56 protein-coding genes and 2 tRNA genes (2 of these 58 running past the window's edge) are annotated in these 56,100 nt (G+C 71.4%); 39 read left to right on the forward strand and 19 right to left on the reverse strand.

The features are described from left to right. The 4 genes in view from crtI to idi are tightly spaced (each overlapping or abutting the next) and all read right to left on the reverse strand, a layout consistent with a single transcriptional unit that may run on beyond the window. A protein-coding gene (gene crtI / locus ABC304_RS11720; RefSeq protein ID WP_412930849.1) for a phytoene desaturase family protein crosses the window boundary here: on the reverse strand, positions 1-1,061 show its 5' portion. 538 nt of this gene lie to the left of the window's left edge; the window shows 1,061 of its 1,599 coding nt (coding positions 1-1,061); the start codon lies at positions 1,059-1,061; its stop codon lies off the left edge, out of view. Next, on the reverse strand, positions 1,058-1,963 hold the full coding sequence (locus ABC304_RS11725) for a phytoene/squalene synthase family protein (protein ID WP_412930850.1): 906 nt from the start codon (positions 1,961-1,963) through the stop codon (positions 1,058-1,060). Before ABC304_RS11725 ends, crtI begins: the two co-directional genes overlap by 4 nt. Further along, a complete protein-coding gene (locus ABC304_RS11730; RefSeq protein WP_412930852.1) occupies positions 1,960-3,027 on the reverse strand; it encodes a polyprenyl synthetase family protein in 1,068 nt (355 codons plus the stop codon). Before ABC304_RS11730 ends, ABC304_RS11725 begins: the two co-directional genes overlap by 4 nt. Next, on the reverse strand, positions 3,024-3,578 hold the full coding sequence (idi, locus tag ABC304_RS11735) for an isopentenyl-diphosphate Delta-isomerase (RefSeq protein ID WP_412930854.1): 555 nt from the start codon (positions 3,576-3,578) through the stop codon (positions 3,024-3,026). Before idi ends, ABC304_RS11730 begins: the two co-directional genes overlap by 4 nt. 73 nt (positions 3,579-3,651) lie before the next feature. Here idi and ABC304_RS11740 point away from each other — a divergent pair, with 73 nt between their 5' ends. Beyond that, the gene (locus tag ABC304_RS11740) at positions 3,652-4,176 is read left to right on the forward strand and encodes a MarR family winged helix-turn-helix transcriptional regulator (protein WP_412930856.1); all 525 of its coding nucleotides are present in this window, start codon (positions 3,652-3,654) and stop codon (positions 4,174-4,176) included. 6 nt (positions 4,177-4,182) lie between these two features. On the opposite strand, the gene ABC304_RS11745 is transcribed toward ABC304_RS11740, so the two are convergent. Next, positions 4,183-4,259: transfer RNA gene (locus ABC304_RS11745), tRNA-Met, on the reverse strand. A gap of 101 nt (positions 4,260-4,360) precedes the next feature. On the opposite strand from ABC304_RS11745, the gene ABC304_RS11750 reads away from it, so the two are divergent. Beyond that, a complete protein-coding gene (locus ABC304_RS11750) occupies positions 4,361-4,876 on the forward strand; it encodes a DUF6328 family protein (protein ID WP_412930857.1) in 516 nt (171 codons plus the stop codon). After that, entirely contained in the window at positions 4,873-5,721 is an 849-nt protein-coding gene (locus ABC304_RS11755) for a carbon-nitrogen hydrolase family protein (protein WP_412930859.1), read from the forward strand. Before ABC304_RS11750 ends, ABC304_RS11755 begins: the two co-directional genes overlap by 4 nt. A 15-nt stretch (positions 5,722-5,736) precedes the next feature. Here ABC304_RS11755 and ABC304_RS11760 read toward each other — a convergent pair whose 3' ends face one another. Next, a complete protein-coding gene (locus ABC304_RS11760; protein WP_412930861.1) occupies positions 5,737-6,936 on the reverse strand; it encodes an aminotransferase class I/II-fold pyridoxal phosphate-dependent enzyme in 1,200 nt (399 codons plus the stop codon). Positions 6,937-7,035: 99 nt separating this feature from the next. On the opposite strand from ABC304_RS11760, the gene ABC304_RS11765 reads away from it, so the two are divergent. Further along, positions 7,036-8,745: a S1C family serine protease gene (locus tag ABC304_RS11765; RefSeq protein WP_412930862.1), complete on the forward strand. Its 1,710-nt coding sequence runs from the start codon at positions 7,036-7,038 to the stop codon at positions 8,743-8,745. Positions 8,746-8,823: 78 nt separating this feature from the next. Here the strand turns inward: ABC304_RS11765 and ABC304_RS11770 are convergent, their stop codons facing one another. Beyond that, positions 8,824-10,188, reverse strand: a complete 1,365-nt coding sequence (locus tag ABC304_RS11770) for a maltokinase N-terminal cap-like domain-containing protein (RefSeq protein ID WP_412930863.1) — start codon at positions 10,186-10,188, stop codon at positions 8,824-8,826. 237 nt (positions 10,189-10,425) lie between these two features. Between ABC304_RS11770 and ABC304_RS11775 the strand changes: the two genes are divergently transcribed. The 9 genes from ABC304_RS11775 (at position 10,426) to ABC304_RS11815 (ending at position 20,595) form a co-directional block, all read left to right on the forward strand. Then, positions 10,426-11,274, forward strand: coding sequence for a nitrilase-related carbon-nitrogen hydrolase (locus ABC304_RS11775; RefSeq protein WP_412930864.1), 849 nt, complete (start codon positions 10,426-10,428; stop codon positions 11,272-11,274). A 19-nt stretch (positions 11,275-11,293) separates the two neighbouring features. Then, complete coding sequence (gene hydA / locus ABC304_RS11780; protein ID WP_412930866.1) at positions 11,294-12,730, forward strand: dihydropyrimidinase; 1,437 nt, start codon at positions 11,294-11,296, stop codon at positions 12,728-12,730. A gap of 10 nt (positions 12,731-12,740) precedes the next feature. Then, complete coding sequence (locus ABC304_RS11785; RefSeq protein WP_412930868.1) at positions 12,741-13,757, forward strand: TIGR03842 family LLM class F420-dependent oxidoreductase; 1,017 nt, start codon at positions 12,741-12,743, stop codon at positions 13,755-13,757. Then, the gene (locus tag ABC304_RS11790) at positions 13,754-14,689 is read left to right on the forward strand and encodes an ABC transporter permease (RefSeq protein ID WP_412930869.1); all 936 of its coding nucleotides are present in this window, start codon (positions 13,754-13,756) and stop codon (positions 14,687-14,689) included. The genes ABC304_RS11785 and ABC304_RS11790 overlap by 4 nt, the downstream gene beginning before the upstream one ends. Then, positions 14,686-15,516 carry an ABC transporter ATP-binding protein gene (locus ABC304_RS11795; protein WP_412930871.1) on the forward strand — a complete coding sequence of 277 codons (831 nt, stop codon included), beginning with the start codon at positions 14,686-14,688 and terminating at the stop codon, positions 15,514-15,516. The genes ABC304_RS11790 and ABC304_RS11795 overlap by 4 nt, the downstream gene beginning before the upstream one ends. Beyond that, positions 15,516-16,319: an ABC transporter permease gene (locus ABC304_RS11800; protein ID WP_412930873.1), complete on the forward strand. Its 804-nt coding sequence runs from the start codon at positions 15,516-15,518 to the stop codon at positions 16,317-16,319. The genes ABC304_RS11795 and ABC304_RS11800 overlap by 1 nt, the downstream gene beginning before the upstream one ends. A 119-nt stretch (positions 16,320-16,438) precedes the next feature. Then, positions 16,439-17,593 (forward strand): ABC transporter substrate-binding protein, encoded by a 1,155-nt coding sequence (locus ABC304_RS11805; RefSeq protein WP_412930875.1) that lies wholly within the window; start codon positions 16,439-16,441, stop codon positions 17,591-17,593. Between the two features lie 82 nt (positions 17,594-17,675). Beyond that, positions 17,676-18,998, forward strand: a complete 1,323-nt coding sequence (locus ABC304_RS11810; RefSeq protein WP_412930877.1) for an aspartate aminotransferase family protein — start codon at positions 17,676-17,678, stop codon at positions 18,996-18,998. Between the two features lie 61 nt (positions 18,999-19,059). After that, complete coding sequence (locus ABC304_RS11815; protein WP_412930879.1) at positions 19,060-20,595, forward strand: CoA-acylating methylmalonate-semialdehyde dehydrogenase; 1,536 nt, start codon at positions 19,060-19,062, stop codon at positions 20,593-20,595. A 26-nt stretch (positions 20,596-20,621) separates the two neighbouring features. Here ABC304_RS11815 and ABC304_RS11820 read toward each other — a convergent pair whose 3' ends face one another. After that, positions 20,622-20,840: an SCO4848 family membrane protein gene (locus ABC304_RS11820; RefSeq protein ID WP_412930881.1), complete on the reverse strand. Its 219-nt coding sequence runs from the start codon at positions 20,838-20,840 to the stop codon at positions 20,622-20,624. A gap of 41 nt (positions 20,841-20,881) precedes the next feature. On the opposite strand from ABC304_RS11820, the gene ABC304_RS11825 reads away from it, so the two are divergent. Next, positions 20,882-21,619: a dienelactone hydrolase family protein gene (locus ABC304_RS11825; RefSeq protein WP_412930883.1), complete on the forward strand. Its 738-nt coding sequence runs from the start codon at positions 20,882-20,884 to the stop codon at positions 21,617-21,619. A 13-nt stretch (positions 21,620-21,632) separates the two neighbouring features. Here the strand turns inward: ABC304_RS11825 and dinB are convergent, their stop codons facing one another. Continuing rightward, positions 21,633-22,829: a DNA polymerase IV gene (dinB, locus tag ABC304_RS11830; RefSeq protein WP_412932929.1), complete on the reverse strand. Its 1,197-nt coding sequence runs from the start codon at positions 22,827-22,829 to the stop codon at positions 21,633-21,635. A gap of 184 nt (positions 22,830-23,013) precedes the next feature. On the opposite strand from dinB, the gene ABC304_RS11835 reads away from it, so the two are divergent. After that, positions 23,014-23,412 (forward strand): GlcG/HbpS family heme-binding protein, encoded by a 399-nt coding sequence (locus tag ABC304_RS11835; protein WP_412930884.1) that lies wholly within the window; start codon positions 23,014-23,016, stop codon positions 23,410-23,412. Between the two features lie 23 nt (positions 23,413-23,435). Here ABC304_RS11835 and ABC304_RS11840 read toward each other — a convergent pair whose 3' ends face one another. From ABC304_RS11840 to ABC304_RS11855, 4 genes are all read right to left on the reverse strand, one after another. Then, positions 23,436-23,672 carry a hypothetical protein gene (locus ABC304_RS11840; RefSeq protein ID WP_412930886.1) on the reverse strand — a complete coding sequence of 79 codons (237 nt, stop codon included), beginning with the start codon at positions 23,670-23,672 and terminating at the stop codon, positions 23,436-23,438. A gap of 63 nt (positions 23,673-23,735) precedes the next feature. Beyond that, positions 23,736-25,007, reverse strand: a complete 1,272-nt coding sequence (locus tag ABC304_RS11845; protein WP_412930888.1) for a hypothetical protein — start codon at positions 25,005-25,007, stop codon at positions 23,736-23,738. Between the two features lie 32 nt (positions 25,008-25,039). Further along, complete coding sequence (locus ABC304_RS11850) at positions 25,040-26,725, reverse strand: S8 family peptidase (protein ID WP_412930889.1); 1,686 nt, start codon at positions 26,723-26,725, stop codon at positions 25,040-25,042. Between the two features lie 77 nt (positions 26,726-26,802). After that, on the reverse strand, positions 26,803-27,669 hold the full coding sequence (locus ABC304_RS11855; RefSeq protein WP_412930890.1) for a hypothetical protein: 867 nt from the start codon (positions 27,667-27,669) through the stop codon (positions 26,803-26,805). 206 nt (positions 27,670-27,875) lie between these two features. Here ABC304_RS11855 and ABC304_RS11860 point away from each other — a divergent pair, with 206 nt between their 5' ends. From ABC304_RS11860 to ABC304_RS11870, 3 genes are read left to right on the forward strand one after another with little or no spacing between them, the layout of a single operon-like run. After that, positions 27,876-29,696, forward strand: coding sequence for an ATP-binding cassette domain-containing protein (locus ABC304_RS11860; RefSeq protein WP_412930891.1), 1,821 nt, complete (start codon positions 27,876-27,878; stop codon positions 29,694-29,696). Beyond that, a complete protein-coding gene (locus ABC304_RS11865) occupies positions 29,672-31,240 on the forward strand; it encodes a hypothetical protein (RefSeq protein WP_412930892.1) in 1,569 nt (522 codons plus the stop codon). The genes ABC304_RS11860 and ABC304_RS11865 overlap by 25 nt, the downstream gene beginning before the upstream one ends. Positions 31,241-31,265: 25 nt before the next feature. Next, positions 31,266-31,532, forward strand: coding sequence for a DUF3039 domain-containing protein (locus tag ABC304_RS11870; protein ID WP_127095760.1), 267 nt, complete (start codon positions 31,266-31,268; stop codon positions 31,530-31,532). 14 nt (positions 31,533-31,546) lie between these two features. Here the strand turns inward: ABC304_RS11870 and ABC304_RS11875 are convergent, their stop codons facing one another. Then, entirely contained in the window at positions 31,547-32,887 is a 1,341-nt protein-coding gene (locus tag ABC304_RS11875) for a nicotinate phosphoribosyltransferase (RefSeq protein WP_412930894.1), read from the reverse strand. A 154-nt stretch (positions 32,888-33,041) separates the two neighbouring features. Here ABC304_RS11875 and murI point away from each other — a divergent pair, with 154 nt between their 5' ends. The 4 genes from murI to ABC304_RS11895 all read left to right on the forward strand — a co-directional run bounded on the left by murI (position 33,042) and on the right by ABC304_RS11895 (position 36,298). Further along, complete coding sequence (murI, locus tag ABC304_RS11880; RefSeq protein ID WP_412930895.1) at positions 33,042-33,860, forward strand: glutamate racemase; 819 nt, start codon at positions 33,042-33,044, stop codon at positions 33,858-33,860. A 50-nt stretch (positions 33,861-33,910) separates the two neighbouring features. Continuing rightward, positions 33,911-34,648: a ribonuclease PH gene (rph, locus tag ABC304_RS11885; protein ID WP_412930896.1), complete on the forward strand. Its 738-nt coding sequence runs from the start codon at positions 33,911-33,913 to the stop codon at positions 34,646-34,648. After that, entirely contained in the window at positions 34,645-35,247 is a 603-nt protein-coding gene (gene rdgB, locus ABC304_RS11890; RefSeq protein ID WP_412930898.1) for an RdgB/HAM1 family non-canonical purine NTP pyrophosphatase, read from the forward strand. The genes rph and rdgB overlap by 4 nt, the downstream gene beginning before the upstream one ends. Before the next feature lie 130 nt (positions 35,248-35,377). Next, positions 35,378-36,298 carry a cation diffusion facilitator family transporter gene (locus ABC304_RS11895; RefSeq protein WP_412930899.1) on the forward strand — a complete coding sequence of 307 codons (921 nt, stop codon included), beginning with the start codon at positions 35,378-35,380 and terminating at the stop codon, positions 36,296-36,298. A gap of 3 nt (positions 36,299-36,301) precedes the next feature. Here the strand turns inward: ABC304_RS11895 and ABC304_RS11900 are convergent, their stop codons facing one another. Continuing rightward, the gene (locus ABC304_RS11900; protein WP_412930901.1) at positions 36,302-38,908 is read right to left on the reverse strand and encodes an ATP-dependent DNA ligase; all 2,607 of its coding nucleotides are present in this window, start codon (positions 38,906-38,908) and stop codon (positions 36,302-36,304) included. A 77-nt stretch (positions 38,909-38,985) separates the two neighbouring features. Here ABC304_RS11900 and ku point away from each other — a divergent pair, with 77 nt between their 5' ends. Beyond that, positions 38,986-39,999: a non-homologous end joining protein Ku gene (gene ku / locus ABC304_RS11905; RefSeq protein WP_412930902.1), complete on the forward strand. Its 1,014-nt coding sequence runs from the start codon at positions 38,986-38,988 to the stop codon at positions 39,997-39,999. A 55-nt stretch (positions 40,000-40,054) separates the two neighbouring features. Here the strand turns inward: ku and ABC304_RS11910 are convergent, their stop codons facing one another. After that, positions 40,055-40,828, reverse strand: a complete 774-nt coding sequence (locus tag ABC304_RS11910) for a DedA family protein (protein WP_412930903.1) — start codon at positions 40,826-40,828, stop codon at positions 40,055-40,057. Positions 40,829-40,901: 73 nt separating this feature from the next. After that, positions 40,902-40,983 (reverse strand) — tRNA-Leu (locus tag ABC304_RS11915). 131 nt (positions 40,984-41,114) lie between these two features. On the opposite strand from ABC304_RS11915, the gene ABC304_RS11920 reads away from it, so the two are divergent. The 8 genes from ABC304_RS11920 to ABC304_RS11955 all read left to right on the forward strand — a co-directional run bounded on the left by ABC304_RS11920 (position 41,115) and on the right by ABC304_RS11955 (position 47,235). Beyond that, a complete protein-coding gene (locus tag ABC304_RS11920) occupies positions 41,115-42,407 on the forward strand; it encodes an alpha/beta fold hydrolase (RefSeq protein ID WP_412930905.1) in 1,293 nt (430 codons plus the stop codon). A 361-nt stretch (positions 42,408-42,768) separates the two neighbouring features. Further along, positions 42,769-43,917 (forward strand): TadA family conjugal transfer-associated ATPase, encoded by a 1,149-nt coding sequence (locus ABC304_RS11925; RefSeq protein ID WP_412930907.1) that lies wholly within the window; start codon positions 42,769-42,771, stop codon positions 43,915-43,917. Beyond that, positions 43,914-44,771: a type II secretion system F family protein gene (locus ABC304_RS11930; protein WP_412930909.1), complete on the forward strand. Its 858-nt coding sequence runs from the start codon at positions 43,914-43,916 to the stop codon at positions 44,769-44,771. The genes ABC304_RS11925 and ABC304_RS11930 overlap by 4 nt, the downstream gene beginning before the upstream one ends. Further along, entirely contained in the window at positions 44,768-45,700 is a 933-nt protein-coding gene (locus ABC304_RS11935) for a type II secretion system F family protein (protein ID WP_412930911.1), read from the forward strand. Before ABC304_RS11930 ends, ABC304_RS11935 begins: the two co-directional genes overlap by 4 nt. 29 nt (positions 45,701-45,729) lie before the next feature. After that, a complete protein-coding gene (locus ABC304_RS11940; RefSeq protein WP_412932931.1) occupies positions 45,730-45,930 on the forward strand; it encodes a hypothetical protein in 201 nt (66 codons plus the stop codon). A 3-nt stretch (positions 45,931-45,933) separates the two neighbouring features. Further along, the gene (locus tag ABC304_RS11945; protein WP_412930912.1) at positions 45,934-46,332 is read left to right on the forward strand and encodes a TadE/TadG family type IV pilus assembly protein; all 399 of its coding nucleotides are present in this window, start codon (positions 45,934-45,936) and stop codon (positions 46,330-46,332) included. Next, a complete protein-coding gene (locus ABC304_RS11950; protein WP_412930914.1) occupies positions 46,307-46,810 on the forward strand; it encodes a TadE/TadG family type IV pilus assembly protein in 504 nt (167 codons plus the stop codon). Before ABC304_RS11945 ends, ABC304_RS11950 begins: the two co-directional genes overlap by 26 nt. Beyond that, positions 46,807-47,235 carry a pilus assembly protein TadG-related protein gene (locus ABC304_RS11955; protein WP_412930916.1) on the forward strand — a complete coding sequence of 143 codons (429 nt, stop codon included), beginning with the start codon at positions 46,807-46,809 and terminating at the stop codon, positions 47,233-47,235. The genes ABC304_RS11950 and ABC304_RS11955 overlap by 4 nt, the downstream gene beginning before the upstream one ends. A 55-nt stretch (positions 47,236-47,290) precedes the next feature. On the opposite strand, the gene ABC304_RS11960 is transcribed toward ABC304_RS11955, so the two are convergent. Continuing rightward, the gene (locus ABC304_RS11960) at positions 47,291-48,634 is read right to left on the reverse strand and encodes an MFS transporter (RefSeq protein ID WP_412930918.1); all 1,344 of its coding nucleotides are present in this window, start codon (positions 48,632-48,634) and stop codon (positions 47,291-47,293) included. On the opposite strand from ABC304_RS11960, the gene prfB reads away from it, so the two are divergent. The 4 genes from prfB to smpB all read left to right on the forward strand — a co-directional run bounded on the left by prfB (position 48,633) and on the right by smpB (position 52,362). Continuing rightward, a complete protein-coding gene (gene prfB, locus ABC304_RS11965; RefSeq protein ID WP_412930920.1) occupies positions 48,633-49,742 on the forward strand; it encodes a peptide chain release factor 2 in 1,110 nt (369 codons plus the stop codon). The two genes, ABC304_RS11960 and prfB, sit on opposite strands and share 2 nt — an antisense overlap. 93 nt (positions 49,743-49,835) lie before the next feature. After that, complete coding sequence (gene ftsE / locus ABC304_RS11970; protein ID WP_412930921.1) at positions 49,836-50,879, forward strand: cell division ATP-binding protein FtsE; 1,044 nt, start codon at positions 49,836-49,838, stop codon at positions 50,877-50,879. Then, a complete protein-coding gene (ftsX, locus tag ABC304_RS11975) occupies positions 50,876-51,793 on the forward strand; it encodes a permease-like cell division protein FtsX (protein WP_412930922.1) in 918 nt (305 codons plus the stop codon). The genes ftsE and ftsX overlap by 4 nt, the downstream gene beginning before the upstream one ends. A 92-nt stretch (positions 51,794-51,885) precedes the next feature. Next, positions 51,886-52,362, forward strand: coding sequence for an SsrA-binding protein SmpB (gene smpB, locus ABC304_RS11980; protein ID WP_127095740.1), 477 nt, complete (start codon positions 51,886-51,888; stop codon positions 52,360-52,362). Between the two features lie 35 nt (positions 52,363-52,397). Here smpB and ABC304_RS11985 read toward each other — a convergent pair whose 3' ends face one another. After that, positions 52,398-53,069 (reverse strand): SIMPL domain-containing protein, encoded by a 672-nt coding sequence (locus ABC304_RS11985; RefSeq protein WP_412930923.1) that lies wholly within the window; start codon positions 53,067-53,069, stop codon positions 52,398-52,400. Positions 53,070-53,217: 148 nt separating this feature from the next. On the opposite strand from ABC304_RS11985, the gene ABC304_RS11990 reads away from it, so the two are divergent. The 4 genes from ABC304_RS11990 to ABC304_RS12005 all read left to right on the forward strand — a co-directional run. Beyond that, complete coding sequence (locus ABC304_RS11990; protein WP_412930924.1) at positions 53,218-54,042, forward strand: DUF4397 domain-containing protein; 825 nt, start codon at positions 53,218-53,220, stop codon at positions 54,040-54,042. A gap of 117 nt (positions 54,043-54,159) precedes the next feature. Further along, positions 54,160-54,795 (forward strand): class F sortase, encoded by a 636-nt coding sequence (locus ABC304_RS11995; protein ID WP_412930925.1) that lies wholly within the window; start codon positions 54,160-54,162, stop codon positions 54,793-54,795. Between the two features lie 14 nt (positions 54,796-54,809). Then, the gene (locus tag ABC304_RS12000) at positions 54,810-55,361 is read left to right on the forward strand and encodes an RNA polymerase sigma factor (RefSeq protein ID WP_412930926.1); all 552 of its coding nucleotides are present in this window, start codon (positions 54,810-54,812) and stop codon (positions 55,359-55,361) included. Further along, on the forward strand, positions 55,348-56,100 hold the 5' portion of the coding sequence (locus ABC304_RS12005; RefSeq protein WP_412930927.1) for an anti-sigma factor. It continues 33 nt past the right edge of the window; 753 of the gene's 786 nt are visible here — the first part of the coding sequence; the start codon lies at positions 55,348-55,350; its stop codon lies off the right edge, out of view. The genes ABC304_RS12000 and ABC304_RS12005 overlap by 14 nt, the downstream gene beginning before the upstream one ends.

Here is a 56,100-nt window from a genome sequence, read left to right on the forward strand (position 1 = left end):
CCGAAGTTCTCCCGCCAGTCGGCGGTGAACAGCAGGGTGTGGTGCGCGAGCTGGGGCAGCTCGCCCTCGACGCCCAGCAGGAGCAGCAGCGCGCCCGGGCTCGGCGTCTTGTTCTTCCACCACGACTCCGGGTAGGTGCGCAGATGCTCCGGGAGCAGCTGCGTCTCGGTGTGGTGGAGGTCGGTCGTGGAGACGACGAGATCCGCCGCGACCGTGGTGCCGTCTTGGAGTCGGATGCCGGTGGCCCGCGCCTTCGGATCCTCATCGGTCGTGATCGCCACGACCGGGACGCCCGTGCGGATTGTCACGCCGTGACGCAGCGCCACACGCTCGACGGCCTCGATGACGGTGGTCAGACCGCCCCGCGGGTACAGCACGCCCTCGTCGAGGTCGAGATGGCTCATCAGGTGGTAGAGGCTCGGCACGCCGAACGGCGATCCACCCAGGAAGACCGCGGGGTAGCCCAGCACCTGGCGCAGGCGCGGGTCCTGGAAGCGCTTGTCGACGTACGACGAGAGCGAGCGGGTCAACAGCGGGGCGAGCCGGGGGAGCAGCTTCAGCAGCTCCGGGTCGGTGAGACCGCCCAGCGACTCGTACGAGTCGTAGAGGAATCGGTTGATCGAGAGGTCGTACGCGTCGCCGGCGGAATCGAGGTACTCGTCGAGCACCGCGCCGGCGCCGGGCTCGATGCCCTCGAACAGCGCGATCGCCTCGGCGCGTCCCGACACGACGTCGAGGGGTTGCTCGGCCCCCTCGTTCTCGGTGTACACGCGGTAGGCGGGGGTCAGCGGGACGAGGTCCAGCTCCTCCTCGGCCGACGTGCCGAGCAGGCGGAAGAAGTGGTCGAACACCTCGGGCATCAGATACCAGCTCGGACCCGTGTCGAAGCGGAAGCCGTCCCGCTCCCATGACCCGGCGCGGCCGCCGATCTCGTAGCGGCCCTCGTAGACGGTGACGTCGTAGCCCTCCGCCGACAGGAGCGCGGCGGTGGCCAGGCCCGCGATGCCGGCGCCGATGACGACGACCTCGCGTCCGTTGGTGCGGCTGTGGTCGGGGGTCATCGTCCTGCTCCGATCGAGATGGTGCGCCCGCTGCGGGCGCCCGGGGGCCGAGGCGGGCGACCGGCGATCACCCGGGCCGCGATGGCCGCCTTCACCGGGTCCGGCACGCGCACGCGGCGCCCGGCCTCGTGGTCCTGCCGCAGACGTGCCGACAGCTCCGCGAAGAGGTCGTGCGCCAGGGTCACGGCGCGGCGGCAGTCGGCGGGAAGCGCCGGCACCGTCGCGGCCGCGGCGGCGAGGTCGGCGTCGATGCGGTCCAGCACCGCGACGCGCGACGCGCGCGTGCCGTCGAGGCCGAGGTAGTTGCGCCCGAGACCGCCGGCGTCGTGCTCGTGGTCTCGCAGGAAGTTGACGTCCTGGAACGCCGCGCCGAGGCGGCGGGCACCTTCCACGAGGCGGGGAGCGGCAGGGACCGGATGCCGCGACCCGGCGTTCACGAACACCTGCAGGCACATCAGCCCGATGACTTCGGCCGACCCGTAGACGTACTCCGCGTGAGAGGCCGCGTCGTGGTCGGTGCGCTCGAGGTCCGTGCGCATCGAGGAGAAGAACGGGCGGATGATGTCCTCCCCGATCGCGCACTCGCGTGCGGTGGCGGCGAAGGCGTGCACCACCAGGTTCGCGCTGAAGCCGCGCTCGATGGCCGAGTAGACCTCGGTCTCCAGGTCGTCCAGCACGGCGCGCTCCGCGTCGGCGCTGAGGCCCGCGGCCGCGGCGGGGCCGTCCACGATCTCGTCCGCGATGCGGACAAGCGCGTAGATGTTGCGCACATGCGGCCGCACCCGGGGACCGAGCAGGCGGCAGGCGAGGCCGAACGACGTGGAGTAGGCCGTGATCACCGCGGCCGCGGCATCCCTCGCCGTCCTGTCGTACAGCTCGAGTCCGGTGGGCTCTCGACTCACGGGATCCTCTCCTGCACCGCGTCGGCGAGGCCGAGCAGCAGTGTGCGCACGTCGAGGGGCAGGCTCGCGTCGCGGGCAGCGGCGCGCGACTCGGCGAGCGTCTCCTCGATCAGACCGAGCACGCCGTCGCGGGCGCCGCTCTCGTCCAGCATGCGCTGCGCCTCCGCGACTGCGATCGGGCCGGTGTGCGCGAGGGCGAGCGCCGAGCTGACGAGCGGCCACGAGGCCGACTCGCGGGCGAGGGCGACGAGCGGCGTGCGCTTGGCCTCACGGAGGTCGCCGCCCGCGTCGCGTCCGGCCTGCTCGGGGGAGCCGAAGGCGCCGATGAGATCGTCGACGAGCTGGAAGGCGAGGCCGAGCCGACCGCCGAAGCGGTCGATGGCGGGGAACGCCTCGGGAGGGGCGCCCGCGAGGATCGCGCCGGCGCGCAGCGGGGCGGTGAAGGAGTAGACGGCGGTCTTGTCGTGGGCGGCGTTGAGGATGGCCTCGGGGGTCGCCCAGTCTCCGGCCGCCGCGTTCTCGACGTCGGCGAGCTCACCGGCGACGGAGACGAAGACCGCGTCGTCGATGACGTCGAGGATCAGGCCGCGGCGTGCGGGCTCGAGGTCGGCGAGCGCGATGATGCGCTCGGCTTCGTGGAGCAGGAGGTCGCCGGCCAGGATCCCCGCGGCGTCGCCCACGAGGGAGGATGCCGCGGCATCCGCTCCGCTGCTGCGTCCGCGGTCGCGGAACTCGCCCACGACGTTCGGGATGCCGCGGCGCTCGGTGTCGTTGTCGATGACGTCGTCGTGCACGACGAAGGCCGTGTGGAGGAGTTCGAAGGCCGCCGCCACGGGATAGAGGGCGGGCGCGTCGGAGGGGTCGGAGCCGAAGGCGCTGAACGCCGCGACCACCAGTCCGGGGCGGAATCGCTTGCCGCCCGCGGTGGAGCGGGCGATGGCGTCGCCGAGAGCCACGGCGCCGTCGCCCAGGGCGAGGCAGCGGGCGGCGATGCGCCCGAGGGCCCTGTCGATCTCCCGATCGATCGCCGTGCGCGAGACGGCGTCGGTGGCGAGAGTGATCATGGCGTCCCGGTGCCGGCGAGCACATCCCGCCCGAAGAGGGGGAGCTGCTCGGACTGGAGCTCGAGCCAGGGGCTGAAGGCCCACGGGGCCGCGCTCAGCGCGCTGCCCAGCGAGAGCGGGTCGACCCACCGCACGTCGACGACCTCGAGGGGGTTCGGAACGGGCTCGTGCCGCGCGCGGGCGAAGAACACGGGGCAGATCTCGTTCTCGACGATGCCGCTCGCGTCGACCGCGCGGTAACGGAAGTCGGGGAGGCGGAGCTCGACGTCGTCGAGCTCGAGACCGAGCTCGTAGGCGGCTCGCCGACGGACGGCGTCCTCCATGGCCTCGCCGGGGGCCGGGTGTCCGCAGAAGGAGTTCGTCCAGACGCCGGGCCACGCCACTTTGGAGAGGGCGCGGCGGGTGACGAGGACGTCGCCGTCGTCGTTCATGACGTGGCAGGAGAAGGCGAGGTGCAAGGCTGTATCCGTGTCGTGCACGGTGGCCTTGGGCGCGGTGCCGATCGCACGTCCCTCTTCGTCGAGAAGGACGACCTGATCGCCAACGTTCATGGTGCTCCTTATTGCTAGTTTAGCTAGCGATCGCGTGTCATGATGATAACCGTCCCTGGGAGGCATTGTCGACATGACCGAGCGCTCGACGCCGCAGTCCATCCATGATCTCGCAGTTCGAGAGGTGCTGGAGGAGGTTCGCGCATTCACCGATGCCATCGACCGCATGCACAGCGACATGAAGGGCGACATGGAGATGAACGCGACCGATCTCGCGGCTCTCCGGATGCTCATCATGCGCGAGTCGCGCGGGGAGGTCGTCAGTCCGCACGATCTCGCGCGTCACCTGCGCATCACCACCGCGTCGACCACCAAGCTGCTCGACCGGCTGACCCGCGCGGGACATCTCGACCGCCGTCCGCACCCGCACGACGGCCGCTCGCGCGTCGTGGTGCTGACCGACCTCTCGCGGCAGGCCTTCTTCCGCAATTTCGGGCACAGCCTCGACAAGATGCGCCGTGTCGCGGAGCGCTACAGCGATGAGGAGCTGCGCGTGATCTCGCGTTTCCTCGAGGAGCTGGGCCGGGCGGTCTCGAACGACGAGCACGCGCGGTCAGCAGGAACAGAAAAGACTAGGCGCCCTCGGGAGGGCGCCTAGTCTTGTTGGTTGCGGGGACAGGATTTGAACCTGCGACCTCTGGGTTATGAGCCCAGCGAGCTACCGAACTGCTCCACCCCGCGGCACATGAAAAGCCTAACACGCCCGCGGAGGGGCGGCGAACCGAGGCCGCTTCGATGCCGCCGGCTTGCCCGGCACTCACCTGGATGGGGAGGATGAGGACATGACCTCCGCGCCCCGCCCCGAGATGCCCGACGACCGGGTCGACGGCCGCGACGAGACCGCGGTCGAGCGCGCCGACCGCAACTGGAACGAGGTGCTCCAAGAGCTGCGCGTGCTCCAGACGGGCACGCAGATCCTCACCGGCTTCCTGCTCGCGCTCGCCTTCCAGCCGGCGTTCGCCGACCTCACGGCGTTCCAGCGCACGGTGTACCTGACCCTGGTCGTGCTGTCGGCGCTGAGCGCGATCGTCGCCCTCGCGCCGGTCGCCCTGCACCGCACGCTGTTCCGCCGCCAGGCGAAGGCGCGCGTGGTCACCTACGGGCACCTCTCGCTGGTGAGCGCCCTGTTCCTGGTGGCGCTGCTGCTGGTGGGCGTCGTCGCGTTCGTCTTCGACGTGGTGCTGGACGCCACGGCCGCGTGGGTGGCTCTGGCAGCCCTCGGCGCGGTGATCGCAGCGCTCTGGATCGTCGTGCCGGCCGTCATCCGCGTCCGTCGACCGAGGGAGGAGCAGCCGTGACCGATGAGGAGCTCCCGGCCGTGGGCGTCGCGGTGGCGCAGTTCGCCCCGTCCGACGACCGCGCCGTCAACCTCGAGACCATCGACAGGCTGACGGCTCTCGGCGCGCGGCGCGGGGCGCGGCTGATGCTGTTCCCCGAGTACTCCAGCTATTTCGTCGACCCGTTCGACGACCGGCTGGCCGCCCACGCCGAGCCGGTCGAGGGCGCCTTCTCGTCCGAGCTGATCACGATCGCCGCCCGACACGGCGTCCACATCGTCGCCGGGATGCTCGAGCAGGGCTCGGACGGCCGACGCGTGCGCAACACCGTCGTCGCCGTGGACGGATCCGGCATCGTGGCGCGCTACCGCAAGCTGCACCTCTACGACGCCTTCGGGCAGCGCGAATCCGACTGGGTGGAGCCGGGGGAGGTGGGCGCACCGGAGACGTTCGTCGTCGACGGTCTGCGGGTGGGGCTCATGACCTGCTACGACCTCCGCTTCCCCGAGGTGACGCGGCTGCTCGCCGACGCCGGCGCCGACCTGGTGCTGGTCGCCGCCGAGTGGGTGCGCGGCCCGCTCAAGGAGCACCACTGGCGCACGCTCCTGCACGCCCGGGCGATCGAGAACACGTTCTTCGTCGCGGCCGCGGACCACCCGCCGCCGCTGGGGGTCGGACACTCGATGATCGTCGATCCGCAGGGTGTCGAGCGCGCCGCGGTCGGCATCGCCGCGGAGGACGTCGCCGTCGCCCACCTCGACCGCCAGGCGATCGCGCGCGTGCGGCGCGTGAACCCCGCCCTGCAGCTCCGCCGGCTGCGCGTCGTGCCGGGTGAGCCTGCGACGTTCACAGGCGGGGACGCCTGATCGGGCGGAGACCCGTCAGCGCAGGACCGACAGTCGTGTCGCCGCCTCGGCGAGCACGTCCTGGCGCTTGCAGGCCGCGAAGCGCACGAGCGTCGCGTAGTCCGCGCGGTGCTCCGGCGTCACGAAGGCCGTCAGCGGGATCGCCGCCACACCGGCGCGGGCCGGCAGCTCCCGGCAGAACTCATCGGCGTCCGTGGCACCCAGCGCCGCAGCATCCACCACGGTGAAGTACGAGCCGCTGGGCGTGGACACGTCGAACCCGGCCGTTCGCAGACCCTCGCCCAGGAGATCGCGCTTGGCCCGGTAGGACGCGGTGATCGCGTCGAACGCCTCGTCGGGCAGGCGCAGCCCGACGGCGATCGCCGGCTGGAACGGCGCCCCGCCGGAGTAGGTCAGGTACTGCTTGACGGCGACGACCGCCTCGATGAGCGGCGCCGGACCCGTCGCCCAGCCGATCTTCCAGCCGGTGGTCGAGAAGGTCTTCCCACCTGAGGAGATCGAGATCGTGCGCTCGCGCGCGCCCTCCGCGCCGGCGATCGGCACGTGCGGCCGGTCGAAGGCGAGGTGCTCGTAGACCTCGTCGGTCACGATGATCGCGTCGTGACGCTCCGCCAGCCGCACGATCTCCGCGCGCACCTCGGCGGAGAACATCGAGCCGGTCGGGTTGTGGGGGTCGTTGACGAGGATGACGCGGGTGCGATCGGTCACGGCTCGCCGGAGGTCATCGAGGTCGGGCTGGAAGAGCGGCCAGCGCAGCGGAACCGGCACCAGGCGGGCACCGGCCAGGGCGATGCACGCGGCATAGGAGTCGTAGTGCGGCTCGAAGACGACGACCTCGTCGTCGGGGCCGTCCACGAGCGCGAGCAGCGTCGCGGCCAGCGCCTCGGTGGCTCCGGCGGTGACGAGGATCTCCTGTTCGGGGTCGAGCGCCAGCCCGTAGAAGCGCTGCTGATGCTCCGCGACGGCGAGGCGGAGCTCCGCCGAGCCGCGGCCGGGCGGGTACTGGTTGACGCCGTCGGCGATCGCCGCCCTGGCGGCCTCCAGCACGACGGCCGGTCCGTCCTCGTCGGGGAATCCCTGGCCCAGGTTGATCGCGCCCGTGGCGGCCGCGAGTGCGCTCATCTCGGCGAAGATGGTGGGACGGGTGGAGCCGTCCGGTGCGAGGAGTCCCGCCCCCGCCGCGGTTCGGCGCCAGGCGCCCGCTGGTTCTCGCATCGGCCTCAGATTACTCGCATAGGTTCACCGGGGTCGCGGCATAGAAGATCCACAGGATCGGTTGACAGTGTTGTCCTCGCCTGGAAGAAGGAGCAACCCATGAGCGACACCCAGGGCGACCGCCCGGACGAGTCCACCGCAGCAGCATCCACCCCGGAGAGCACTCCGGACACCGGCCGCGACGCCGGAACCCCGGTCGCGCCGCCCGCGGCGTCCGCTCCCCACGACCCGCGCCCGGCTCCGGCCGCCCCGCAGGCGCCTCAGGGAGGCTGGCACGCCCCCGACGGACGTCCGTCGGCGCCGCAGCAGCCCTACGGTGCTCCGGCCGCGCCGAACGCCCAGCCGAACTCCCAGCCGAACGGCGCACCGTCGTACGGCGGGCAGGGCTACGACCCGTCGCGCACGCAGCCTTACGGCGCCCCCGCCGGCAACCCGCAGTACGGCGCGCCCGCCTACGGCGCCTCGCGCCCGCAGACCGACCCGCGCGCGGCCGTGCACCCGCACCCCGGAGCCGCTTTCGGTGCGGGCTCCTACCAGCAGACCCAGCCGACCGAGCCCCTGCACGGTTCCGTCACGACCGGAACGACGACGACGGAGAACGGTCCGCGCAAGAAGAACACCGCGGGGGCCGTCGTCGGCCTCATCGTGGCCGCCGCCCTCGTGGGCGGCGCCGCCGGGCTCGGAGGCGCCTACGCGGGCGTCAACATGTGGAGCACGAGCGCCGCGGCGCCCGCCGCGGGGCCCCAGACCGTGACCGTCAACGACACGGAGTCCGTCAACGCCACGACGGCCATCGCCGCGAAGGTGACCCCGAGCGTCGTGACGATCGAGGCCGCCGCCGGCTCGTCGGGCGGCACGGGCTCGGGCGTGATCCTCAACACCGACGGCTACGTGCTCACCAACACCCACGTCGTGACGCTCGACGGCGCCGCGGGCAACGCGACCATCCGCGTCACCACCTCCGACGGCCGCGTGTACGACGCGGACGTGGTCGGCACCGACCCGACGTACGACCTCGCCGTGATCAAGCTGAAGGATGCCACCGACCTCACCCCGATCGAGTTCGGCGACTCGAGCAAGCTCAACGTCGGCGACGCGACCGTCGCCATCGGTGCGCCGCTCGGCCTGTCGAACACCGTGACGACGGGCATCGTCAGCGCGCTGAACCGGTCGATCCAGATCGCGTCCTCCGCGGCGCCCGACTCGGGCGAGCAGCAGAACCAGGGCGACAGCGGGCAGGACAGCCCGTTCTTCTTCGACATCCCCGGTCAGGGCCAGCAGCAGCAGCAGGCGACGTCCTCGATTTCCATCGCGGTCATCCAGACCGACGCCGCGATCAACCCGGGCAACTCCGGAGGCGCCCTGGTGGACTCCGAGGGCAAGCTCATCGGCATCAACGTGGCCATCGCGTCAGCGGGCGGGTCGTCCTCCAGCGGACAGTCGGGCTCCATCGGCGTCGGGTTCTCGATCCCGTCCGACATCGCGCAGCGCGTCGCGAACGAGATCATCGACAACGGCTCCGCCACGCACGGTCTGCTCGGCGCGACCGTGCAGGCCGCGGCATCCGTCGAGGGCGCCACGACCACCGGGGCCTACATCTCCGATGTGACCTCCGGCGGTGCGGCAGCCGGCGGCGGGCTGAAGAAGGGCGACGTCGTCACCTCCTTCAACGGCGTGCCGATCACCGACTCGGTCGACCTCACCGCGCAGGTCCGTGCGGCCGCGGCCGGCAGCGAGGCCACGCTCACCTACGTCCGCGACGGCAAGACGCTGACGGCGAAGGTCACGCTCGGAACGCTTCCGCAGTAGCGTCACCCCCACGAAGGCCGCCCCGCGATCCTGTCGCGGGGCGGCCTGCGGCGTCTCCGGCGCGCGCGAGGCGCGTTGTCAGCGGCTCGTGGGTCCGTCGACGAGTCGGCCGACGGCCCCGAGCGGGATGGGCAGCCAGCTCGGGCGGTTGCGGGCCTCGTAGATCGCCTCGTAGACGGCCTTGTCGATCTCGAGCGCGTCGAGGAGCGCCTGCGTGCGCGCCGGGTCCTCGGCCGCCTGCGCGTAGCCGGCCAGGAACGCCCGCCGTGCATCGGCGGCCCAGGCGTCGACCTCGTCCGCGGGCCGATCGGGCTGGGCGAGGCGGATGGATCCGGCGACGTAGTCGAACGACCGCAGCATGCCGGCGACGTCGCGCAGCGCCAGATCGGGCTGCGTCCGCTCCGACATCGGTCGCAGGGGCTCGCCTTCGAAGTCCAGGAGAACCCACCCGTGGTCGGGCACGAGGATCACCTGCCCGAGGTGGTAGTCGCCGTGGATGCGCTGCAGCGCAGGCCACGCACCCTCCGTCGCCCGTCCGTAGACGCCGAGGATCTCCTCCCGGAACGGAGCGAGCTCTGGCACCTCCGCGATCGCCGTTTCGAGGCGCATCCGCCAGGACGCCGCTGCCGCCGCCCGTTCGGCGTCACCCGGGCCCGTCGTGGGGAAGAGCCGCGCCAGGTCGGCGTGAACGGTGGCCGTCGCGACGCCGAGGTCGCGGGCGCGATCGGTGAAGTCCTCGTCGGCCTCGGCCGCGGCCAGGGCCACCCGCCAGGCGTCCTCGACACCGGGGAGGAACTCCTGCGCGAAGGCCAGCGAGCCTTCGACCGGCCCGCCGGCGCCCGCCCACGTGCCGCCCAGCGACCCGACGGCGCGCGGCACGAAGGGGGAGCCGGCGTCGGCCAGGGCGGTCTGCAGTTCGATGTCGGGATTCAGCCCGGGGTGCAGCTGCCGGAAGACCTTGCAGATGACGGGTGCTCCGCCCGTGGCCGAGGTGTAGATGATCGAGGTGTTCGACTGCTCGCCGCTGAGGACGCGCGACGCGTGGTCATCGTTCGTCGACGGGGCGGATGCTGCGGGCCGGCCCGTCGCGACGGTCTCGCCGGACCCGGCTCGGCCTCCCGAGGAGACGAGCCCGAGGAGCCCCGCGGTGTAGGCGGGGTCGGTGGGTCCGTCGATGAGGGTCACGCCGGATTCGGGCGAGCCGATGACGCCGATCGCGTCGTCGGCGACCGTCGGGGTGGAGCGCTCCACCACCGGCACCTGGTAGAGCACAGCGGGCGTCGACGCCTCGTCGGCGACGAGCAGCGTGCGCACCCGTGCGGCCGGATCGGGCGAGAGGAGGTCCCACGAGCCGACGAGACGGAGGGCGGGTGTGCGGCCTTTCGCGGCGTACCACCGCTGCTGCGGCATCCACGTCGAGAGGCAGTCCAGAGTGCTGTCCATCGTTCCACGCTATGGCGGGCCGGAAGCGGTGTCGAGGCGTCGAGCGCAAGCGCTTGCAGGTTGTAGTGAGCATGGTGCCGCGGCATCCGTGTCGTGTACGTTCAGCCATCACCGGGGCCGTCACACCCTCGGATGACCGCGTCGAGGTGGATGCGGTCGAGAACGCAAGACCGGCGAAACGCGCGCGAAACGTGCGCGCCGCACGATGACAGTGCGGGTACAGCGAGGGAGACGACGATGACGACAGTACGAGCGGCGATCACGCAGACGACGTGGACGGGTGACAAGGAGTCGATGCTCGACAAGCACGAGGCCTTCGCGCGGCAGGCGGCTGCCGACGGTGCGCAGGTGGTCTGCTTCCAGGAGCTGTTCTACGGCCCCTATTTCGGGATCACCCAGGACCAGAAGTACTACCGCTACGCCGAGCCGGCAGACGGGCCCATCGTGCAGCGCTTCGCCGCCGTGGCCAAGGAGCTCAGCACCGTCATGGTGCTGCCGATCTACGAGGAGGCGCAGACCGGGGTCTACTACAACACCTCGGTGCTGGTGGATGCGGACGGCTCCGTCCTCGGCATGTACCGCAAGCACCACCTGCCCCACCTCGACCGGTTCTGGGAGAAGTTCTATTTCCGCCCGGGCAACCTCGGCTACCCGGTCTTCGACACCGCCGTCGGCAAGGTCGGCATGTACATCTGCTACGACCGGCACTTCCCGGAGGGATGGCGCGAGCTGGGCCTGAGCGGCGCGCACATGGTGTTCAACCCGAACGCCACGAAGCCCGGCCTGTCCAACCGCCTGTGGGAGGTCGAGGGGCCGGCGGCGGCGGTGGCCAACGGCTACTTCGTGCTGCAGCCCAACCGGGTCGGCCGCGAGAACAACGAGTACGGCGAGCTCGCCGTCGACTTCTACGGCACGAGCCAGGTCATCGACCCCCGGGGCAATTTCGTCGGGGAGCGGGGCTCGGGAAGCCACGAGGAGGTGCTCGTGCGCGACCTCGACATGGACATGGTGCAGCAGATGCGCGACGACTGGCAGTTCTACCGCGACCGCCGGCCCGACTCCTACACGCAGATCGCGAAGCCGTGACCGGGAAGGGAGCCACATCATGACCACGACCCTCATCACCGGCGGCATCGTCGTCAGCGCGACCGGGCGGGTACCGGCCGACGTCCTCATCGACGGCGAGCGCATCGTCGCGGTGCTCGCACCCGGATCCGTGCTCCTCGGGAGCGACCTCGCGGCATCCGTCGACACCGTCCTGGACGCCACCGGCAAGTACGTCATCCCCGGGGGCATCGACGCCCACACGCACATGGAGCTGCCGTTCGGCGGCACCGCGGCCTCCGACACGTTCGAGACCGGCACGCGCGCGGCGGCATGGGGCGGGACGACCACGATCATCGACTTCGCGGTCCAGCGCACCGGCGAGCGCATCCAGGACGGGCTAGCCGAGTGGCACCGCAAGGCAGCCGGCAACTGCGCGATCGACTACGGGTTCCACCAGATCATCGGGGGCGTCGACCACGACGCCCTGGCCGCCATGCCCGGCCTCATCGACGAGGGCATCACCAGCTTCAAGCTGTTCATGGCCTATCCGGGCGTCTTCTACTCCGACGACGCGCAGATCTTGAAGGCGATGCAGGTCTCGCGCGACACCGGCCTGCTCACGATGATGCACGCGGAGAACGGCCCGGTCATCGACGTGCTCGCCGAGCAGCTGTACGCCGAGGGGAAGACCGACCCGTACTTCCACGGCATCGCACGCGCCTGGCAGATGGAAGAGGAGGCCACCCACCGCGCGATCATGCTGGCCAACCTCACGGGGGCGCCGCTCTACGTGGTGCACGTCAGCGCCAAGCAGGCGGTGGAGCAGCTCGCCTGGGCCCGCGACCGCGGGCAGAACGCGTTCGGCGAGACCTGCCCGCAGTACCTCTACCTGTCGCTGGAGGACCAGCTGGGCGCATCGAGCGAGGAGTGGGGCCGGTTCGAGGGCGCGAAGTGGGTGTGCTCGACGCCGCTGCGCTCCCGCGCCGAGGGCCACCAGGACTCGATGTGGCAGGCCCTGCGGACCAACGACCTGCAGATGGTCTCCACCGACCACTGCCCGTTCTGCATGAAGGATCAGAAGGAGCTCGGCCTGGGCGACTTCCGGAAGATCCCCAACGGCATCGGCTCCGTCGAGCACCGGATGGACCTCATGTACCAGGGCGTCGTGACCGGCGAGCTGACCCTCGAGCGCTGGGTGGAGCTCACGAGCACCACCCCCGCGAGGATGTTCGGCCTCTACGGGCAGAAGGGCGTGATCGCGCCGGGTGCCGACGCCGACATCGTGATCTACGACCCGAACGGGCACACCTCGATCGGCGTCAACGAGTCGCACCACATGAACATGGACCACTCCGCCTGGGAGGGGTTCGAGATCGACGGCCATGTCGACACGGTGCTCTCGCGCGGGCGGGTCATCGTCGACGGCGGCGTCTACCACGGGTCCGCCGGACACGGCCGGTACGTGAAGCGCAGCCTCAGCCAGTACCTGATCTGAGGACGGACACATGGATTTCGGAGCGGTCCTGCAGACCAACCCCCCGGCGTCGCGCACCATCGCGCTCGCCAAGCTCGCCGAGCAGCACGGCTTCTCGCACGTGTGGACGTTCGACTCGCACCTGCTGTGGCAGGAGCCGTACGTCATCTACAGCCAGATCCTCGCCGAGACCCGCAGAGTCACCGTGGGGCCGTTCGTCACGAATCCGGCGACGCGCGACTGGACGGTCACCGCGTCGGTCTTCGCCACCCTCAACGAGATGTACGGCAACAGGACGGTTGTCGGCATCGGCCGCGGAGACTCCGCCGTGCGGGTGACGAACGGGAAGCCGACGACACTGCGCGAGCTGCGCGAGTCGATCCACGTCATCCGCGAGCTCGGCAACTCCCGCGAGGTGGAGTACAACGGCGCGACGCTCCGCTTCCCCTGGTCGGTCGGGAGCGAGCTCGAGGTGTGGGTGGCCGCCTACGGCCCGCTCGCGCTGAAGCTCGCCGGCGAGGTGGGCGACGGCTTCATCCTGCAGCTCGCCGACGTCGACATCGCGAAGTGGATGATCCAGACGGTGCGGGATGCCGCGGAGAAGGCCGGTCGCGATCCGATGAGCGTGAAGATCTGCGTCGCCGCCCCCTTCTACATCGGCGACGACCGGGCCCACATGCGCGACCAGTGCCGCTGGTTCGGCGGGATGGTCGGCAACCACATCGCCGACATCGTGAGCAAGTACGGCCAGCACGGCGCCGTGCCCGAGGCGCTGACCGACTACATCGCCGGCAGGCAGGGCTACGACTACAACGAGCACGGACGCGCCGGCAACACGCACGCGGACTTCGTGCCCGACGAGATCATCGACCGCTTCTGCCTGCTCGGCTCCGCGGCGGATCACATCGCCAAGCTCGAGGAGCTGCGCTCCCTCGGCGTCGACCAGTTCGCGGGATACCTCCAGCACGACAACAAGGAGGAGACGCTGCGCGTCTACGGCGAGACCGTGATCCCCGCGCTGTCCGCGCACGTGACGGCGAAGCAGTGACGGCCGCGGGGCTCATCGACGCCGCGGGTCCGCCGCCGTCCCTACGCCGCAGGCGGGTCGGGCGACGTCGCGCGGTCGGCTGGCTGTGGGGCGCCGCGGGGCTGCTCGCCGTCGTGGCCGTCTGGGAGCTCTACAAGCTCCTCGGCCCGGCGAACGGCGTCGTCATCGGCGATCTGCGCGTGCTCCCGCGCACCACCGATCTCGCGATGCCGCACGTCTGGGACATGGCCGCGCGGATGCTGGAACCCGTCACCTCCGCCGCGACCGCCCGCCCGCTGTGGCTCGAGGTCGCGCTCGCCGCGCTCGTGACCCTCGGCATCGCGGCCGTCGGCTGGCTGGTCGGCCTCGTGGTCGGCATCGCCCTGGCGATCGTCATGCAGCGCTGGCGGATCGCCGAGTGGGGCCTTCTGCCTTGGATCATCCTCAGCCAGACCGTCCCGCTCATCGCGTTCGCCCCCGTCGTCAAGAGCTGGGGCTCACGGGTCCAGCTCGGGCCGTTCGAGTGGCAGGACTGGATGAGCGTCGCGCTCATCGCCAGCTATCTCGCGTTCTTCCCGATCGCCGTGGGCGCCCTGCGCGGGCTGCAGTCGCCGGACCGCATCCACACCGAGCTCATGCACACCTACGCGGCCGGCACCTGGCAGACCTTGACCCGTCTCCGCTTCCCGGCGGCCGTGCCCTACCTCATCCCCGCGCTGCGGCTCGGTGCCGCGAACGCCGTCGTCGGCGCCGTCGTCGCCGAGGTCTCGACGGGGCTCCAGGGCGGCATCGGCCGCATCCTCATCCAGTACGCCGGTCAGGCCTCCGGTGATCCGTCGAAAGCCTGGGGCCCGATCTTCGGCGCCATCGCGCTCGGCCTCGTCGCCGCCGGGTCCGTCGCGCTCCTCGGCGTCATCCTCTCGAACTACCGACGCGTGGAGGTGGGGGCATGACCCTCGAACAGCAGACCCAGGCCGAGCGGACGACGGCCCCCGCCGTCGAGGTGACTGGAGTGGACAAGGTCTTCTCCACGCGATCCGGCGACGTCCGCGCGCTGTCGGGCATCGACCTGACGGTGGCGCCGGGGGAGTTCGTCTCGCTCATCGGCCCGTCGGGGTGCGGAAAGTCGACACTCATGCGGCTGGTGGCCGACCTCGACCAGCCCACCTCGGGCAGCGTGCGCGTCTTCGGCAAGACGGCCGACCGCGCTCGGCGCGATCAGGACTACGGCATCGTCTTCCAGCAGGCGGGTCTCCTGCCCTGGCGGACGGTGTCGGCGAACGTCGCCCTCCCTCTGGAGCTGCATGGGACGGATGCTGCGGCCCGCCGCTCCCGCGTCGCCGAGCTGCTCGAGATGGTCGGTCTCACGGACTTCGCCGATCGCTACCCCGATCAGCTGTCCGGAGGCATGCAGCAGCGCGTCGCGATCGCCCGCGCGCTCGCCGAGCAGCCGAGCCTGCTGCTGATGGACGAGCCGTTCGGCGCCCTCGACGAGATGACGCGCGAGCGCATGCAGAGCGAGCTCGTGCGCATTTCATCCGAGACCGGCGCCGCCGTGGTGTTCGTCACGCACTCCATCCCCGAGGCGGTGTTCCTCTCCGACCGGGTGGTCGTGATGTCGCCGCGCCCCGGGCGCATCCAGGAGATCGTCCCCATGGCGCTGGAGTCGGAGCGCACCGAGGACCTGCGCGAGGACACCGCGTTCTTCGGCATGGTCACCGCCGTCCGCGAAGCCCTCCACCAGGGCACCCCCACGGCGCGCGGGGTGGAGAACCGGTGATGGCCGCAGCATCCGTCGCCCCGTCGTCCCGGGCGCGCGCGGGGGGAGGGGAGAGCGCCCTGCGCATCATCGCGCCGCTCGTCGTCGGCATCGTCGTGCTCGGCGGGTGGCAGCTGCTCGTCTCGGTCGGCGGAGTGAGCGACTACCTGCTGCCCAGCCCGGCCTCGATCGCCGAGGAGCTCGTGGCGTTCGCGCCGGCCATCCTCGCGGCGACCGCCATCACGGGAACGAACGCCCTCGTCGGCCTGGTGGTCGGGGCGATCCTCGGGATCCTCCTGGCGGCGCTCGCCGCGCGCTGGCGCGTGCTCGACATGATGGGCGCACCCGTCGTCGCGAGCCTCGCCGTCATCCCGATCGTCGCGCTCGCACCGGTGCTGAACTCGATGTTCGGCGCCGACAGCCAGTTCGGCCGGCAGGCGATCGCCGCGCTCGCGTCGTTCGTGCCGATCTTCCTGAACACGCTGCGCGGGTTCCGCCAGGTCATCCCGGTGCACCGCGACCTGATGACGGCTTACGCCGCGAGCGGCGGGCAGGTGCTGCGCACCGTGACGCTGCCGACGGCCGTGCCCTTCGTGTTCACCGGCATCCGCATCGCCTCCTCGCTCGCGGTCATCTCCGCCCTGGTCGCGGAGTACTTCGGCGGGCCGCGCGGCGGGCTCGGCGGGCTGATCTCCACGTCGGCGGCCACCAGCGCCTACGCCCGGGCGTGGGCCTACGTGTTCGCCGCGATCATCCTCGGACTCCTGTTCTACGTCGTCACGCTCGTGCTCGAGCGCCTCGCGACGCGACGGCGGAGCGCCTGACGCGCCTCGCCGGAACACGCCCTCCCCGCACCTGCACCGACCATCTGCTCCATCCCCGCACCACAGGAAGACCCGCACCACAGGAAGACCCGCACCACACGACAGAGAGAAGGATCGACATGAGACACAGCACACGCCGCATGCTCGCGGCCGGAGCCCTCGCCCTCACCGGCGTGCTCGCCCTCGCGGCCTGCTCGGGCGGCTCCGGAGGCGGAGCCTCCGGCGACGCGTCGGGCGGGGGAGACCTCACCCCGGTGAAGCTGCAGCTCCAGTGGCTGCCGCAGGGACAGTTCGCCGGATACTTCGCCGCGGTCGACCAGGGGTTCTTCGCCGAGGAGGGCCTGGACGTCGAGATCATCCCCTCCGGCGGCGACGTCGTGCCCCAGGACGCGCTCGCCAACGGCGACGTCGACTATGCGATCGCCTGGGTTCCGAAGGTGCTCGGCTCGATGGAGGCCGGCGCGAACCTCACCGACATCGCCCAGATCTTCCAGCGCTCCGGCACCCTGCAGGTGTCGTGGGCGGACTCGGGCATCTCGTCGGTCAAGGACTTCGAGGGCAAGAAGATCGGCTCATGGGGCTTCGGCAACGAGTGGGAGATCTTCGCCGCCATGGCGGCGCAGGGCCTGGATGCCTCGACGGTGCAGATCATCACGCAGGACTTCAATATGAACGCCTTCCTGCAGGGCGACATCGACGCCGCGCAGGCGATGACCTACAACGAGTACGCGCAGCTGCTGGAGACGACCGACCCCGACACGGGGGAGCTCTACCAGCCGTCCGACTTCAACGTCATCAGCTACGAGGACACCGAGGGCGCCATGCTCCAGGACGCGATCTGGGCCGACACGGCGAAGCTCGAGAGCGACACGGCCTACCAGGAGACGACCGTCAAGTTCCTCAAGGCCGTCATCAAGGGCTGGGCGTACGCCGCGCAGAACCCGGAGAAGGCGTCGGAGATCACGATCGCCGCGGGCTCCGGCTGGGGCCCCAGCCACGAGCTGTGGATGGTGAACGAGACGAACAAGCTGATCTGGCCCTCCGACGCCGGCATCGGCATCATCGACGTGGCCGCGTGGGACAAGACCGTCGACGGCGCCCTTGCCGCCGTCAACGAGACCGGCGCCCACCTGATCACGTCGGCGCCTCCCTCGACGGCGTACTCGAACGAGTGGATCCAGAAGGCGCACGACGAGCTGGCCGACGCCGGGATCGACCTGACCGGTGCGGACTTCAGCCCCATCGAGGTCACCCTCACGGAGGGCGGCCAGTAGACCGCCGCGGTCTCGGGGACGTCCCCACCGCGCGTGCGCGGCGGGGATGCCCCCGGACCGGGGCGTGGCCCATAATTCAGTCATGACCGACACCGTCCAGACCGATCTCGACGCCCGCACGCGGGAGCTCGATCGCGCGCACGTGTTCCACTCGTGGTCCGCGCAGGCGCTGATCGACCCGCCCGTCCTCGCCGGAGGCCTCGGCAGCACGGTGTGGGATCACTCGGGTCGGCGATGGCTCGACTTCAGCAGCCAGCTGGTCAACGTGAACATCGGCCACCAGCATCCCGCCGTGCTCGCCGCCATCCACGCGCAGGTCGACCAGCTGGCCACCGTGGCTCCGGCAACGGCCGCGCTCGCACGCGGCGAGGCCGCGCGGCGCATCGTCGACCGGGCGCCCGACGGGTTCGAGAAGGTGTTCTTCACGAACGGCGGCGCCGACGCAAATGAGAACGCCATCCGCATGGCGCGCCTGCACACCGGTCGCGACAAGGTCATCTCGACCTACCGCTCGTACCACGGCAACACCGGGGCGGCGATCGTCTCCACCGGCGATTGGCGCCGCATCCCGAACGAGTACGCGCGCGGTCACGTGCACGTGTTCGGTCCCTACCTGTACCGCTCCGAGTTCTGGGCCACCACCCCCGAGGAGGAGTCGGAGCGCGCACTACGCCACCTCGAGCGCGTCGTGCAGGCCGAGGGCGCCGCGAGCATCGCCGCCATCCTCCTCGAGACCGTTCCGGGCACGGCCGGCATCCTCATCCCGCCGCCCGGCTACCTCGCCGGCGTGCGCGAGATCTGCGACCGGTACGGCATCGTGCTGATCCTCGACGAGGTGATGGCCGGGTTCGGACGCACCGGACGCTGGTTCGCCTTCGAGGGCTACGACGTGGTGCCCGACCTCATCACCTTCGCCAAGGGCGTGAACTCCGGCTACGTCCCCGTGGGCGGCGTCATCATCTCCGACGCCATCGCCGGCGACTTCGACGAGACGGTGTTCCCCGGCGGACTCACCTACAGCGGTCACCCGCTGGCCGCGGCATCCATCGTCGGCGCGCTCGACGCCATGGAGGCCGAGGGCATCGTCGACAACGCCCGCCGCATCGGCGCCGAGGCCATCGGCCCCGGCCTCGAGGAGCTCGCGGAGCGGCACGAGCTCATCGGGGAGGTGCGCGGCGAGGGCGTATTCTGGGCGCTGGAGCTGGTCTCCGATCGGGACGCGCGCACGCCACTGACGGCGGGCGCCATGGGAGAGATCAAGAAGGGTCTCTCCGCCCGAGGACTGCTGCCGTTCGTGCAGGACAATCGCATACACGTGGTGCCGCCGTGCGTCGTGACCGACGACGAGGTGGCGCAGGCGATGACGATCTACGACGAAGTGCTCGGCATCGCAGGGCGCGACTGACCCCACGAGGGCAGGCCGCCACAGGATGCCGGAGACTCCGGCGCCGACAGAGGGAGAACCCATGACCGACACCCGCATCGCGGACCCCGCCTCGACCGAGGCCGACATCGCCGTCCTCGACCACTGGGTGGGGGGTGCGCCGTGGGCGGGCGAGTCCAGCCGCACCGCGCCCGTCTACGACCCGGCGCGGGGCATCGTGCAGCGCGAGGTGCGCCTGGCGACGACGGCCGACGTCGACGCCGCCGTGGAGGTCGCGCGCGCCGCGTCCGCCGGCTGGCGGGATGCGTCGATCGCCAAGCGCCAGACGGTCATGTTCGCGTTCCGCGAGATCGTCAACGCACGCAAGGAGGAGCTCGCGGCGATCCTCACCTCCGAGCACGGCAAGGTCACCTCCGACGCGCTCGGCGAGATCGCTCGCGGGCTCGAGGTCGTCGAGCTGGCGTGCGGCGCGGCCAGCCTCACGAAGGGCGCCTACTCCGAGAACGTCTCCACCGGCGTCGACGTCTACTCGCTGCGCCAGCCGCTCGGCGTCGTCGGCATCATCAGCCCCTTCAACTTCCCGGCGATGGTGCCGCTGTGGTTCTTCCCGATCGCGATCGCCGCCGGCAACGCCGTCGTGCTGAAGCCGAGCGAGAAGGACCCCTCCGCGGCCAACTGGCTCGCGGCGGCGATGTCGGAGGCGGGGCTCCCCGACGGCCTGCTCAACGTCGTGCACGGCGACAAGGAGGCCGTGGACGCGCTGCTCGTGCACCCCGACGTCCGCGCCATCTCCTTCGTCGGCTCCACGCCGATCGCGAAGTACATCTTCGAGACCGCCAGCGCGCACGGCAAGCGGGTGCAGGCGCTCGGCGGGGCGAAGAACCACATGCTCGTCCTGCCCGACGCCGACCTCGACCTCGCCGCCGACGCCGCCGTCAATGCCGGCTTCGGCTCTGCGGGCGAGCGCTGCATGGCGATCTCCGTGGTGCTGGCGGTCGACGCCGTGGCCGACGAGCTGGTGACGCGGGTGAAGCAGCGCATGGCGACCCTGCGGACGGGGGACGGCACGCGCGGCACCGACATGGGACCCCTCATCACCGAGGTGCACCGCGACAAGGTCGCCGGCTACATCGACGTCGCCTCGGCCGACGGCGCGACGGTGGTCGTCGACGGCCGCGACGACGAGTTCGACGGCGACCCCGACGGCTTCTGGCTCGGCCCCACCCTCATCGACCGGGTGCCGACGTCATCGTCCGTCTATCGCGACGAGATCTTCGGGCCGGTGCTCTCGATCGTCCGCGTCGACGGTTACGAGGACGGCCTGCGCATCATCAACGGCAGCCCCTACGGCAACGGCACCGCGATCTTCACCAACGACGGCGGTGCCGCGCGGCGCTTCCAGCGCGAGGTGCAGGTCGGCATGGTCGGCATCAACGTGCCGATCCCGGTTCCCGTGGCGTACCACTCCTTCGGCGGGTGGAAGGACTCGCTCTTCGGCGGCGCGAAGGCCTACGGCGAGCACGGGTTCGACTTCTTCACGCAGGAGAAGGCGATCACGTCGCGCTGGCTCGACCCCTCGCACGGCGGACTCAACCTGGGCTTCCCGCAGCACGAGTGAGCGACGGCGTCCGCTCGCCGCCCGGATCAGCCGGCGGCGAGCAGGACGACGCCGCCGATGAGGGATGCCACGGCCAGCGCGAGCGCGATGGCCACCAGCACCACGTGCACGCGCAGGAACGCGGTGGCCCGGCCCGCGGCATCCCTCGCCCGCGGGTCCTTCGCGACACGGCGCAGGAACTGCGGCCACGCGACGACGTTGAACAGGGCGTTGGCGAACAGGATGACGGCCAGGGCGATGTGCACCGTTCGAGGCTAATACCGTCGCCGGATGCCACGATGAGCCTATGGACGCACTCCGCAGCTGGCAGCACGACGAGGTCACCCTGGCGGGCGAGACCCACGAGGTGTGGCGGAAGGGCTCCGGCACCGGGGTCATCGTCATTCACGAGATCCCCGGCATCGACGACCTGCTCGTCGCCTTCGCGGAGGAGGTCGTGGCGCGCGGGCACACGGTGCTGCTGCCGCGGCTCTTCGGCACGCCCGGCGCGGGATTCACCGCGCGCAACATCGCGGGCGACCTCGCCCGGTTCTGCGTGCGTCGCGAGTTCTCCACCTTCGCCCGCGGCCGCACGAGCCCCGTCGCCGGCTGGCTGCGCGCACTCGCCCGTCGGCTGCACGAGGACGTCGGCGGTCCGGGTGTCGGGGTCGTCGGAATGTGCTTCACCGGCGGCTTCGCGCTCGCGATGATGGCCGACGCGCCGGTCATCGCTCCGGTGCTGGCGGAGCCGTCCCTGCCGTTCCCGATCGGGGCGAAGCGCGGCGCCGACCTCGGTCTGAGCCCGCTCGACCTCGTCGCCGTGACGCGCAAGGCGGCGGAGGGATGCGAGGTGCTGGGGCTGCGCTACCGGACGGACGCGGCGACCGGCACCCGCTTCGACACGCTCCGTCGTGAGCTCGGCCACCGCTTCATCGCGGTCGAGTTCGAGGGGAAGGGCCACTCCGTGCTCACCCACGACCGCCAGGAGGAGGGGGTCTCCCGCGTGCTCGACTTCTTCGACGAGAAGCTCGGCGTCGACGCCTGACGCGGCTGAGGGCTCACTGGTGCTCGGGCAGGATCGGGCTCGACCACCCGGGGTCGCGTCCGAGCTGCGCCGCGCGTGACAGCGCCGCGGCCCCGAAGCGGTCGCGCACGGCGTCGAGCGCGGAGTCGAGCCGGGTGCCCTCGTCGTCGTCGATCGCCAGTTCCGGCGGTAGCGCGTCGGCCGTGTCGAGCTGCGAGAGCGAGATGCCGATCAGGGTGATGCCGCGCGCGGCGATCTCCGGGGTGGCCGCGGCCAGGAGTGTGCGTGCGATGTCGAGGAGCATCACTGTGCGCTGCGTCGGCATGCGCAGCGTGCGCGATCGCGTGGCCTTGGCGTAGTCGCCGTACCGCAGCCGGAGCACCACCGTGCGGCACGAGCGCTCCCCGTCGCGGAGCCGCCGGGCGAGGCGGTCGACGATCTGGCTCAGGATGACGTCGAGTTCTTCGGGCGTGCGCGGGCCGTTGCCGAGTGCCCGCTGCGAGCCGATCGAGCCCCGGCGTCGCGTCGCCTCGACCGGTCGCGGGTCGCGCAGGCGCGCGAGGGCGTGCAGGTGCGCACCCGCCGCGCGGCCCAGCAGGCGTTCGGCGGCCGACTCCTCGAGCTCGGCCAGCTGCCCGACGGTGCGGATGCCGAGCCGGTGCAGCTTCTCCGCGGTGACCGCGCCCACGCCCCACAGCCGCTCCACGGGCAGGGGCAGGAGGAACTCCTCCTCGCGGTCGGGTTCGACCACCAGCAGGCCATCGGGCTTGCTGACCGCGCTGGCGACCTTGGCCAGGAATTTCGTTCGCGCCACCCCGACCGAGATCGCGAGCCCGGCCTCGGCCTTGACGCGGGCGCGGAGCGCCACCGCGACCTGCTCGGGGGTGCCCGCGATGCGGCGCAGCCCGCCTACCTCCAGGAACGCCTCATCGATCGAGAGCCCCTCGACGAGCGGTGTGGTGTCGCGGAAAATGGCGAAGACTGCTTTGCTGGCCGCCGAGTACGCGTCCATCCGCGGGGGGACGACGACGGCGTCGGGGCAGAGTTCGCGCGCCTGACGTCCGCCCATCGCGGTGCAGACCCCTCGGGCCTTGGCCTCGTAGCTCGCCGCGAGCACCACGCCGCCGCCGACGATCACGGGGCGACCGCGCAGGGAAGCGTCGTCACGCTGCTCGACGGAGGCGTAGAACGCGTCGAGGTCGGCGTGCAGCACGGTGGCCTCGCCCCGCATCCGACCCTCCCGACGTCCGGAGGGCATCGTCGCATGCACGTGCGACATCGCCGCGGGTTGAGTCGACAACCCTGCCGGCAGCGGACCTTCGTCCCTAGGCTGGCGGCGGGGCCGAGCGCCGCAGGCGTGCCGCCCGTCGTGCGGGATCGTCCCGCGCCGAGCGCGGCCCGACGAAGGGATCGACATGTCCGTCACACTCGAGGATGCCCGTCGCGTCATCGCCGCCGCGGAGGCCAAGGCGGTCGACGTCGGCCAGCCGATGAACATCGCCGTCGTGGACGCCGGAGGCAATCTGGTCGCGCACATCCGTCAGGACGGCGCATGGATCGGCAGCGTCGACATCTCCATCAGCAAGGCGTGGACCTCCCGTGCCTTCGACATCTCCACGAAGGACCTGGGTGACAACTCTCAGCCCGGACAGCAGTTCTTCGGCATCCACACGACCAACGGCGGCCGGGTCGCGATCTTCGCGGGCGGGATCCCGTTGTCCCACGACGGAGTGGTCGTCGGCGCGGTCGGCGTCAGCGGAGGTTCGGGCGAGCAGGATCACGCCGTCGCAGAGGCCGCCGCCGCCGCCTTCTGACCCGTCGCCGGATGTCGGCGACGTCAGTCGCCGTCGTCCGCGCCGGCGTCGACGTCCGAAGCCGCTCCGGCGTCCTCGGCGAAGCCCGCACGCGCCACCAGCGGGACGGCGATGCTCGTCACGGAGGCGCCGAGCACGGAGTCGAGGCCGATGCCGACGGGCGCCTCGAGCGTCTCAGCGGGGGAGCCGGGCTCAGCCGGCTCCGACGGGAGACCCGCCCACTCGGACGGCTCCTCGGGACGGGATGCGAAAAGACCCATGCCTCCATTGTGCGCCGGGTCGCGGCATCCGTCCCGTCGATCGGAACGGGCCGGCCACGTCGGTCACGCGGATGTGATGGCGGTGAGGACGGCGTAGGCGACCTGGCGCCCGGCGATGTCGGAGTGTCCGGAGACGAACGCGTCAGCCCGGAGCGAGGAGACGTGGCCCGCGCGGAAGGCGTAGGCGCCGCCGACCTCGATGAGGTCGGTCGCCGGCAGCGACGCCGGGGTCTTGAGCGCGCCGTTCCGGCCGATTCCGCCGTAGGGGTCGTTCTCGTCGCCGAGGCCCGCCCCGACCTGACGGGCGAGTCTCGACGCCACCGGATAGGCGACGCCGACGGCCTTGTCGTTGTGCGTGAAGGTGACGAGCACCGGCCCGCGGATCCTGGCGGGGACGGCGGCGAAGAGACCGTCGGTGCCCGCGTCGTCCCAGTCGTGGGCCATGCCGAAGTGGCTGTAGGCCGCCTGCAGCAGCGAGAGCGACGACACCGGCGCGTCCGCGGCGAGTGCGGCGGCAGTGACCGCGCGGCCGCCGAAGGAATGTCCGACGAGGTGCAGGCGCGCATCGGGGGCCGCGGCGTGCAACTCGCCCAGGAGACGGGCCATGCCCTTCCTGCCGACAACGCCCGCGCGCTCCTTCATCGTGTAGTACGTCGTCACGTTGAGCAGGTTGCGGGCGGCGCTGACCAGTCCGTCGAAGAAGCCGGCCGCCCCGCCGGCCTCCAGCGGGGCGAGGCCCGCCGGATCGATGTCCGCGGCACCGCCGACCGCGGCGGGCGCGGCAGCGTCGGAGCCGCTGTCCTTCGCGGCCTCGAAGAGCTCCGACGGGTCCGCCGTCTTCAGCGCGGTGAAGGCGGCTTCGTCCTCGCCCTTCGTGGAGCGGGGGAGCGTGCCGCGCAGGAGCGCGACGAAGTCGGACTGTGCCGCGGAGTCGGTGCGCAGGCGGGGGATGAGCGCGACGAGGCGCGTCGCCGTGGCGTCGTCCTCGACGCGTGCGCGGACCTCGGCGGCCAGGACGGCAGCGTCGTCCTGGATGCCGGCGCCCGCACCGGAGTCCTCCTCGGCCGCCCACTGGATCGACGGCCAGATCATGCCGACGATGACGATGCGCCGTTCGGTCGCACCCGGGACGCGGTCGCGGACCGCGACCATCGAGGCGACGATCCGCTCGTACAGATCGCGTGCCTGCGCGGGCGTGTTGTTCCATCCGTGCGACAGCAGGATGACGTCGGTGGCGTTCTTCTCACTCACGAGGGAGGCGGCCTCGTCGAGCTGATCGGGTTCCGCGGGGGCGCCCTTCTCGTCGAACCGCACCTCGGTGTACGGCAGTCTCATGATCTCGCCCTTCCTGCCTGTGGCCTGTGGGCCTACACGCTCTGGATCGCCCGCATCGCGTCGACGAGACCACGTCCCTGGAACGTCCGCTCGCGGCCGAGGTCGCTCGCGGAGTCCATGAGGATGCGCTTCACGTCGTCGGGCCGGCCGATGAACTCCCTGTGGACGGAGAGGAAGGCAGCGGCCACTCCTGATACATGCGGGGCCGACATCGACGTGCCCGAGTCCTCGACGTAGGTGATGTCGTCGGCCTTCTGCCCCTTCTCGAGCCGCACCGTCGCGCGCGCCTTCTCCAGCAGCTCGCCCGCGCCCGCGCTCACCACACGCTCGCCCGGGGCCACGAGGTCGGGCTTGAGTCGTCCGTCGCCCGTCGGCCCCTTGGAGGAGAAGTACGACACCCCGGTGGCATAGGGCTTGATCGAGGTCGAGCCCACGGTGATCGCCCTCGCGGCGTTGCCCGGATCGTTGATCGTCATGCCGAAGCCGAGCCGCATCTCCCGGCCGGCCGTGTCCCGCGCCGCGCCGTAGCCGGTGTTCCCCGAGGAGACGACCACGCAGACGCCGTCGGCGACGAGGCGGTCGACCTCGCGGCAGACGGGGGAGAGTCCGGTCGCGAACCACGACGGGTCGAAGGGGTAGCCGAGTGACAGGTTCACCCCGTGCACGATGAGGTCCCGCCCGCCGCGGTTGACGTCCTGGATGTACTGCAGCGCCTCGAGCAGCGACGCGAGGTCGCCGGTCCTGTCGTCGCGCAGCACCTTGATCGGCACGATCGTCGCGCGCGGTGCCATGCCGCTGATGTGCGAGAGCTCGACCCGCTGCACGCCGGTCTCGCCCTCCGCGGTGCGGTACCAGGTCGCCGCGCAGATCGGCTTCCCGCGCGGCCCGACGGCCTGAGCGCCGGCGATGATGCCGGCGACGTGCGTGCCGTGCCCGTTCGGATCGCGGAGGGCGTCGGCGTCGCTCGATCCCGGTACGAAGCTGCGGGCGCTGACGCCGTCGGGGAGGTCCAGGGTGTCGTAGGTGCGGAAGTGCCGGTGCGACGCGTCGACGCCGGTGTCCAGCACCGCCCAGACGATGCCGTCACCCGTGGCGTCGAACGACCGGACCGCGGCATCCGCCTTCGTCGTGATGACCGAGCGGTGGATCGTCGCGCGCACCTCGAAGTTCGGCCAGATGCGGTTGATGAAGCTGCGGGGCGCGGTCTTGGACTCCTGCCGGCCGCCCCGCACGGCCCCGCCCTTCTCGCCGTCCACGCGCACGAGCTCGAGGATCTCCGCGCTGGTGAGCGCGGCCATGAGGTACGAGCCCGACAGCCACGGCTCCGGCACGTCCGTGCGGCCCTGCGCCGCGATCAGCACCGACGCGCGCAGCTCGCCGACGGCGTCGCCCGGGGAGATCCCGCTGTCGGTGCGCATCTCGATGACGATGCCGATGGGCTCGTCGGCACGAGCCGAGGCCATCCGCTCTGCCAACGGTCGCGTGATGACCGAGTCGGTCACGAGCGAGACGGTCGTCGGCACCCCGGGAAGCGAGAACGCCGGGGTCAGCGGTCCGGAGGGTCCGGGCGCCCGGCGCCGGTCGTCGTCGTGCTCGTCACCATCCGACGGCTTCTCACCGCGAGGTGCGGGTTTCGCGGGGTCCGGCTCGAGGTCGGCGTCCGGTTCGATGGCCCGGAACTCGCGGGGAAGCGGGGCCCGATCCTCGGCTGCCGACATGACGCCCCCGCTCTCTCCTCGCGGTGAGAGTACCGCCGGGGTGCGCCCGCTGTCACGAGTGGATCAGCTGCAGGATGTCACTCCGAAGGAGCGGATGCTGTGCCGGCGCCTTCGAGCTTCGCCTGCGCCTTCCGGGCTCGGCGTGAGCCCTTCCGCAGGCCGTCGCCGACGGCCGGCGCGATCGGACGCGGCTCGAGCTCGACGGGGAGCGTGACGGGAGGCATGCCGAACGCCCTCCGCGAGTTGACCAGCACGCGCCGGCCGAGGAGGTGGTTGCCGGTCCCGCCGACGACGGCCCCGATGCCGAACGGCAGCGCCTTGCCGAAGAACGACGCGCCGCCCTTGGCGGCGAACTGCCGCACGAACGATCCCTTGAGCCGGTCGACGAGCGGTCCGACGGCGGCGCGGGGGAGCGTCTTGGTGATCAGCTCGCCCCAGTATCGATCGCGGGTGACACCCTTGCCGCCGGCCTGACCGGCGAGCTGCGCGACGAGGTCGATGCCCTCCTTGCCGAGCATCAGCGTCAGGACGAGCGCGCGGGCGCGGTCGGGATTGTCGACGGGGATGCCGTGCACCTCCGACACGGACTGCGCGAACAGCGCCGTCGCCTCGAGGAAGCCGACCGTCTCGACGCCGCTGAGCGCGAGCGTGATGCCCGTCCCGATGCCCGGCACGACGGCCGTGGCCCCGACGGCCGCGCCGCCGGTGGTGACGGCCGCGAGATAGCGGCGCTCGAGCATCTTGACGATGTCGAGGGTGGATGCCTCGGGGTGGCGGGCGCGGATGCCGCGGAGGTGCGCGAGCACGAGCGGACGCTGCACGGCGAGCACGCGGTCGAGCACCCGCACCAGTCGGGGGTGCTCGTCGGAGCCCGCGGGTGGGAGCCCGCCATCCCAGGGGGACTCGTCGCTGAGGGAGTGGATGCGATGCACCTTGTCGGCCATGCCGCGAGTGTACGGACGCCGTCTGCAGGATGGCCGAGGCTTGACGGGCGGGTCGCGGGGACTTCTCGTGGCGGTCCGGGTGGATCGTGCGGCATCCGACTCGTCCGTTGTCGATTCGTGACGCGATCGGAGGCGCAATCGGGCGTCACCCTCGGGGCGGACAGACTTCGGCTTGGTAGGTTGGAGCGGTGCCAGCCTCTCTACCGGTGCCTGACGACGCCTTCTCGGAAGACTCCGACGGGACGGTCGATCGCGCACCCGGTGAGGGCGGCCGCATCGTCCAGCTGCCCTCCGCGGCGGCTGCTCCGGCCGGCGATGCCGTCGACGCGACCGGGGCGACCGAGGACTCGGTGGTGACCCCGCCCGCAGCGCCGAGTGAGGGTTCAGCCCCGAAGCCGACGCCCAAGCCGCGCGCCCCGCGGAAGCCCCGCACCACGACCGGTCAGACTCCTCCTCGGCCGCGCGCGCCCCGGGCGACATCCTCGACGCCGGGCGCCACGAAGCCTCGTGCGCCGCGCGCGAAGAAGCCCACCTCGGCGGCCCCGGCCGCGCCTGTCGCCGACGCCACCCCCGTCCAGGAAGCTGCGCCCGTCGTGGAGCCGATCGAGGAGAACCAGACCTCGGCCCAGCCGGCGGTCGACGACACGCCCGACACGCCCGATCCGACGGACGCCGCCATCGTCGACGCCGAACCCACGACGACGGATGCCGCGACCGGGACTGATGCGGATGCCGTGACCGATGCCGTTCCGGACACGGCGGCCGACAGTGTTCCGGATGCCGGAGTCGCTGCCCACCCCGGTCCGCCTCCGCCGCTGCCGCCCGACCTGCGCCCGCCGACCGTGCCGGCCGATCTCGTCATCCCGCCGCGTCCGCCCCTGCCCGTCGTGCAGACGCCGGCCGAGGATGTCGACACCGAGGTAGCCGTAGAGGTCGCCGAGGACGCACCCGAGACCACCGTCGAGATCGTCGAGGATGAGCGCGAGAGCGCGGTCGCCGAGGACATCGCACCGGACCCGCTGGACGACACCGTCGCGATCCGTGTCGTCACCACCGAGTCCGAGTCGGACGGCCTCACGCCCGACGTCGACGCCGAGGACGCAGCATCCGCTCCTGTCATCGAGCCGGACGTCGACATCGAGACTCCGTCCGATGCCGATGCCGATGCCGATGCCGATGCCGATGCCGATGCCGCCGCCGACGAGCCGTCGGCCGCAGCCGCCCTGGTCTTCGACCGCGACGAGCCCGATACCGAGGCAACGATCGACGGAGCCGTGCTGCGCGTCCGCGGCATCACCAAGGTCTTCGGCGAGACGCGGGCCGTGGACGGCATCGACCTCACGGTTCCCACCGGCACGTTCTACGGTCTGGTCGGCCCCAACGGCGCCGGAAAAACGACCACCCTGTCGATGATCGCCGGTCTGCTGCGTCCCGATCGGGGCTCGATCGAGGTCAACGGCATCGATGCCAAGGCCGATCCCGTGGGGGCGAAGCGCGCGATGGGCGTGCTGCCCGATCGCCTGCGCACGTTCGACCGTCTGACGGGGCGCCAGCTCCTGTATTACTACGGCATCCTCCGCAAGCTGCCGCCGTCGGTGGTGGAGAGTCGCACAGCCGACCTGGCCCGCGCCTTCGATCTCACCGATGCGCTCGGCCGCGTCGTCTCGGACTACTCGGCCGGCATGGCGAAGAAGGTCATGCTCGCCGGAGCGATGATCCATTCGCCGCGTCTGCTGGTGCTCGACGAGCCGTTCGAGGCCGTCGATCCGGTCTCCAGCGCGGTCATACTCGACATCCTCGGCACGTATGTCGCCCACGGCGGCACCGTGATCCTCTCCAGCCACGGCATGGACCTGGTCGAGCGGGTGTGCTCCCGGGTCGCGGTAATCGTGGCCGGACAGGTGCTGGCCGAGGGCACCATCAACGAGGTGCGCGGCGAGCTGACACTCGAGCAGCGCTTCATCGAGCTGGCCGGCGGCCTCAGCGACGTGGAGGGTCTCGAGTGGCTGCACACGTTCTCCGACTGAGGTTCGCCCTGATGGTGGGCGCCCTCCGCGGGGAGCCCGCGCACGTCGTGCGCATGGTGGCGGGTCTCGTCGCGCTCGTCGCGGGCACGGTGCTCGCCTGCTGGGCGCTGCTGACGCTGCGGGATGCCACGACCGCCGCCGCGCTGACCGTCACCGTCCTCGGCGGGTCGGCCGTGACGCTCGGCTTCGCGCTCGCGCCCCTCATGGCGGGGACCAGCGATCCGCTGGATCCGCGGCGCTTCTCGGTCTTCGGGCTTCCGCCCGCACCGCTGTCCGTGGTACTGCTGCTGGCCGGGCTGCTCAGCGTCCCCACCTTCGTGCTCATCGCGCTCGGGGTGTGCCTCGTCCTCGTGTGGCAGGCGCACGGCGTGCCGTGGCCGGCGGGCGCCTTCGGCGTTGTGCTCGGCATCCTCACCTGCTCGCTCCTCGCCCGCGTCAGCATGGCGATCACCGCCGCCTTCATCCGCGAGCGCCGGTCCCGCGAGCTCACCGGGGTCTTCGTCCTGGCCGTCCTCGTGGTGGTCGTGCCCGTCGGGGTGTTCCTGTCGTCGCTCGAATGGCGCGGCACGGTGCCGCCGCCGCTGCGTGCCGCGGTCGGTGCCCTCGCGCTCACGCCCGTCGGTGCCTCCTGGGCGTATCCCGCCGAGCGCGTGATCGACGGCGGCTCGCCCACGGCGGCCCTCACCGTCGCGGTGCTCACCGTCGCGATCCTGGCCTGCTTCTGGGCGCTGATCGTGCGGCACGCCCTCACGTCGACCGAGCGCCCGGTGGCCGTGCGCGAGCACGGCGGACTCGGCTGGTTCGGCGTCGCTCCCGGCACGCCCGGCGGCGGGGTCGCCGCGCGCAGCCTCGTGTACTGGTTCCGCGACAGCCGGTACCTCGTCAACATCGTCGCGGTGCCGGTCGCTGCGGCGATCACGATGCTCCCGCTGCTCATCGCCGGGGTGCCGTTCGAGTACGCGGTGCTCGTTCCCGTGCCCCTGGCCGCGCTGTTCTTCGGCTGGCTGCCGCACAACGACCTCGCGTACGACTCCTCCGCGGTGTGGATGCACATCGGCAGCGGCATCCGCGGCGTGTCCGACCGCATCGGCCGTCTGGTGCCCGTGCTCCTGGTCGCCGTGCCGGTGCTCGCCGTCGCCGTACCGCTCACGGTGGCCGGTCACGGTCGGTGGGCGCTCCTGCCGGCGATGGTGGGCGTCTGCGCGTCGCTCTTCCTCAGCGCGCTCGGCCTGTCGAGCGTCTCGTCGGTCGTGGCGCCCTACGCGGTCGCGCGTCCGGGCGACAGCCCGTTCCAGCAGCCGCAGCGCGTCGGCGCGAGCGGCGCCGTCGCCCAGGGCGTGGTCTTCCTCGGGGCGATCGTGGTGAGCGCGCCCGCGCTGTGGTGGGGCTGGCTGGCCCTCACCGGCGACTACTCCCAGACCACCGCGGCCCTGTGGAGCGGCCTGGCGATCGGCGTGGTCGTGTTCGCGGTGGGCATCTCGATCGGCGCCTCGGTGTTCACGCGGCGCAGCTCACGCCTCATGGAATTCGCCGAGTCCACCTGAGCGTCCTCGGTTAGACTCGCTCTCCATGAGCACCCCCTTGGACAGACCTGACCAGGGAGGCACCGCCACCCTGGACCGAGAGCTCGAAGAGCTGATCCGCGAGGAGAATCTCGAGCCGGGTGATCATGAGCGCTTCTCCCATTTCGTCAAGAAGGACAAGATCCTGGAGTCCGCGATCACCGGTAAGCCGGTGCGCGCCCTCTGCGGCAAGAAGTGGATCCCGGGGCGTGATCCGGAGAAGTTCCCGGTGTGCCCCACCTGCAAGGAGATCTACGAGTCGATGGTCGGCTGAGCGCAGCCGCCGCGTCAGGCGACGTCGACGAAGACGGTCTCCAGCGCCGGATCGGACCTGCTGAGCGCGAGGGCGCGCACCGGCAGCTCTTCCCGCACGCGGGCGTGGTGCGCCCGCGCGGCGGTGACCCCATCCGGGCCCTCGGCCGCGACGTCGACGTCGCCGCGCTCGACGAAGGTCGTCTGGAGCGGGCGGGCATCCGGGTGCTCCGCGGCCGTGGCGACCTCCTCGAAGCCGTCCGAGACGGTCACGAGCTCGCTCGTCGCCGTGCCGTGCTCGAGTGTCCGGAACGCGGCCTTGCGTCCGCCGCGCGACCCCTTGTCCGCGGAGGCCTTCGCCACGCCGACCCAGGAGCCCGCGGCGTCCTGTCGCGCGACCAGCTTGTAGACCATCCCGGCCGTCGGCGAGCCCGAGCCGGTCACGACCGACGTGCCGACGCCGTACGCGTCGACCGGCGAGGCCGCCAGCGCGGCGATCGCATATTCGTCGAGGTCGCTCGTGACCGTGATGCGCGTGCGGGTGGCGCCGAGCTCGTCGAGCTGCGCGCGCACCTCGGCCGCCACGGTGGGGAGGTCGCCGGAGTCGATGCGGACGCCGCCCAGCTCGGGGCCGGCGACCTGAACGGCGAGCTCCACGCCGCGGCGGATGTCGTAGGTGTCGACGAGCAGCGTGGTTCTCGGGCCGAGGGCGGCGATCTGCGCGCGGAAGGCGTCTTCCTCGGTGTCGTGCAGCAGCGTCCAGGAGTGGGCGGCGGTGCCCATGGTCGGAACGCCCCAGCGGCGTCCGGCCTCGAGGTTGGAGGTGGCGCCGAAGCCGACGATGTACGCGGCGCGCGCGGCGGCCACGGCGGACTCCTCGCCCGCCCGGCGAGAGCCCATCTCCGCCAGCGGCCGGTCGCCGGCGGCGATGGACATGCGCGCAGCGGCGGTGGCGACCGCGCAGTCGTGGTTGAGCACGCTGAGGGCCAGCGTCTCCAGGATCACGGCCTCGGCGAACGTGCCCTCCACCGTCAGCACGGGGGAGCCGGGGAAGTACGCCTCGCCCTCGCGGTAGCCGATGATGGAGCCGCCGAAGCGGTAGTCCTCGAGGTAGGCGACGGTCGAAGCATCCACCACCTTCTCGTCGCGGAGGTAGCGCAGCTCGTCCTCGCCGAACCGGAAGTCGCGGATGAGACTCATCAGGCGTCCGGCGCCCGCGACGACGCCGAAGCGGCGGGCGCCCGGGAGGCGGCGAGCAAACAGCTCGAAGACGCAGCGGCGGTCGGCCGTCCCGTCGCGCAGAGCGGCATCGAGCATGGTGAGCTCGTAGCGGTCGGTGTGGAGGGCCGTGCTGCGCGGGACGCCGGTGCTCGTCATGCGGTCAGCCTACTGAGCGCGCCTCCCGTACCGGTCGCAGGGAATGCGTGCGGTACACGCCCCGGCACGCCGTCGCGGGGTGCCGCCGGGTCCGCCTCTCCCGACGACCGGCACGCGGAAGGCGCGCGCGGTGCCTGGCGTAGGGTGGGGGATCGTGGATGACGCGCCGATCGGGATCTTCGACTCCGGGGTCGGCGGGCTCACCGTCGCCCGGTCGATCTCGGCGCTCCTGCCGCGAGAGTCGATGCTCTACATCGGCGACACGGCCCATTCGCCCTACGGCCCCAAGCCCATCGCGGACGTGCGCCGCTACTCGCTCGAGGTGCTCGACACCCTCGTCGACCAGGGCGTGAAGATGCTCGTCATCGCCTGCAACACGGCCTCGGCCGCCATGCTGCGCGACGCGCGAGAGCGGTACTCCGTGCCGGTGGTCGAGGTCATCGGCCCCGCCGTCCGCACGGCGATGTCGACGACCCGCAACGGCCGCATCGGCGTCATCGGCACGGCCGGCACCATCGCCTCCCGCGCCTACCAGGACATGCTCGAGGTGAACGCCCGCCTGACCGTCTTCGCCCGCGCGTGCCCGCGCTTCGTCGAGTTCGTCGAGGCGGGCGTCACGGAGTCGTCCGAGGTGCTCGCGGTCGCGGAGGAGTACCTCGCGCCGCTCCGCCACGCGGGCGTCGACACCCTCGTGCTCGGCTGCACGCACTACCCGTTCCTGGAAGGTGCGATCAGCTACGTCATGGGCGAGGGCGTGTCGCTGGTCTCCAGTGACAGCGAGACCGCGAAGGACGTCTACCGCCAGCTGGTCTCCCGCGATCTGCTCGCCGGACCGGATGCCGCGGCCACCCATGTCTACGAGGCCACCGGCACCTCCGCCGACGACTTCGTCACGCTCGCGCACCGGCTGATGGGCCGCGAGATCCGCGACGTCCAGCTGGTGCAGACCGGCGCCATCGACCTGCCGCACTGAGCCGCGGCATCCGACATCCTGCGTCCGACGCGCAACCCACGAGGAGAGCAATGAGCGAGATCATCCGGGCCGACGGCCGTGCCGTCGACGACCTGCGTCCGATCACGATCGAACGCGGGTGGAGCGCGCACGCCGAGGGGTCCGCGCTGATCTCGTTCGGCGGCACCAAGGTGCTGTGCACGGCCTCGTTCACCAATGGCGTGCCGCGCTGGCTCACGGGGAAGGGCAAGGGTTGGGTGACGGCGGAGTACGCGATGCTGCCGCGCGCGACGAACTCCCGCAACGACCGCGAGAGCATCAAGGGCAAGGTCGGCGGTCGCACCCACGAGATCTCCCGGCTCATCGGCCGCGCGCTGCGCGCCGTCGTCGACACGAAGGCGCTCGGCGAGAACACGATCGTCATCGACTGCGACGTGCTGCAGGCCGACGGCGGCACCCGCACCGCGGCGATCACCGGCGCCTACGTCGCGCTGGCCGACGCCATCGAGTGGGGCCGGGCGAAGAAGTTCATCGGGCAGAAGGCCACGCCGCTGATCGACTCCGTGGCGGCCGTCTCGGTCGGCATCATCGACGGCACGCCCATGCTCGACCTCGCCTACGTCGAGGACGTCCGCGCCGAGACCGACATGAACGTCGTCGTCACCGGCCGCGGCCTGTTCGTCGAGGTCCAGGGCACCGCGGAGGGCGCGCCGTTCGACAAGCGGGAGCTCGACGCCCTGCTGGAGCTCGGCGTCGGCGGCTGCGCGGATCTCCGCGACATCCAGACCACCGTCCTCGCGGGGGAATGACCGTGGGCCGCATCGTCCTCGCCACCCACAATCCGCACAAGGTCGTCGAGTTCCAGGCGATCGTGGCGGAAGTGCGTCCCGACCTCGAGGTCATCGCCTACGACGGCCCGGAGCCGATCGAGGACGGCGTGACTTTCGCGCAGAACGCGCTCATCAAGGCGCGCGCCGCGGCCGCGCACACCGGCCTGCCCGCGCTGGCGGACGATTCCGGCATCTGCGTCGACGTGCTCGGCGGGTCGCCGGGGGTGTTCTCCGCCTACTGGGCAGGGCACGCGAAAAATGCCGCAGCGAACCTCGCCCTGCTGCTCGACCAGCTGTCCGACATCGACGACACGAACCGCACCGCGCACTTCACCTCGGCGATCGCCGTCGTCACGCCGGAGGGCGACGAGCACGTCGTGGAGGGAATCTGGCCGGGGCGGCTGGCGCGCGAGGCCGGGGGAGCGGGCGGCTTCGGCTACGACCCCGCCTTCATCCCCGACGGCCAGGACCCGGAGAACGAGCGCACGGTCGGCGAGTGGTCGGCGGAAGAGAAGAACGAGGAATCGCACCGTGCGCGCGCGTTCCGGGAGCTCGGTCCGCTGCTCGCTGAGCTCTGACCGCGCGGGCGGCGAGGACGGCCGCGGGTGCGGCTGCTCGAGGATCCTCCCCAGCGAACTGAGAACCGTGATCGTTCCCGACTGCGCGGAATCCCGCGGAGGCGTGCCCGGGCGGCCGTAACCTGGCCTCATGCACGATCACGCGCCGGAGGGCGGCATCCGCGGCGGCAGCAATCGCCGTCTGCTGGGCGTGTCGCTCGCGATCACCGCGGTGGTCATGGTGGTGCAGGTCGTCGGTGCCGTCGTGTCGGGATCGCTCGCCCTCCTCGCGGACGCCGTGCACATGTTCACGGATGCTGCGGCGCTCGTCATCGCGCTCGTGGCAAGCATCGTGGCGGCCCGGCCCGCGACCGAGCGACGCACCTACGGGTACCAGCGCGCGGAGGTGTTCGGCGCGCTGATCAACGGCGTCATCCTGATCGCGCTGTCCGCGTGGGTCGCCGTGGAGGCGATCCAGCGCCTCGTCGATCCGCAGGAGGCGGAGGTGGCCGGCGGCCCGATGCTGATCGTCGCCGCGATCGGACTCGTGGCCAACGCCGTGGCCATGTGGCTGCTGAGTGCCGCGCAGAAGCGCAGCATCAACGTGCGCGGCGCGTACCTGGAGGTGCTGGGCGACCTCCTCGGCTCCGCCATGGTCATCATCGCGGCGATCGTCATCCTGGTCACCGGGTGGGCGCCCGCCGACGCCATCGCCTCCCTGCTCATCGCGGCGATGATCGTGCCGCGCGCGATCGGCCTGCTGCGCGAGGTGGCCTCGGTCCTCGGCGAAGAGGTGCCGCGCGGCATCCAGGTGCAGGAGATCCGTGCGCACATCCTGCGCACCCCCGGCGTCGTCGACTGCCACGACGTGCACGTCTGGCAGCTCACGCGCGGAGCGCCGGTCTTCTCGGCGCACGTGACGGTCGACGACGAGGCTCTGCGCGACGGCGCCTCCTCGGCCATCCTGAGCCGGCTGCAGGGCTGCCTGGCCGATCACTTCGACGTCGAGCACTCCACGTTCCAGCTCGAGGCCGCCGGGCACGTTGAGCACGACGACGCGCGCCACGCCTGAGCGTCAGCTCTCGCGAACGACCTCCGACGGCGACTTGTCGGGCCGCAGTCCCCGCCACCGCGAGTGCCGGAGGATGCCGCCGGGGGTGAACTCCGCGAACTCGACCTCGCCGACGAGCTCGGGCCGCACCCAGAGCGCATCGCGCGCATCAGCCCGCGGGACCCCCACGAGCGTCATGCTGTCGGTGCGCAGCGGCTCGAGGCGGTCCTGGAGCATCCGCAGCGTGCTCTCGCTGAACCCCGTACCCACGCGCCCCGCGTACTGAAGCCCGTCGGGACCCGGGATGCCGAGCAGCAGCGACGCGAAGGTCGACGCGCGGCTGCCCTGGCCGGGTCGGATCCCGGCGATCACGACCTCCTGGGTACGCGTCAGCTTCACCTTGAGCCACGAGTCCGAGCGGATGCCGCGGCGATACGTCGACGCGGGATCCTTCACGACGATGCCCTCGAGGTCGAACCGACGGCTGGTCTCGAGCGCCTCGCGCACATCGTCGAAGACGGGCGGCACGACGAAGGCGTCGGGAAGGCCTCGTGCGACGTGCTCCAGGATGCTGCGGCGCGCCGTCAGGGGAAGCCCCGTCACGTCGCGGCCCTCGGCCGCCAGTACGTCGAAGAGGTAGTAGGTGACGGGCGTCCGCTTCGCCTCGCGGGCGACGTCGCCGGCGCGCGCCAGATTCATGCGGGTCTGCAGCAGCGGGAAGCTCGGGCGGCCGCGCTCGTCGAGCGCCACCAGCTCGCCGTCGAGGATCACCGGCTCGGAGCCGAAGGGGAGCGCCGCACCGCTGATCTCGGGGTACTTCGCCGTCGACTCGTTGCCGCTGCGCGCCCAGAGGCGCAGCTTCTCGCCGTCCCACACCCCGACGGCGCGGATGCCGTCCCACTTGGCCTCCGCCCAGGCGGCCCCGGTCCACGACCGGGCGGCGGTCTCGGCCCATTCGGGGGTGGCGGAGGTCGACAGCATCGGGCGCAGGTCCGCCGCGACGGGTGGCCACACGAGCGGGGGAGCCTGCGCGAGCAGCTCGCCGACAGGGAGCGCGGGGAGGTCGGGCGCGGGTTCCGGCTGCGCGTCCCCGGTGGGTGCTGGTTCCGGTTGCGCGTGCTGGTCGAGCCCGTCCGCGTCGGACTCGACAGCGCCGGGCGCGCCTGCCGCCGGAGCCCTGCCGTCCGCCTGCGGTGATGCCTCGACGACCTCGCCGTCCGGCTGCGGGCGGCCCGCGGCATCCGTCTTCATCCGGCGCAGGAGCCACTGCGATCTCTCGCCGGCGCCCTTCGTGCGGATGAGGGCGAGGCGCACGCGGCCGAGCGGACCGCCGGGGCGACCCTCGAGGGTCGCGATGACCTCGTCGTCGCGCCACTTCTCGAGCTCGAAGCGCCCGTCGTCCCAGATCGTGACCGAGCCGCCGCCGTACTCGCCGCCGGGGATCGTGCCTTCGAACGAGGCGTAGTCCATCGGGTGGTCCTCGGTCATGATGGCCAGGCTGTTGCGACGCGGGGTTGGCGGCACGCCGCGCGGCACCGCCCAGCTCACGAGCACACCGTCGTGCTCGAGGCGGAAGTCCCAGTGGAGCGCGGTCGCGTGGTGCTCCTGGATCACGAAGCGCGGCAGGTCGGACGGATCGGCGACGGCCGCCGCGGGGTCGGACGGCACGGGCTCCGGCGTCCTCCCCGCCGTGCGCTTGGAGATGTACGCGGCGAGCGGACCGTCCTCCGACTCACGGCCGCCGGCGTGGAACCCGAGCGCCGCGAGCGGGTCGCCGATGTCGTCGATGCGGGCCAGCACGTCCTCGAAGGAGAGCTGTCGCAGGTCGGGATCGTCGAGTTCGTCCCACGTGCGGGGCGCGGCGACGTTCGGGTGCGCCCGCCCGCGCAGCGAGTAGGGGGCGATCGTCGTCTTCGCACCGTTGTTCTGGCTCCAGTCGATGAGCACGCGGCCGCCGCGCACCGACTTCTTCATCGAGCTCACGACGAGGTCGGGGTGGTCGGCCTCGATCGCCCGCGCCAGCTCGTGCGCCAGCGCCGAGGCCTGTTCGCTCGACTGACCCGGCGGCAGCGCCGAGTAGAGCTGGATGCCCTTGCTCCCGCTGGTGACGGGGAACGGGTCGAGCCCCATGTGCCCGAGGATTTCGCGCGCCCAGCGGGCCACCTCGGCGCATTCGGCGAGGCCCGTCCCGGGTCCGGGGTCGAGGTCGAGCACGAGGCGGTCGGCGTCGCCGCGCTCGCCCGCCGCGGTGAAGCGCCACTGCGGCACGTGCAGCTCTAGGCTCGCCACCTGCGCGAGGTAGACCAGGGTCGGCACGTCGCCGACGAGCGGGTAGTCCTTCGGGCCCCCCGAGTGCGGGATCGGCAGGCGGTGCACCCATGACGGCGCGCCCGGTTCGAGGTCCTTCGCGAAGAAGGACTGCCCCGGATGCTGCGCCGTCCCCACCCCGTCGGGCCACCGCTTGCGGGTGACCGGGCGGCCGATCACGTGCGGGATCATCGTCGGCCCGACGCGCGTGTAGTAGTCGATCACCTCGCCCTTGGTGGTACCCGTCTCCGGGTACAGCACCTTGTCGAGATTGGTGATGCGCAGGCGGCGGCCGCCGATGCCCGCCAGCTGCTCTCCCGCCATGTCTCCATCCTGCCGCGCGGTGTCAAGGGCCGCCGCCGGGGTAGCCGCCGGACGCCCGGCCGGTGTTCACTGGGACCATGAGGGCGATCTGGAAGGGCGCGTTGACGTTCGGGCTCGTGAACGTACCGGTGAAGGTGTACTCCGCGACGGAGGATCACGACGTCTCGCTGCACCAGGTGCACAACAAGGACGGCGGGCGCATCCGCTACCAGCGCGTCTGCGAGATCGACGGCGAGGTCGTGCCCTACTCGGACATCGACAAGGCCTACGACGACGGCGACCGCACGGTGGTGCTGACGAAGGAGGACCTCGACTCTCTCCCGTCGGAGCGCAGCCGCGAGATCGACGTGGTGGAGTTCGTGCCGTCGGAGCAGGTCGACCTGCTGACCCTCGACCGCGCCTACTACCTCGAGCCCGACTCCGCCTCGCCGAAGGCCTACGTGCTGCTGCGGCGCACCCTCGAGCAGACCGACCGCACCGCGATCGTGCGCTTCTCGCTGCGGCAGAAGACACGGCTGGCCGCGCTGCGCGTGCGCGGCGACGTGCTGGTGCTGCAGACGCTCCTGTGGGCCGACGAGGTGCGCGAGGCCGCGTTCCCGTCACTCGACGAGAGCGTCCGCATCAGCGCGAAGGAGCTCGAGCTCTCGGCGTCGCTGGTCGAGTCGTTCTCCTCGGACTTCACCCCGTCGGACTTCACCGACGAGTATCAGGAGGAGCTGCGCACGCTCATCGAGGCGAAGCTCGAGAAGGGCGACGCGCTCGACACGGCCGAGACCTTCGGCGAGAAGGACGACGACGAGGACGCCGGCGGCGAGGTCATCGACCTGATGGCCGCCCTGCGTGCCAGCGTCGAGCGCAGTCGCGCCGCCCGCGGAGCGGATACCTCCGACAAGAAGACGACGGATGCCGCGGCCTCCGGGTCCGCGAAGGCGTCGGGCGATGGCGCCGCGAAGAAGAAGGCGCCGGCGAAGACCGCCGCGTCCTCGAAGACCGCGGCGTCGTCGAAGACCGCCGCGACGTCGAAGACGGCGGCCGCGAAGACCACACCGGCCCGCAAGGCGCCGGCGAAGAAGACCGCGAAAGCCTCCTGAAACGCGAAACGGATGCCGCGGCCCGGGGCCGCGGCATCCGTTGTCGAAAGCGAGGTCAGACCGTCGGAGTGCCGCCGTCGCGGGGATGCGGCTGGTCGAAGACGTCTTTGTCGAGCGTGAGGTGCTGAGCCTCGGCGGCGTCGGTGCGGTCGTCGCCCGTGAGGGCCTCCTTCTTGGCCTTCGAGCGCTCCCGGAAGTAGTGGACGGCGATGAAGCCGATGGTGCCCGCGACCGCCGCGAGGAGGATGACGTCGATGTAGCTCGTGACGAAGTCGCGCACCGGCGGGATGAGCCCGACGGCGTAGCCGAGCATGGTGAGGCCGATGCCCCAGAGCACGGCGCCGATCAGGTTGTAGAGCGTGTAGCGCCACTTGTTCATGTGGCCGACGCCGGCGGCGATGGGCGCGAAGGTGCGGACGACCGGCACGAAGCGGGCCAGGATCACCGTGGCGGCGCCGAAGCGCTCGAAGAAGGCATTCGTGCGCTCCACGTTGGCGCGGCTGAAGATGCCGGATTCCTTGCGCTCGAAGATCGCCGGACCCGCCTTATGGCCGATGAGGTATCCGACCTCGCCGCCGACGAAGGCGGCGATGCCGATGAGCAGAGCCACGAACCACACGTTGATGCCGAAGACGCCGTGCGGGGCGACATCGGAGGGGTGCGAGAGGAGCCCCGCGATGATGAGCAGCGTGTCACCGGGGAGCAGGAACCCGATGAGCAGGCCGGTCTCGGCGAAGATGATGAAGCACACCACGAGGAGGGCCCAGGGGCCCGCCGCGGCGATGATCGTCTCGGGGTCGAGCCAGGGGAGGAGCGCGGCGTGGTGCACGTGTGTCGATTCCGTCGGGCCGCGAGTGCGGCGGTCGGCGTGGCGCGGGAGATGGTGGCGATGACCGCCGCCGTGCGGAAGGTGGGACTTGAACCCACACGCCCGGAGGCACAGGAACCTAAATCCTGCGTGTCTGCCAGTTTCACCACTCCCGCTGGTGTGTCGATTGTATCTGTGGCGCTGTGGATCACCTGTGGCCGACAGGCGACTTGAGTCCGTTGTTCTCGCATAGCCGCAGCGTGCATCATGAGGCATACGTTTCCCGACCCGTGGAGAGGCAGCCCGAGTGGATGCGCTGTGGAGCCTGAACGTCATCGACGGTCCGGCATATTGGGGCGTCCTCATCGCCGCCGTGGTGTTCGCGATCTACCTGCTGATGCGCACGCCCACGCCGCGGTGGGTGCTCACCTCGCTGCTGGGCATCGTGCTGGGCGTGGCGATCGCGCTCGGTGTGTTCCTGGCAAGCAACGCGACGAACGCCTTCGGGTCGCCGCTGCCGCTGTTCGTCGCGTGGTGGTCGATGGGCGCTCTGGGCGGCGTCGGGCTCGCCGTAGCCAACCTCTTCCGCTCCCGCTGGTGGCGCAAGGTGCTCGCGATCATCGGCGCGCTCGTGTTCGCGCTGGCCGGCGGTCTCGGCATCAACGCCGCGTACGGCTTGAACCCGACGCTGGGCAGCATGTTCGGCATCTCCGCCGACAACCCGGTCACCATCCCGACGCCTGATCCGAGCCGGACGAACGCCGGCCCGCTCTACAGCTCGTGGACACCGCCGGCCGACATGCCCGCCAAGGGCACGCAGGGGACGCAGGTCATTCCCGCGACGGTGTCGGGCTTCGACGCGCGTCCCGCCGGCATCTACCTGCCGCCAGCGGCGCAGGTCGCGAACGCGCCGGCGCTGCCGTTGGTGATCCTGATGATGGGCTACCCCGGCAACCCCGACCCCAGTTACATCGGCGCGGTGCTCGACGACTACGCGTCCAAGAACAAAGGCCTCGCGCCGATCGTGGTCGTCGCCGACCAGATCGGCAACGGGGGAGACCCCGCGTGCGCCGACTCCTCGACGTTCGGCAACGCCGAGACGTACATCAAGAAGGACGTCGTCGACTGGGCCAAGACGAACCTCAACATCCTCGAGGACCCGAGGTTCTGGGTGATCGCCGGGTACTCGAACGGCGGGGGCTGCGCCATCAAGTACGGGGCGCAGGAGCCCGACGTCTTCAAGAACATCCTCGACATCTCCGGCGAGGAGTTCCCGGGCTCCGAAGACGCCGACAGCGTCATCGCGCAGATCTACGGCGGCGACTCGGCGAAGTTCGAGGCGTCGAAGCCGATCAACATCCTCGCCGCCAACAAGGGCAAGTACGACGGCGTCAACGCGATCTTCACCGTGGGCGGCGCCGACCCGGCGTTCATCCCCGCGGCGAAGGCCGTCTCGGCCGCGGCTAAGGATGCCGGCATGACGACCGCCTACATCGAGATCCCCGGCGCCGGCCACGTCGTCGACGGCCTCAACGGCGGCCTCGACGCGGGCTTCGGCCTGCTGTACCCGATCCTGCAGCTCTCGCCCCCGGGCTCGTAGCCGCGGCATCCGCTCGATTGACGCTTGTTGTCGCGACAGGTGGCTCATTCGGCACGTTTGCGTCAGGTGAGCGGGCGCCAGCGGATGCCGCGGCGGACTCGTCTCCTGCGGATCCCGATCACATGTCACGTGTTGTCGCATCGCGCGGTCGGGTCCGGCGTTTCGCGTCAGGTGAGCGAGCGAGGCACTGACGGCGCAGCAGGGCCGTCAGCGCCAGGCCCCGTTCACCGGTCACGTGTTGTCGCATCCCGCCAGCGGCTCCCGTGTTTCGCGTCAGGTGAATGAGGACCGGGGGATGCCGCGGCACGGGCGCTGTGGATAACTCGGGCGGGGCGGTCGGCGGTCTTGCGAGGATGCACGGGTGAGTCCGGTCGCCAGCCCCGTCGCCGCGGTCGCCGAGCGCGTCCGCGAGCGGCTGCGGGCGGAGCAAACCGATCCGGCGCGGCACCCGGACGCCGCCGCGCAGATTGCGCGCTCGGAGGTGCGGCGGCACAACGACTTCGCCCTCGCCCGCGGACTGTCGCCCGTCGACGACGAGGCCTCGTGCGTGCGGGACGTGCTCGCCGTGGTGTCGGGGTACGGGCCGCTGCAGGCCTACCTCGACGACCCGACTGTCGAGGAGCTGTGGATCAACGCGCCGGATCGCATCTTCATCGCGCGTGGCGGGCGGTCGGAGCGCGTGCCGCTCGCTCTGAGCGACACCGCGGTTCGAGACCTGGTGGAGCGGATGCTGCACGCCACCGGTCGTCGCGTCGACCTGAGCCAGCCGTTCGTCGACGCCTCGCTACCCGACGGTTCGCGTCTGCACGTCGTCATCCCCGACATCACGCGGCGGCACTGGTCGGTGAACGTCCGGAAGTTCCTGCCGGCCTACCGCGACCTGGACACGCTCGAGGCGATCGGCTCGATCGCTCCAGAGGCCGCGGCGCACCTGCGCGCGGCGATGACGGAGGGGCGCAGCATCCTGGTGTCCGGAGCCACGCATGCAGGCAAGACGACCCTGCTGGCTGCGCTGATCGGCGCGTGTCCACCGGACCACCGCGTCGTGACGGTGGAGGAGACGTTCGAGCTCGCCGTGGATGCGCCGGACCTCGTCGCGCTGCAGGGACGGCAGCCCAGTCTGGAGGGATCGGGCGAAGTCACGCTGCGGCGCTTGGTGAAGGAGGCGCTGCGCATGCGGCCCGACCGGCTCGTCGTCGGCGAGGTGCGTGACGCGGAGGCGCTCGACCTCCTCCTCGCGCTCAACACGGGCGTGCCCGGGGCGGCGACCATTCATGCCAACTCCGCCCGGGACGCACTGTCGAAGCTCGCCGCTCTGCCGCTGCTCGCAGGCCGCAACATCGACGGCGGCTTCGTGCTGCCCGCGATCGCGTCGTCGGTGCACCTCGTCGCGCACTGCGCGAAGGATGCCGCGGGTCGCCGCCGCGTCGTGGAGCTCGTCGCGCCCACGGGACGCGTGGTGGCAGACGCCGTCGAGGCCCGCACTCTCTACCGGTGGGACGGCGCGTGACCTTCGTGTGGGGCGTGACGCTCGCCGCCGGCGTCCTGCTCATCCTCTCGCCGTGGCTGTGGCCGGCCGGCACGGTCGCCCCGCGCCCGGCATCGAGCGGCCGCATCGTGCGCCTCCTCGAAGGCGCCGGGTACGGCCACCTGCCGTGGAGGACACTGCCCGCCGCCTGCGTCGCGGGTGGGATCGCGGCCGGTGCTGTCGTTTGGCTCGTGGTGCCCGTTCCGGCGCTCGCGGCCGTCGCGGTCGTCATCGGCGCGCTGGCCCCGGTGGCGCTGCTGCGCGGCAGGGAGTCGGGGCTGAGGCGCCGCCGGCGCGGCATGTGGCCGGATGTCTGCGATCTGCTGATCGCGTCCGTGCGCGCGGGGATGGCGCTGCCCGACGCCGTGGCGAGCCTCGCCGATTCGGCTCCGGTCGCCCTGCGTCCGGCGTTCGCGCAGTTCGGCCGCGACCTCGCCGCCTCCGGACACTTCGACTCGAGCGCGGAGCGCCTCAAGTCGACACTGGCCGATCCGGTCGCCGACCGGATCATCGAGACGCTGCGAATGGCCCGTCAAGTCGGGGGGACGGAGCTGACCGCAGTGCTGCGCGCGCTGTCGACGGCGGTGCGCGCCGATGTCGCGCTGCGCGCCGAGGTCGAGGCGCGGCAGTCGTGGATCCGGGGCGCGGCGATTCTGGGGGTCGTCGCGCCCTGGGTCATCCTCGGGATGCTGGCGCTCCGCCCCGAGGGGGCGAAAGCCTACGGAAGCGCTGAGGGCGTCGTCCTGATCGTCGCCGGCGCGCTCGTGTCGATCGTGGCCTTCCGCATCATGGTGCGCATCGGTCGCCTCCCCGAGCCGCGGCGGTGGTTCGGGTGACCCCGCTGGCGCTCACGCAGCTGGCCACCGCCGTGGTGCTCGGCGGTGCCTTCGGTGCAGGCGTCTGCCTGTTGATGTCGCTGACGCCGCGCTGGGGCGCGCCGAGTCTGTCGCGGCGGATCGCGCCGTACATCCGCGACGTGACCGACCCCCGCGGCACCACCGTGTGGGCCCCGCCGGCGCTGTCGGGCGGTGCGACCGCCTGGGCTGCTCTGCGGGCGCGGTTCGCGGAGATGCTCGGCGGGACGGAGGGCGTCAGCCGCCGACTCCGTCAGGCCGCATGGTCGCCGGAGGTCGCCGCCTTCCGCGGCAAGCAGCTCGCGTGGGGCGTGAGCGGTGTGCTCGCGGGCGGCGTGCTCCTCGTCGTCCTCGCGCTCACGAGCCGCTTCATCCCGGGCGCAGTGCTCCTGCCGCCCGTCCTCGGGCTCGCCGGCGTGGTCGGTTGCGATCTGTGGCTGACCCGGGCGGCGCGTCGCAGGACCGGCCGCATCGAGGAGGAGCTGCCGACGGTGCTCGAGTTCCTGGCGCTCTGCCTGTCGGCGGGCGAGGGTCTGCTCGACTCGCTTCGCCGGGTGGGCACGGTCGGCGTCGGCGACCTGACGACCGAACTCCGCGCCGTCGTTCTGGCGGTCGGCACCGGATCGAGCCTGCAGGATGCACTGACCCGGCTGTCGTCCGACCTCCGGGTGCCAGCGCTGTCGCGCAGCATCGACCACCTCGTCGCCGCGATCGATCGCGGTGCGCCGCTCGCCCAGGTGCTGCAGGCGCAGGCCGGGGATGCCCGCGAGGACGCGCGCCGCATCCTCATCGAGCAGGCGGGCCGCAAGGAGATCGTCATGCTCATCCCTCTGGTCTTCCTGATCCTGCCGCTGAGCGTGCTGTTCGCGGTGTTCCCGGGTGTGTTCATGCTCCGGCTGGGTGTCGGATGACCGTCGTCGATCGAAAGGAGAAGGTCATGATGCAGGAACTGGGGGCGCGCGTGCTGGCGCGTGTGCGGTCCGCCTGGGGAAGCACCTGGGAAGAGGATCGCGGCGACGTGCCGGGATGGGTGCTGATCACGCTGATGACGGCCGGTCTGGTCGTCGTCATCTGGGCGCTGGCCGGGCCCGCGCTGGCGGAGCTCTTCCAGCAGGCCATCGATCGGGTCTCCGGAATCTGACCAGTGCGCCGCATCCGCGAGCTGCTGGGCGATGAGCGGGGATCCAGTCCCGTGGAGTTCGTCCTCGTCGGGACGCTGCTCACCTTCCTGACCTTCGCCGTGCTGCAGCTCGCGCTGGCGATCTACGTCCGCAACGTCGTGCACGACGCCGCCGTGGAGGGCGCGTTCCATGCCGCACTGGCCGACACCTCGCTGGAGCAGGGGGCAGAGCGCACCCGCGCCATCGTCACCCGCGCCGTCGGTGCCGAGTACGCCTCCGACATCACGGTGACGGATGCCGGAACCGCCGACCGTCCGCAAGTCGAGGTCACGGTCCGAACCACGCTGCCGCTCGTCGGTCTCCTCGGCGTTCCGCGCATGTTGGAGGTGACCGCGCATGCGCCCGCCGAGTCGTTCGACTGATCGGGCAGCGCAGGCACTCGCGGCACTGCGACGCCGGCTCAACCTGGCGGACGAACGCGGCTCCGCCGCGCTGGAGTTCATCGTCGTCGGGATGCTGCTCCTCGTCCCCGTCGTCTACCTCATCATCTCGCTGGGTCTGGTCCAGGGCCAGGCCCTCGGGGTGGAGGCGGCCGCCCGTCACATCGCGCGCACGGTCGCCGTGTCGACGGATGACACCGACGCGCGTGCAGAGGCGGCGCGGGTGCTCGACGCGGTGGTGGAGGAGTACGGCCTCGATCCGGCATCCGTCGACATCGCCCTCGACTGCCGCCCGGCGAGCACCCGGTGTCCCGAGGCCGGCGCCACGGTCGTGGTCACCGTCTCCGCGCGGGTGTCGCTGCCCCTCGTGCCACCCGTTCTCGGGCTCGAGCGTCTGGCGTCCATCCCGGTCGACGCGTCGGCTGCCCAGAAGGTGTCGCGCTACTGGGGGACCCAGTGAGGGGCCGCGTACCATCCGCCGCGGAGGGCGAGGAGGGCAGCATCCTGATCCTGACGATCGGCTACTGCCTGCTGGCGCTCGTCGCGGTGCTGGTATGCGTCAACGCGACGAGCCTGTATCTGGCGCAGAAGAGGCTCGACGCGCTGGCGGATGCTGCGGCTCTCGCCGGTGCGGACGGATTCACCCTGGTCGTCACTGACGCCGACCCGCTGGCGGTCCTCACCGACGACGGTGTGGCGGATCAGGCGGGCGCGCTCGTCGCCGAGGTCGGGGGAGGAGCCGTGGTCGTCGCGGCCGGCACCCCGGACGGCACGTCGGCGCGGGTGACGGTCGCGGGGCGATGGTACCCGCCGGTGGTGTCGCTGTTCGTCCCCGACGGGCTCGCCCTCGAGGCGACCGCGACGAGCCGCACCGCCCTGCGCTGATCAACCAGCCCCACCCGTGCGGGCCGCGCTCGGTTCGCCGCCGCACCGGCAGCGCTCAGCCGGGCGCAGCGCGCGGCACGAACCGCGGCACCCACCGCACGAAAGCCGCCGCCCCGAGCAGTCCGAGCACGCCGACCGCGCCGGTCGCGATCGCGAGCGACGAGACCGCGGCGATTCCCGACACCAGCAGCGGCGCGACCGCGCCGCCGGCGTCGGTCAGCGTGCGCCACGACCCGAGGAAGGGCGCGGGGTCGGCGGGTGGGGCGACGTCGGCGCCGAGGGTGAGCAGGATGCCGCTCGACAGGCCGTTGCCGACGCCGAGCACGGCGGCGAACAGCGCGAACCACATGGCCGACGAGGCGAGGTCGTGCGTGAACGCCAGGGCGATGAAGCCGGCGCTCATGAGCAGCATCGCCGGGAGGGCGGCCCACAGTCGGCCGAACCGGTCCATCACCTGCCCGCTGGCGTAGAACAGCGCGAAGTCGATGGCGCCGGAGACGCCGACGACCAGCGCGATCGTCTGGGCGTCGAGCCCGATCGACACGCCCCACAGCGGCAGCACGACCTGGCGCGTCGAGCGGATGGCGGAGAGCGATGCCGCGGCCAGCCCCAGCCGCGACAGCACGCCGCGGTGACGCCACATCGTGCGGAACACGCCCACGCGTTCGAGGGTCGGGATGGACCCGGTCACTGCCTCGCCGCTGTCGTCCGGCAGGTCGGTGCGGCGGGACGGCTCGGATCCTGCGCGCGCACCGGAGGCCGCAGCATCCTGAATCGTGCCGTCGGTGAGCGGCGGCTGCTTCTCCGGATCCGGACCGAGGAGCACGAGAAGGATCGTCGCGATGAGGCAGACGGCGAAGAACCACACCGCCGCGTGCTCGTCGCCGAAGAGCGCGAGGAGCGCGGCGGCGATGAACGGTCCGACGAACATGCCGAGGCGGAACGATCCGCCCAGCAGCGACAGCGCTCGCGCGCGGAAAGCGAGCGGCACCCGCGTCGTCATGAACGAGTGGCGTGCCAGGCCGAACGCCGCCGCGCAGAAGCCGATGACGAAGATGGATGCCGCGAACACACCGAGGCTGGGGGCGAGCAGCAGTCCCGCCAGGCCGACGAGGGCGACGGATCCGGCGATGGCCATCGTCAGACGCTCGCCGATCCGGGCCACGGCGTAGCCCGCGGGGAGGTTGCCCACGAGCTGTCCGACGACCAGCGCCGAGGCGATGAGGGCGGCGGTCGCGACATCCGCTCCGAGCCGGGAGGCGATCACCGGGATCAGGGGGATGACGGCGCCCTCGCCGAGGGCGAAGAGCACCGTGGGTCCGTAGACCATGGGCCCGAACCGGAGGAAAATCGTTCCGGCGCGGTCTGTCACCGCATCCACGTTAGTCTGGACTGTCATGCTCGATCTCGATCTTTCCGCCGACATCCAGGCCGTCCGCTCAACCTTCGCCGACATCAAGGCGGTGGTGGACACCGACGCGCTCACCGCGGAGATCGCCCGTCTCAGCGAGGAGGCCGGCGCCCCCGACCTGTGGGACGACACCGAGAAGGCGCAGAAGGTCACGAGCGCGCTGAGCCACCGTCAGTCGGAGCTCGCGCGCATCACCGCCATCGAGCGGCGGCTCGACGACCTCGACGTGCTCATCGAGCTCGCGATGGAGATGGACGACCAGGACTCCGCCGACGAGGCCCGCAAGGAGCTCGCCGAGGTCACCGAGTCCGTCAGCCAGCTCGAGGTGCAGACGCTACTGGACGGCGAGTACGACGACCGCTCGGCGGTCGTGACGATCCGCTCCGGCGCCGGCGGCGACGACGCCACCGACTTCGCCGAAATGCTCATGCGGATGTACCTGCGGTGGGCCGAGCGTCACAAGTTCCCCGTGAAGGTCATGGACACCTCGTTCGCGGAGGGCGCCGGCATCAAGTCCGCGACCTTCGAGATCGACGCCCCGTACGCCTACGGCACGCTGTCGGTCGAGGCCGGCACGCACCGCCTCGCGCGCATCAGCCCGTTCGGCTCCGCCGACAAGCGCCAGACGAGCTTCGCCGCCGTCGAGGTCATCCCCGTCATGGAGGAGGCCGTCGAGGTGGAGGTGCCCGAGGGCGACATCCGCGTCGACGTGTTCCGCTCGTCCGGCCCCGGCGGCCAGTCGGTCAACACCACCGACTCCGCGGTGCGCATCACCCACATCCCCACGGGCATCGTGGTGTCGATGCAGAATGAGAAGTCGCAGATCCAGAACCGCGCCGCCGCGATGCGCGTGCTCCAGACGCGCCTGCTCATCCTGCAGCGCGAGCAGGAGGCGGCGAAGAAGAAGGAGCTGGCCGGCACGATCACGGCGAGCTGGGGCGATCAGATGCGCTCCTACTTCCTCTACGGCCAGCAGCTCGTCAAGGACCTCCGCACGGGCTACGAGGTCGGCAACCCCGCCTCGGTCTTCGACGGCGACCTCGACGGCCTCATCGCCGCGGGCATCCGCTGGCGCAAGCGTCCCGACGAGGACTGACCCGGTCGGACGCTTCTCGCCGAGAGGGCGGATGCCGCGACTGCGGGTGTCGCTCGGGGTGCACCGCGGGGCCGCGCTTAGGCTCTCAGAGCCATGATCAGGTTCGAGAACGTCACGAAGCGCTATCGCGGCACCTCCCGCCCCGCCCTGAGCGAGGTCGACTTCGAGGTGCTCCGGGGCGAGTTCGTCTTCCTCGTCGGCGCGTCCGGCTCCGGCAAATCCTCGTGCCTCCGGATGATCCTCCGCGAGGAGACGCCGAGCGACGGACGCGTGGTCGTGCTCGGCCGCGACATGCGCTCGCTCTCCAACCGCAAGGTGCCGTACTTCCGCCGCCACATCGGCGCGGTCTTCCAGGACTTCCGCCTCCTGCCGAACAAGACGGTGTTCCAGAACGTGGCCTTCACGCTGCAGGTCATCGGGTCCTCGAGCGGCTTCATCCGTCAGGCCGTCCCCGAGGTGCTCGCCCTTGTCGGGCTCGACGGCAAGGAGAAGCGGTTCCCGCACGAGCTCTCCGGTGGTGAGCAGCAGCGCGTCGCCATCGCACGTGCGCTGGCCAACCGCCCGCAGGTGCTCCTCGCCGACGAGCCGACCGGAAACCTCGACCCCGGCACGTCCGTCGACATCATGCAGCTGCTCGCGCGCATCAACGCCAACGGCACGACGGTGGTCATGGCCACGCACGAGGCCGGCTTCGTCGACCAGATGCAGCGCCGGGTGATCGAGCTCAGCGACGGCGTTCTCGTGCGCGACGAGCGCCGCGGCGGCTACGGCGACACCTCCGGCCTGCCGAGCCTCGCCCCGGAGCCCGAGAAGGGCGCCGCGGCGATCGCCGCCCTGACCGCCGTGCTCGAGGTCGCCCGCGAGGTCGATGCCGGCCAGCTCGAGCCCGCCGCCGTCGACGCGGCCGTCGTCGCCGCCGAGGAGGCGGTGGGCACGGTCCTCCACGAGGCAGGGGCAGCGGATGCCGCGGCCCAGGCCACCGCTCTGGAGGCCGCGCTCGCGCGCACCGAGGCCCCGACCACGCAGTCCCTTCCCGTCATCGATGCCGCGGAACTCGACGTCACCGAGCTGGGGGTCGCCGACCGGCTGGGCCTCGGCGAGGACGAACCCGAAGAAGAAGTGGGGCCGACCTCGTGAGGTTCCGTCTGATCCTGGGGGAGGCGCTCTCCGGCCTCCGCCGCAACGCGTCGATGGTGATCTCGATCATCCTCGTGACCTTCGTCTCGCTCACCTTCGTGGGCGCCGCGATCCTCATGCAGATGCAGATCGGCATCATGCGCGACTACTGGGCCGATCGCGCCCAGGTGACGGTGTACATGTGCGCGCCGGTGTCGACGGCGACCACCTGCACCGCAGGGCAGGCCGCCACTCCTGAACAGGTCGCCGAGGTGCAGGCCAAGCTCGACAGCGCCGCGATCGCCCCGCTCATCCGCGACTCGCGCTTCGAGACGCAGGAGGAGGCGTACAACAACGCCCTCCAGCTGTTCCCCGAGGACTACGCGGACGTGCTCTCGCCGGAGCAGTTCAACGAATCGTTCTCCATCAACCTCGTCGACCAGCGGCAGTCAGACGTCATCATCGAGGCGTTCGCGGGCCAGGCCGGCGTAGAGGAGGTCAAGGACCAGCTCCAGTACCTCGAACCGCTGTTCTCGGCGTTGACCGTCGCCACCTACATCGCCGTCGGCATCGCCGGTCTCATGCTCGTCGCGGCCGTCCTCCTCATCGCGACCACGATCCGCTTGTCGGCCTTCGCGCGACGTCGGGAGATCGGCATCATGCGCCTGGTCGGGGCATCCAATCGGTTCATCCAGACCCCGTTCATCCTCGAGGGCGTCTTCGCGGCCTTCATCGGCTCGGTGCTCGCGTCGGGTGCGGTCGTGGCGATCGTGCACTTCGGGGTGAACCAGTACCTGCGGGAGCGGATCGACTTCGTCACGACGTGGATCGGCATGAGCGACGCGTGGGTCGTCATTCCGGTGATCATCGTCATCGGCGTGGTGCTGGCGGCGATCTCCGCCGGATTCGCCATCCGCCGCTGGCTGCGGGCGTGACGGCTTCGCCGAGGGCCCGCGCCCGCTGATAGACTGATGGGCTGCCGCGTGCTCGCGCGGCGTCATCGCAACAGCTCACGGAACGGTACGACATGCCCAGGGAACGCGGCGAGAAGGTCATCGCGACCAACCGTCGCGCGCGCCACGAGTACAACATCGAGAAGTCGTACGAGGCGGGCCTCGTGCTCACCGGCACCGAGGTGAAGTCGCTGCGGCAGGGCCGCGCGAACCTGTCGGACGGCTACGCCTACATCGACGGCGGGCAGGCGTTCCTCGACGCCGTCCACATTCCCGAGTACTCGCAGGGCCACTGGACGAATCACTCGACCAAGCGCACCCGCAAGCTCCTCCTCCACAAGGAGGAGATCATCAAGCTCTCCCACGCGGTGTCCGCCGGCGGGTACACGCTCATCCCGCTGAAGCTCTACTTCTCCGACGGACGCGCCAAGGTCGAGATCGCCATCGCCAAGGGCAAGCACGAGTGGGACAAGCGCCAGACCCTTCGCGAGCGACAGGACAAGCGCGAGGCCGAGCGCGCGATGCGCTCGAAGAACCGCCTCGGCGAGTAGCGCGTCTTCGCCGATCGGCGAGCGCGACCGTGCCCTCAGCTTGCGGTGAAGCGGGCCTCGACGGCCGCGGTCAGGGTGATGTCCTCGGGCTGGAACTGCATCGCCGGTCCTGACGACGCGTCCATCGCCGCGAAGGCGGCGCGCATCATCTTCGGCGACGCGGGCATTCCCGGGGCGTCGCCGCCGCCGAGCAGCCCGACGTCGGCGATCTGAACGGGGGTGACCGTCTCGCGGCCGATGGCCCGCGCGTAGGCGGTGGCTCGCGCGACCGCCACCTGGACGGCCTCGGTCGCGACCTCCTGCTCGCGCGCGGCGCGGGTGGTCGGGGTGAGGATCCAGTCCACACCGCCGACCTGCACGCCGTCACGCTCCGCGACGTCGGAGAGCCACGCCGACAGTGCCGCCACGTCGGAGAACGTCGCCGAGATGTCGATCGTGGCGTAGTGCACGGGAGCGAGGCGGGTGCCGTCGGCGTTCCACGGGCGGTCGGACCAGACGGCGGCGCGGCCGCTCGACCACTCGACGATCGTGCCGGCGGCCTGCCGCGCGGCGAGATCGTCGCGGAGGGGGAGTGCGAGGGCGGCGACACGCTCGAGCACGGGGGCCCGCTCCGGTCCTTCTCCGCGCACGGTGATGCGGGCGATGCCCCGCTCGGGCGCGATGCGGGTCTCGTGCTCACCGCGGACGGTGATGATGACGTCGGCCATACCGCGCACTCTACGCGGTGGTCACGTGGCTGCGAACGGACGCACGAGCGCAGGAACTTTTTCCACGCGGGTGCATCCAGGCGGCGACAAGCGCCGGAACAACTCCACAACACGGGCGGACCCCCCGCCCCCCGTCAAGGAGGAAATCGTGCGAAAGACTCTCACCGCCGGTCTCGCAGCCGGCATCGTGCTGGCCGCCGGCGTCGCCCTGCCCGCCAACGCCATCTCGTCGTCCTCTGCAGACCTGTCGGTCCTGCACGCCATCCCCGGCCTCACCGTCGACGTCTACGTGGACGGCTCCCTCACCCTCGATGACTTCACGCCCGGCACCCTCGCCGGACCGCTCGACGTGCCCGCCGGCGAGCACGTGGTCGCCGTCACCGCCGCAGACGCGGCCGACGCCAGCGCACCGCTGCTCGGCCCCGTCACGCTGAACCTCGCCGCGAACACCAGCTACACCGCCGTGGCCAACCTGGACGCGTCGGGCAACCCGGCCCTCAACGCCTTCACCAACGACCTCAGCGCGACCAAGGCCGGCGAAGGCCGCCTGACCGTCCGCCACACGGCCGCGGCTCCCGCCGTCGACGTGCTCGCGGGCGGCTCGCCGGTCGTGCAGATGCTCGAGAACCCGAACGAGGCGACGTTGAACCTGCCCGCCGGCACGGTCTCGGCCGCCGTCGCGCTGGCCGGAACCACCGACCCGGTGATCGGCCCGGCAGACGTCACGATCAAGGACGGCACTCTGACCGTCGTCTACGCGTGGGGCAGCGCCACCGACGGCAACCTCGCCCTCGCCGTGCAGGAGATCCCGACGGCTCACTCGAACCCGGGTGGCGTGCCCTCCGGCACCGCAGGCTACGCCGCGCAGCGCGACGCGCAGAACCAGGCTCTCTGGCTGACGGGCTCCGCGCTCGTCCTGGCGGCCGGTGCCGCCACGACGGTGCTGGTGCGCCGCCGCCGCGTCGAGTCCTGATCGTGCGGTCGCGGGCCACGTCCCCCAGCGTGGCCCGCGACCCGCGTCGTCCACAGAGTTCGGCCGCGGATCGCTCGCTCAGGTGATCCGCGGCCGGCATTCCTCCCGAGGTATCCGGTGAAACGCTTCCTTCCCCTCGCCCTTGTCGTCCTGCTCCTCGCGGGCTGCTCGACGCCGGCGCCGCCGGCCGCCCAGGCGCCCGTGGAGACAGCCGCCCCGACCCCGACGGCCACGCCGACCACACGGCCCACGGCGACGGTGGACGTGCCGCGGACGGCCGCCACGGCGGCCCCGGTCGCAGCATCCGATCCGCCCGCCGAAGTGGTCATCGAAGCGCTGGGAATCGATGTGCCGATCGTCCCCGTCGGCGTCGACGGCACGGGATTCATGGAGATCCCCGACGACCCTGCGATCGGCGGCTGGTACCGTTTCGGCCCCGAGCCCAGCACCGGTTCCGGCAACACGGTCATCGCGGCCCACATCGACTCGCCCGACTACCCGATCGGCCCCTTCGCGTCGCTGCGGGACGCTCCCGAAGGCGCCGAGGTGCGCGTGACGTCCGCCGCGGGCGTCGAGTCGCGTTGGGCGGTGCAGACGGTGACGTACTACGCCAAGACCGACCTCGACACCGACATGCTCTTCGCGCGCACCGGCCCCGCCTCGCTGGTGCTGGTGACCTGCGGGGGAGAGTTCGACGCGTCCACCGGTCACTACCGCGATAACGTCGTCCTGGTAGCGACGCCGATGTCGTGAGCGGAGACGAGCCCATGGATGACGCAGCGGAGTCCGCCCTCGACGCGCGGTTCCGCGCTGGGGACGAGCGGGCGCTGGCGGAGATCTACCGGCGCTGGTCGCCGGTCGTGTACACCTTCGCGATGCGGTCGCTCGGAGATCGCAGCGATGCCGAGGACGCGACGCAGAAGACCTTCGTGTCGGCGTGGACATCGCGCTCGTCCTTCGACCCCTCGAAGGCCAAGCTGTCAACGTGGCTGATCGCGATCGCGAAAAGGCGCATCGCCGACACGCACGAGGCGCGCGCCCGCATCCGTGCCCTGCACGAGGAGCTGCAGCGCACGGCCCTGGTCGACGAGGTCCAAGGACCGGAGATCGACCTCGGCGAGACGATACTGGTCGCGGGGGAGCTCGAGCGTCTGGAGCCCGACGCGCAGCGCGTCATGCGCCTGGCGTTCTTCGACGATCTCACCCACCAGGAGATCTCCGACCGCCTGGAGATGCCGCTCGGAACGGTGAAGAGCCATATCCGCCGAAGTCTGCTTCGACTGAAGACACGTCTGGAGGTGAACCATGTCGCATCCTGAATCCGAGATCCTCGCCCTGATGGCGATGGGCGAGTCCGTCGCGTCGCCCGAGGAGCGCGCGCACATCGAGGACTGCCCGGGCTGCCGGGAGGAGCTCTCGCGTCTGCGCCACGCCGTGGACGTGGGACGCGCGACCATCGACGTGGGCGAGCTCGACACGCCGGCACCGATCGTCTGGACGCGCATCGCCGACGAGCTCCAGCTGAGCGACGAGGTGCGAACGGATGCTGCGGCCGCCGCGTCGGCGACGACCGAGGCCCCGGCGCGGCCCGAGCCTGGCCCGGCCCCGGTAGCCGACACCGCGACGCGACGATCGCGCCGGGGCGGCGGACGGCGCCCGGTGTTCCGCGCGCAGTGGATCCTGGCCGCCGCCGTCGTCCTCGTTCTGGGCGTCGGCGCGGGCACGTGGGCCGTGGTGCGTCAGCTCGCGCCGACGCCGGTCGCCCAGGCCGCGCTGGATGCGTTCCCCGATCACCCCGGCGCCAGCGGCACCGCGGTCGTCGACCGCGACAGCGACGGCGCCGACACGGTCACCGTCACGCTGAACGCCCCGAACGATCCGAACGGCTATCGCGAGGTGTGGCTCATCACCGCGGACGCGACCGCACTGGTCAGCCTCGGAGTGCTCGACGGCGACGAGGGGACCTTCACCATCCCGTCCGGCGTCGATCTCAACCGCTACGTGCTCGTGGACATCTCCGACGAGCCGGTGGACGGCGATCCCACGCACTCCGGCGAC

The sequence above is a fragment of the Microbacterium jepli genome (genome assembly GCF_047237905.1).
GTDB lineage: Bacteria > Actinomycetota > Actinomycetes > Actinomycetales > Microbacteriaceae > Microbacterium.

Coding starts and splice junctions, on each gene's coding strand:
- ABC304_RS11730 (WP_412930852.1), bottom strand. CDS start 3,027: ATGATCACTCTCGCCACCGACGCCGTCTCGCGCACGGCGATCGATCGG.
- idi (WP_412930854.1), bottom strand. CDS start 3,578: ATGAACGTTGGCGATCAGGTCGTCCTTCTCGACGAAGAGGGACGTGCG.
- ABC304_RS11740 (WP_412930856.1), top strand. CDS start 3,652: ATGACCGAGCGCTCGACGCCGCAGTCCATCCATGATCTCGCAGTTCGA.
- ABC304_RS11750 (WP_412930857.1), top strand. CDS start 4,361: ATGACCTCCGCGCCCCGCCCCGAGATGCCCGACGACCGGGTCGACGGC.
- ABC304_RS11760 (WP_412930861.1), bottom strand. CDS start 6,936: ATGCGAGAACCAGCGGGCGCCTGGCGCCGAACCGCGGCGGGGGCGGGA.
- ABC304_RS11765 (WP_412930862.1), top strand. CDS start 7,036: ATGAGCGACACCCAGGGCGACCGCCCGGACGAGTCCACCGCAGCAGCA.
- ABC304_RS11770 (WP_412930863.1), bottom strand. CDS start 10,188: ATGGACAGCACTCTGGACTGCCTCTCGACGTGGATGCCGCAGCAGCGG.
- ABC304_RS11775 (WP_412930864.1), top strand. CDS start 10,426: ATGACGACAGTACGAGCGGCGATCACGCAGACGACGTGGACGGGTGAC.
- hydA (WP_412930866.1), top strand. CDS start 11,294: ATGACCACGACCCTCATCACCGGCGGCATCGTCGTCAGCGCGACCGGG.
- ABC304_RS11785 (WP_412930868.1), top strand. CDS start 12,741: ATGGATTTCGGAGCGGTCCTGCAGACCAACCCCCCGGCGTCGCGCACC.
- ABC304_RS11795 (WP_412930871.1), top strand. CDS start 14,686: ATGACCCTCGAACAGCAGACCCAGGCCGAGCGGACGACGGCCCCCGCC.
- ABC304_RS11800 (WP_412930873.1), top strand. CDS start 15,516: ATGGCCGCAGCATCCGTCGCCCCGTCGTCCCGGGCGCGCGCGGGGGGA.
- ABC304_RS11805 (WP_412930875.1), top strand. CDS start 16,439: ATGAGACACAGCACACGCCGCATGCTCGCGGCCGGAGCCCTCGCCCTC.
- ABC304_RS11810 (WP_412930877.1), top strand. CDS start 17,676: ATGACCGACACCGTCCAGACCGATCTCGACGCCCGCACGCGGGAGCTC.
- ABC304_RS11815 (WP_412930879.1), top strand. CDS start 19,060: ATGACCGACACCCGCATCGCGGACCCCGCCTCGACCGAGGCCGACATC.
- ABC304_RS11825 (WP_412930883.1), top strand. CDS start 20,882: ATGGACGCACTCCGCAGCTGGCAGCACGACGAGGTCACCCTGGCGGGC.
- dinB (WP_412932929.1), bottom strand. CDS start 22,829: ATGCGGGGCGAGGCCACCGTGCTGCACGCCGACCTCGACGCGTTCTAC.
- ABC304_RS11835 (WP_412930884.1), top strand. CDS start 23,014: ATGTCCGTCACACTCGAGGATGCCCGTCGCGTCATCGCCGCCGCGGAG.
- ABC304_RS11840 (WP_412930886.1), bottom strand. CDS start 23,672: ATGGGTCTTTTCGCATCCCGTCCCGAGGAGCCGTCCGAGTGGGCGGGT.
- ABC304_RS11845 (WP_412930888.1), bottom strand. CDS start 25,007: ATGAGACTGCCGTACACCGAGGTGCGGTTCGACGAGAAGGGCGCCCCC.
- ABC304_RS11850 (WP_412930889.1), bottom strand. CDS start 26,725: ATGTCGGCAGCCGAGGATCGGGCCCCGCTTCCCCGCGAGTTCCGGGCC.
- ABC304_RS11855 (WP_412930890.1), bottom strand. CDS start 27,669: ATGGCCGACAAGGTGCATCGCATCCACTCCCTCAGCGACGAGTCCCCC.
- ABC304_RS11870 (WP_127095760.1), top strand. CDS start 31,266: ATGAGCACCCCCTTGGACAGACCTGACCAGGGAGGCACCGCCACCCTG.
- ABC304_RS11875 (WP_412930894.1), bottom strand. CDS start 32,887: ATGACGAGCACCGGCGTCCCGCGCAGCACGGCCCTCCACACCGACCGC.
- rph (WP_412930896.1), top strand. CDS start 33,911: ATGAGCGAGATCATCCGGGCCGACGGCCGTGCCGTCGACGACCTGCGT.
- rdgB (WP_412930898.1), top strand. CDS start 34,645: ATGACCGTGGGCCGCATCGTCCTCGCCACCCACAATCCGCACAAGGTC.
- ABC304_RS11895 (WP_412930899.1), top strand. CDS start 35,378: ATGCACGATCACGCGCCGGAGGGCGGCATCCGCGGCGGCAGCAATCGC.
- ABC304_RS11900 (WP_412930901.1), bottom strand. CDS start 38,908: ATGGCGGGAGAGCAGCTGGCGGGCATCGGCGGCCGCCGCCTGCGCATC.
- ku (WP_412930902.1), top strand. CDS start 38,986: ATGAGGGCGATCTGGAAGGGCGCGTTGACGTTCGGGCTCGTGAACGTA.
- ABC304_RS11940 (WP_412932931.1), top strand. CDS start 45,730: ATGCAGGAACTGGGGGCGCGCGTGCTGGCGCGTGTGCGGTCCGCCTGG.
- ABC304_RS11950 (WP_412930914.1), top strand. CDS start 46,307: ATGCGCCCGCCGAGTCGTTCGACTGATCGGGCAGCGCAGGCACTCGCG.
- prfB (WP_412930920.1), top strand. CDS start 48,633: ATGCTCGATCTCGATCTTTCCGCCGACATCCAGGCCGTCCGCTCAACC.
- ABC304_RS11960 (WP_412930918.1), bottom strand. CDS start 48,634: ATGACAGTCCAGACTAACGTGGATGCGGTGACAGACCGCGCCGGAACG.
- ftsE (WP_412930921.1), top strand. CDS start 49,836: ATGATCAGGTTCGAGAACGTCACGAAGCGCTATCGCGGCACCTCCCGC.
- smpB (WP_127095740.1), top strand. CDS start 51,886: ATGCCCAGGGAACGCGGCGAGAAGGTCATCGCGACCAACCGTCGCGCG.
- ABC304_RS11985 (WP_412930923.1), bottom strand. CDS start 53,069: ATGGCCGACGTCATCATCACCGTCCGCGGTGAGCACGAGACCCGCATC.
- ABC304_RS12000 (WP_412930926.1), top strand. CDS start 54,810: ATGGATGACGCAGCGGAGTCCGCCCTCGACGCGCGGTTCCGCGCTGGG.